This window comes from Mangrovibacterium marinum, assembly GCF_003046625.1.
Classification (GTDB): Bacteria; Bacteroidota; Bacteroidia; order Bacteroidales; family Prolixibacteraceae; genus Mangrovibacterium; species Mangrovibacterium marinum.
Genome location: NZ_QAAD01000019.1, coordinates 1 through 57,671, shown reverse-complemented (window position 1 = coordinate 57,671; position 57,671 = coordinate 1). Strand labels below are relative to the sequence as shown.

43 protein-coding genes are annotated in these 57,671 nt (G+C 47.8%); 27 read left to right on the top strand and 16 right to left on the bottom strand.

The genetic code is table 11. From position 1 onward, the window contains the following. The first annotated feature begins 749 nt into the window (after window positions 1–749). Together C8N47_RS15040 and pulA are read left to right on the top strand one after the other, a co-directional pair. Window positions 750–1,271 (top strand): hypothetical protein, encoded by a 522-nt coding sequence (locus C8N47_RS15040; protein ID WP_107823393.1) that lies wholly within the window; start codon window positions 750–752, stop codon window positions 1,269–1,271. Window positions 1,272–1,278: 7 nt separating this feature from the next. Continuing rightward, entirely contained in the window at window positions 1,279–3,216 is a 1,938-nt protein-coding gene (pulA, locus tag C8N47_RS15035; RefSeq protein WP_107823392.1) for a type I pullulanase, read from the top strand. Window positions 3,217–3,585: 369 nt separating this feature from the next. Here the strand turns inward: pulA and C8N47_RS15030 are convergent, their stop codons facing one another. Next, on the bottom strand, window positions 3,586–4,794 hold the full coding sequence (locus C8N47_RS15030) for an alanine dehydrogenase (protein WP_107823391.1): 1,209 nt from the start codon (window positions 4,792–4,794) through the stop codon (window positions 3,586–3,588). 53 nt (window positions 4,795–4,847) lie between these two features. Beyond that, window positions 4,848–5,270 carry a tRNA (adenosine(37)-N6)-threonylcarbamoyltransferase complex ATPase subunit type 1 TsaE gene (tsaE, locus tag C8N47_RS15025; RefSeq protein ID WP_107823412.1) on the bottom strand — a complete coding sequence of 141 codons (423 nt, stop codon included), beginning with the start codon at window positions 5,268–5,270 and terminating at the stop codon, window positions 4,848–4,850. A gap of 216 nt (window positions 5,271–5,486) precedes the next feature. Between tsaE and gcvH the strand changes: the two genes are divergently transcribed. Further along, a complete protein-coding gene (gene gcvH / locus C8N47_RS15020) occupies window positions 5,487–5,867 on the top strand; it encodes a glycine cleavage system protein GcvH (protein WP_107823411.1) in 381 nt (126 codons plus the stop codon). 1,014 nt (window positions 5,868–6,881) lie between these two features. On the opposite strand, the gene infB is transcribed toward gcvH, so the two are convergent. From infB to rimP, 3 genes are all read right to left on the bottom strand, one after another. After that, on the bottom strand, window positions 6,882–9,911 hold the full coding sequence (infB, locus tag C8N47_RS15015; RefSeq protein ID WP_107823390.1) for a translation initiation factor IF-2: 3,030 nt from the start codon (window positions 9,909–9,911) through the stop codon (window positions 6,882–6,884). Between the two features lie 112 nt (window positions 9,912–10,023). Further along, a complete protein-coding gene (nusA, locus tag C8N47_RS15010; RefSeq protein WP_107823389.1) occupies window positions 10,024–11,259 on the bottom strand; it encodes a transcription termination factor NusA in 1,236 nt (411 codons plus the stop codon). Between the two features lie 12 nt (window positions 11,260–11,271). Continuing rightward, a complete protein-coding gene (gene rimP, locus C8N47_RS15005) occupies window positions 11,272–11,733 on the bottom strand; it encodes a ribosome assembly cofactor RimP (RefSeq protein ID WP_107823388.1) in 462 nt (153 codons plus the stop codon). A gap of 208 nt (window positions 11,734–11,941) precedes the next feature. On the opposite strand from rimP, the gene C8N47_RS15000 reads away from it, so the two are divergent. From C8N47_RS15000 to lpxA, 4 genes are read left to right on the top strand one after another with little or no spacing between them, the layout of a single operon-like run. Beyond that, window positions 11,942–13,192 (top strand): HD domain-containing protein, encoded by a 1,251-nt coding sequence (locus C8N47_RS15000; RefSeq protein WP_245915727.1) that lies wholly within the window; start codon window positions 11,942–11,944, stop codon window positions 13,190–13,192. A gap of 37 nt (window positions 13,193–13,229) precedes the next feature. Further along, a complete protein-coding gene (lpxD, locus tag C8N47_RS14995) occupies window positions 13,230–14,276 on the top strand; it encodes a UDP-3-O-(3-hydroxymyristoyl)glucosamine N-acyltransferase (RefSeq protein WP_107823387.1) in 1,047 nt (348 codons plus the stop codon). A 14-nt stretch (window positions 14,277–14,290) separates the two neighbouring features. Beyond that, a complete protein-coding gene (locus C8N47_RS14990; RefSeq protein ID WP_245915726.1) occupies window positions 14,291–15,679 on the top strand; it encodes a bifunctional UDP-3-O-[3-hydroxymyristoyl] N-acetylglucosamine deacetylase/3-hydroxyacyl-ACP dehydratase in 1,389 nt (462 codons plus the stop codon). A 21-nt stretch (window positions 15,680–15,700) separates the two neighbouring features. Continuing rightward, the gene (gene lpxA, locus C8N47_RS14985) at window positions 15,701–16,483 is read left to right on the top strand and encodes an acyl-ACP--UDP-N-acetylglucosamine O-acyltransferase (protein WP_107823386.1); all 783 of its coding nucleotides are present in this window, start codon (window positions 15,701–15,703) and stop codon (window positions 16,481–16,483) included. Window positions 16,484–17,632: 1,149 nt separating this feature from the next. Here the strand turns inward: lpxA and thiL are convergent. Next, window positions 17,633–18,679: a thiamine-phosphate kinase gene (gene thiL / locus C8N47_RS14980; protein ID WP_107823385.1), complete on the bottom strand. Its 1,047-nt coding sequence runs from the start codon at window positions 18,677–18,679 to the stop codon at window positions 17,633–17,635. Window positions 18,680–18,817: 138 nt separating this feature from the next. Between thiL and sufB the strand changes: the two genes are divergently transcribed. From sufB to C8N47_RS14955, 5 genes are all read left to right on the top strand, one after another. Next, window positions 18,818–20,263, top strand: a complete 1,446-nt coding sequence (gene sufB / locus C8N47_RS14975; protein WP_107823384.1) for a Fe-S cluster assembly protein SufB — start codon at window positions 18,818–18,820, stop codon at window positions 20,261–20,263. Between the two features lie 59 nt (window positions 20,264–20,322). After that, on the top strand, window positions 20,323–21,072 hold the full coding sequence (gene sufC / locus C8N47_RS14970; protein ID WP_107823383.1) for a Fe-S cluster assembly ATPase SufC: 750 nt from the start codon (window positions 20,323–20,325) through the stop codon (window positions 21,070–21,072). 2 nt (window positions 21,073–21,074) lie between these two features. Next, window positions 21,075–22,436 (top strand): Fe-S cluster assembly protein SufD, encoded by a 1,362-nt coding sequence (gene sufD, locus C8N47_RS14965; RefSeq protein WP_107823382.1) that lies wholly within the window; start codon window positions 21,075–21,077, stop codon window positions 22,434–22,436. 90 nt (window positions 22,437–22,526) lie between these two features. Further along, the gene (locus tag C8N47_RS14960) at window positions 22,527–24,191 is read left to right on the top strand and encodes an LVIVD repeat-containing protein (protein ID WP_107823381.1); all 1,665 of its coding nucleotides are present in this window, start codon (window positions 22,527–22,529) and stop codon (window positions 24,189–24,191) included. A gap of 242 nt (window positions 24,192–24,433) precedes the next feature. Continuing rightward, the gene (locus C8N47_RS14955) at window positions 24,434–25,654 is read left to right on the top strand and encodes an aminotransferase class V-fold PLP-dependent enzyme (RefSeq protein ID WP_107823380.1); all 1,221 of its coding nucleotides are present in this window, start codon (window positions 24,434–24,436) and stop codon (window positions 25,652–25,654) included. Here C8N47_RS14955 and C8N47_RS14950 read toward each other — a convergent pair. The 8 genes from C8N47_RS14950 to rbr all read right to left on the bottom strand — a co-directional run bounded on the left by C8N47_RS14950 (window position 25,614) and on the right by rbr (window position 33,159). After that, a complete protein-coding gene (locus tag C8N47_RS14950) occupies window positions 25,614–26,717 on the bottom strand; it encodes an SGNH/GDSL hydrolase family protein (RefSeq protein ID WP_107823379.1) in 1,104 nt (367 codons plus the stop codon). The two genes, C8N47_RS14955 and C8N47_RS14950, sit on opposite strands and share 41 nt — an antisense overlap. A 3-nt stretch (window positions 26,718–26,720) precedes the next feature. Continuing rightward, window positions 26,721–28,145 (bottom strand): MBOAT family O-acyltransferase, encoded by a 1,425-nt coding sequence (locus tag C8N47_RS14945; RefSeq protein ID WP_107823378.1) that lies wholly within the window; start codon window positions 28,143–28,145, stop codon window positions 26,721–26,723. Between the two features lie 15 nt (window positions 28,146–28,160). After that, the gene (locus C8N47_RS14940) at window positions 28,161–28,991 is read right to left on the bottom strand and encodes a polysaccharide lyase (protein ID WP_107823377.1); all 831 of its coding nucleotides are present in this window, start codon (window positions 28,989–28,991) and stop codon (window positions 28,161–28,163) included. Window positions 28,992–29,152: 161 nt separating this feature from the next. Then, on the bottom strand, window positions 29,153–30,088 hold the full coding sequence (locus C8N47_RS14935) for a BsuBI/PstI family type II restriction endonuclease (RefSeq protein WP_107823376.1): 936 nt from the start codon (window positions 30,086–30,088) through the stop codon (window positions 29,153–29,155). After that, the gene (locus C8N47_RS14930; RefSeq protein WP_107823375.1) at window positions 30,036–31,637 is read right to left on the bottom strand and encodes an Eco57I restriction-modification methylase domain-containing protein; all 1,602 of its coding nucleotides are present in this window, start codon (window positions 31,635–31,637) and stop codon (window positions 30,036–30,038) included. The genes C8N47_RS14935 and C8N47_RS14930 overlap by 53 nt, the downstream gene beginning before the upstream one ends. A 155-nt stretch (window positions 31,638–31,792) precedes the next feature. Next, window positions 31,793–32,092, bottom strand: a complete 300-nt coding sequence (trxA, locus tag C8N47_RS14925; RefSeq protein WP_107823374.1) for a thioredoxin — start codon at window positions 32,090–32,092, stop codon at window positions 31,793–31,795. Then, on the bottom strand, window positions 32,079–32,306 hold the full coding sequence (locus tag C8N47_RS14920; protein ID WP_211316164.1) for a DUF6132 family protein: 228 nt from the start codon (window positions 32,304–32,306) through the stop codon (window positions 32,079–32,081). The genes trxA and C8N47_RS14920 overlap by 14 nt, the downstream gene beginning before the upstream one ends. A 280-nt stretch (window positions 32,307–32,586) precedes the next feature. Continuing rightward, window positions 32,587–33,159 carry a rubrerythrin gene (rbr, locus tag C8N47_RS14915; RefSeq protein WP_107823373.1) on the bottom strand — a complete coding sequence of 191 codons (573 nt, stop codon included), beginning with the start codon at window positions 33,157–33,159 and terminating at the stop codon, window positions 32,587–32,589. Between the two features lie 218 nt (window positions 33,160–33,377). On the opposite strand from rbr, the gene C8N47_RS18865 reads away from it, so the two are divergent. The 9 genes from C8N47_RS18865 (at window position 33,378) to glgP (ending at window position 46,012) form a co-directional block, all read left to right on the top strand. After that, window positions 33,378–33,800 carry a SufE family protein gene (locus tag C8N47_RS18865; RefSeq protein WP_107823372.1) on the top strand — a complete coding sequence of 141 codons (423 nt, stop codon included), beginning with the start codon at window positions 33,378–33,380 and terminating at the stop codon, window positions 33,798–33,800. A gap of 12 nt (window positions 33,801–33,812) precedes the next feature. Continuing rightward, entirely contained in the window at window positions 33,813–34,118 is a 306-nt protein-coding gene (locus C8N47_RS18860; protein ID WP_107823371.1) for a metal-sulfur cluster assembly factor, read from the top strand. Between the two features lie 71 nt (window positions 34,119–34,189). Continuing rightward, the gene (queG, locus tag C8N47_RS14900; RefSeq protein ID WP_107823370.1) at window positions 34,190–35,122 is read left to right on the top strand and encodes a tRNA epoxyqueuosine(34) reductase QueG; all 933 of its coding nucleotides are present in this window, start codon (window positions 34,190–34,192) and stop codon (window positions 35,120–35,122) included. Between the two features lie 410 nt (window positions 35,123–35,532). After that, entirely contained in the window at window positions 35,533–37,545 is a 2,013-nt protein-coding gene (locus tag C8N47_RS14895) for an alpha amylase C-terminal domain-containing protein (RefSeq protein ID WP_107823369.1), read from the top strand. A 15-nt stretch (window positions 37,546–37,560) separates the two neighbouring features. After that, window positions 37,561–38,568 carry a GSCFA domain-containing protein gene (locus C8N47_RS14890; protein ID WP_170111413.1) on the top strand — a complete coding sequence of 336 codons (1,008 nt, stop codon included), beginning with the start codon at window positions 37,561–37,563 and terminating at the stop codon, window positions 38,566–38,568. A gap of 117 nt (window positions 38,569–38,685) precedes the next feature. Then, window positions 38,686–40,632, top strand: a complete 1,947-nt coding sequence (locus C8N47_RS14885; RefSeq protein WP_107823367.1) for an amylo-alpha-1,6-glucosidase — start codon at window positions 38,686–38,688, stop codon at window positions 40,630–40,632. A 33-nt stretch (window positions 40,633–40,665) separates the two neighbouring features. Beyond that, window positions 40,666–41,952 carry a glycosyltransferase family 4 protein gene (locus C8N47_RS14880; RefSeq protein ID WP_107823366.1) on the top strand — a complete coding sequence of 429 codons (1,287 nt, stop codon included), beginning with the start codon at window positions 40,666–40,668 and terminating at the stop codon, window positions 41,950–41,952. Window positions 41,953–41,976: 24 nt separating this feature from the next. After that, window positions 41,977–43,347, top strand: a complete 1,371-nt coding sequence (locus C8N47_RS14875; protein ID WP_107823365.1) for a glycoside hydrolase family 57 protein — start codon at window positions 41,977–41,979, stop codon at window positions 43,345–43,347. A 127-nt stretch (window positions 43,348–43,474) separates the two neighbouring features. Next, on the top strand, window positions 43,475–46,012 hold the full coding sequence (glgP, locus tag C8N47_RS14870; protein WP_146161544.1) for an alpha-glucan family phosphorylase: 2,538 nt from the start codon (window positions 43,475–43,477) through the stop codon (window positions 46,010–46,012). A 16-nt stretch (window positions 46,013–46,028) separates the two neighbouring features. Here glgP and C8N47_RS14865 read toward each other — a convergent pair whose 3' ends face one another. Next, window positions 46,029–46,292, bottom strand: a complete 264-nt coding sequence (locus C8N47_RS14865; RefSeq protein WP_107823363.1) for a hypothetical protein — start codon at window positions 46,290–46,292, stop codon at window positions 46,029–46,031. Window positions 46,293–47,226: 934 nt separating this feature from the next. On the opposite strand from C8N47_RS14865, the gene C8N47_RS14860 reads away from it, so the two are divergent. Further along, entirely contained in the window at window positions 47,227–47,802 is a 576-nt protein-coding gene (locus C8N47_RS14860) for a helix-turn-helix domain-containing protein (protein ID WP_107823362.1), read from the top strand. A gap of 28 nt (window positions 47,803–47,830) precedes the next feature. Beyond that, window positions 47,831–49,483, top strand: a complete 1,653-nt coding sequence (locus C8N47_RS14855) for an AMP-binding protein (protein ID WP_107823361.1) — start codon at window positions 47,831–47,833, stop codon at window positions 49,481–49,483. 108 nt (window positions 49,484–49,591) lie between these two features. Here C8N47_RS14855 and C8N47_RS14850 read toward each other — a convergent pair whose 3' ends face one another. Beyond that, window positions 49,592–50,821 carry a DEAD/DEAH box helicase gene (locus C8N47_RS14850; protein ID WP_107823360.1) on the bottom strand — a complete coding sequence of 410 codons (1,230 nt, stop codon included), beginning with the start codon at window positions 50,819–50,821 and terminating at the stop codon, window positions 49,592–49,594. Window positions 50,822–51,225: 404 nt separating this feature from the next. Here C8N47_RS14850 and C8N47_RS14845 point away from each other — a divergent pair, with 404 nt between their 5' ends. From C8N47_RS14845 to C8N47_RS14830, 4 genes are all read left to right on the top strand, one after another. Further along, on the top strand, window positions 51,226–51,906 hold the full coding sequence (locus C8N47_RS14845) for a queuosine precursor transporter (RefSeq protein WP_107823359.1): 681 nt from the start codon (window positions 51,226–51,228) through the stop codon (window positions 51,904–51,906). Window positions 51,907–51,952: 46 nt separating this feature from the next. After that, window positions 51,953–52,627, top strand: coding sequence for a 7-cyano-7-deazaguanine synthase QueC (queC, locus tag C8N47_RS14840; protein ID WP_107823358.1), 675 nt, complete (start codon window positions 51,953–51,955; stop codon window positions 52,625–52,627). Window positions 52,628–52,878: 251 nt separating this feature from the next. Beyond that, window positions 52,879–53,349 (top strand): preQ(1) synthase, encoded by a 471-nt coding sequence (queF, locus tag C8N47_RS14835; protein WP_107823357.1) that lies wholly within the window; start codon window positions 52,879–52,881, stop codon window positions 53,347–53,349. A gap of 280 nt (window positions 53,350–53,629) precedes the next feature. Next, a complete protein-coding gene (locus C8N47_RS14830) occupies window positions 53,630–57,475 on the top strand; it encodes a TIM-barrel domain-containing protein (RefSeq protein WP_107823356.1) in 3,846 nt (1,281 codons plus the stop codon). Window positions 57,476–57,671: the final 196 nt, after the last annotated feature.

Sequence of the window (57,671 nt, the reverse complement as noted above, 5' to 3'; positions counted from 1 at the left end):
TGGAAATTCAAAGAAAATCCCCCTGCCGATCCCGCGATGTTGGAAAAAGCACCGTCGCAATTGAGGATTGAGTCTTGAGTTGTCAATGATTGTCATTTGTCGTTAGTCCGATATCCAACAATCCGAGAGTCCGGCAATCCAGTAAATTTAACCGCTAAGGGCGCAAAGAAGACCCCGAGGATCGCCGAGAAATACCCCGGCGGGGTGAAATGTGAGTCTTGAGTCTTGAGTCGTGAGTCGTGAAGCTTGAGGCTTAAGTTATTAGTCCTTGTTGGTTCTCCCTTTAGGGAGTCAGAGGGAAAAACAAGGACGGGCGATTTGTTGCTGGTTACAGGTTACTGGTTGCTGGTTGCTGGTTGCTGGTTGCTGGTTGCTGGTTGCTGGTTGCTGGTTGCTGGTTCATCAATCCTTCATTCCTTCAATTTTTCCGTCAATCCAGTAATCCGAATATCCAGTAGTCTGCGACTGCGACTGAGACTGCGACTGAGACTGCGACTGAGACTGAGACTGAGACTCAGTCAATCCTTCATTCCTTCAATTCGTCCATCGGTCCAGCAATCTGAAAATCCAACAATCCAGTAGTCTGTGACTGTGACTTCGACTGTGACTTCGACTGTGACTTCTTCCAATGGTCAATGGTAAATCGCTAAATTGTAAATTATTTCTGGTTGCGGGTTCATCAATCCTTCAATCCGTCAACCCCAACATCCGATCACTTTTTTTACATTTGTTGTATTGATGCGAAAATAATGCGAAAAACATTTTTGATATTGGCCCTGATGGTTCCGGTTTGCAGTTTCGGAGCACGACAGGTACAGCCCGATGGCTATATGTTGTATGTTTTCTGGTCGCTTGCACTGGCGGTCGTTCTGGGACTGCTCGGAGCAGCTTTTGCTCCTAAGCTGACTGGCATGAAGAAGCCGAAGCGAAAGCGGCCGGAAGTTCACCTGATTGCCAATAAGGGAGATCAGCCGGAGGTGTTAACCTTATTTCTTGTCAATCAAAGCGGGAAGACGGTCGATTTTGATGCTCCGGTGCTGGAGTTTTGCAAAGGATTGAAGCGGCGAAAATTCAAGCTGAAAGGAGCCCGGGGAGCAGAACAGTATCCTTTACGGCTGGAAAATGGCCGGGAGTATGAACTTCAGATCAAATTAGCTGTTTTCCATCAACATGACCCGGCGCTCGGCTTATTTCGAAAGGCACGAGTTGTGCTGGCAGACTCATCCGGACAGAACTATACCAGCAAGTATATTCGTTTCCGCAAAAACTGAATGAATCATGCGTGATTGGCGATTTAACCATATTGATTTTTCAGCCTACCCCTGGTATGGGGGCGACGACTTGGGTGTTCGCTTGACGGAGACCGGTTTCCAGGCGCGGGTGTGGGCTCCAACGGCTCATAAGGTGGAGTTTCTAGTTTTTCGCAAGAGTTTGGGCGGAAAATCGTTGCACCGCTACTGGATGCACGCCGAAGAGCATGGATGCTGGGCACTGGAGCGCGAAGGGCATTTCAAAGGCCTGTATTATACCATCCGGGTGAACGATGGAGAGTGGCTGAATGAAACTCCCGGAGTTGATGCTCGAGCGGTGGGGATTAACGGGCGCCGTGGCTTATTCTTCGACCCTGCGGAGACCAACCCTGAGGACTGGAATGATGATCGGCCTGTTGCCTGCGAAAATGCTGTGAACGCCGTGTTGTACGAGATTCATCTGCGCGATTTTTCGGTGGCTGCCAACTCGGGGATGACTAACAAGGGCAAGTATTTGGCCTTTACCGAGGAGGGCTGCCGTACTGCCGAGGGGCTGTCGTCGGGGGTAGATCATCTGAAAGAGCTGGGCATCACGCATGTACACCTGTTGCCGGTATTCGACTTTTGGACTGTTGGCGAAACCAAACCGCTGAAAAAGTACAACTGGGGCTACGATCCACTGAATTATAACACGCCCGAAGGAAGTTATGCCAGCAATCCCGATACGATTGCCCGAATTAAGGAGCTGAAACAGTTGGTAGCTGCCCTGCATAAGGCCGGTATCGCAGTGGTGATGGATGTGGTGTATAATCATACGGGGCTGATTCGTCGTTCGTGGTTTAACCAAACGGTGCCGGGATACTATTACCGGCAAACGCGCTCGGGAACTTTTTCCAATGCTTCGGGATGCGGCAATGAGTTTGCCTCGGAACGGGCAATGGCGCGTAAGTACATGATCGACTCGCTATTGTATTGGGCCCGGGAATTTCATTTTGATGGCTTCCGATTCGACCTCATGGGCGTGCACGACCTGGAAACCATGTATGCCGTTCGGCTGGCACTCGATAAGCTGCGCCCGGGGATCTTGATGTACGGTGAAGGATGGACGGCCGACCGTAGCCCGATGGATGAAAATATGCGGGCTGTGAAACGCAATATCTCCCAACTGGAGCGGGTGGCCTGCTTTAACGATGACTTTCGCGATGCCCTGAAAGGAAATAATTTCGACGGCACCGGCCAGGGCTTTGTCAGTGGCCGCTTGTATCACGAGGAGTCGATCAAATTTGGCATTGTAGCGGCCTGTTATCATCCGCAGATTGTGTACAGCTATGTGGGAGAGTCGGCTTTTGCCTGGGCACGCCAACCCTGGCAGACGGTGAACTATGTGTCCTGTCACGATAATTTTACCCTTTACGATAAGCTTGTCAACAGCTGTCCCGATGCTACGGATGCCGAAATCCGGAAGATGCAGATGCTGGCTTTGGCCTTGGTGATTACTTCGCAGGGGATTCCCTTTATTCACGGAGGCTCTGAATTTTGCCGCTCAAAAAATGGCGAGCACAATACCTATAAGTCGCCCGACAGCATTAACCAGCTCGATTGGTCGCGCAAGAAAAAGTATGAAGATGTGTTTCGCTATGTATGCGATTTGATACGGCTGCGTAAGGATTTGCCGGCTTTGCGTATGGAAAGCTCCGATCTGATTCGCGAGCACCTGAAGTTCTCGTCCGACTACCGGATGGGGGTTGTAACTTACCGCATTGAAGACTATCCGGGGGAAAAACGATGGCGGAAAATGCAGTTTATCTTTAATGCCCGAAAAGAAGCTTTTCAGTTTGATCTGCCCAACGACGCCGGCTGGACCGTGTTGGCTGAGGAAAACCACATAGCGCTGGAAGGCATCCGCAAAGTGAAGGTGCAGGCGGTAAAGGTTCCTGCCATCTCGATGATGATCTTGGTGCAGTAGGGGATGAGTCGTGAGTCTTGAGTCTTGAGTCGTGAGTAGTGAGACAAAATAGCCAAGAGTACAGTGATGGGCTTAGCAGCCTGAATTGACCTGGCTTTTCAGGCTGGCGTTTTCTTCAACTGGTTGCTGGTTGTTAGTCCTTGTTGGTTCTCTCTTTAGGGAGTCAGCGGGTAAAACAAGAACGGGCGATTTGTTAATGGTTGCTAGTTACTAGTTGCTGGTTACTGGTTGCTGGTTGCTAGTCGCTGGTTACTAGTTACTGGTTACTGGTTGCTGGTTGCTGGTTCATCAGGCATTCAATCCTTCAATCCTTCACTCCTTCGATTTGTCCATCAATCCATCAATCCGTCAGTCCATCAATCATTCAATCTAAAACACGGCCAGCAGCAAGTCAATATCTTTGGATGGCATATTGAGTTTTTCGCCCAGGTCGCTGTTGGTCAGGATACCGTTGTAGATGTAGATTCCCTTTCGGAAACCTTTGGTCGATTTGATGTAGTTGGGGATGCCTCCGATCTCGCCGATAGAAATGATAATCGGAGCGAGCACATTACTCAGGGCAATAGATGCTGTGCGGGCAACCAGCGAGGCAATATTGGGCACGCAAAAGTGGACGATGCCGTTTTCTACATAGGTTGGGTTTTTCAGGTCGGTGCAGCGGCTGGTTTCGAAGCAGCCTCCCTGGCTCACATTCAGGTCGATGATGACTGATCCGTTTTTCATTTTGGCAACCATCTCTTTGGACACCCGGAAGAAGGGGGCCGAGTTCATGGACATGGCTCCCAGTACCACATCGGCCGACTTCAGCGCTTTCTTTAATACATTGGGGTAGAGTACCGAGGTAAACACCTGGTGGCCTAGTTTTTCCTCCAGCTTGCGCAATTTGAAGATGTCGTTATCGAAAATTTTTACGTGTGCCCCCAGGCCAATGGCTGCGCGGGCTGCAAATTCGCCGGCCGTGGTTGCTCCCAGTATGACCAACTCGGTGGGGGAAATACCGGTTACTCCACCCAGCAACACGCCTTTACCGTTGCGCGAGTTGCTCAGGTATTCGCTGGCAATCATGATGGAGCTGGCTCCCGACAGTTGGCTCATCAACTGCACCACCGGCAGACAATGATCTTCGTTCTCCAGATATTCGTAGGCGATGGCCGTAACTTTTTTACGCATCAGTTTCTGAATCGATTCCATGCAGTGCGTGTTTAGCTGCATATTCGAGATCAGCGTCTGATTTCCTTTGAGAAGATTGATATCCTCAGCGTCGAAAGGGGAGACGCGCAGGATAATATCACATTGAAAGATGTCGGCTCTTTTTTCGAGCACGATTGCCCCGGCATTGCGGTATTCTTCGTCGGAGTAGCTGGAGGCTTTCCCGGCGTTGGTTTCTAAAAAAATTTCGTGCCCGTACGATACCAGAAGCTCCACAGCTTCGGGCGTGAGGGGTACGCGGGCTTCCACCTTGTCGAAATCGGAGGGAATACCAATGGTAATTTTTTTCCCCTTTCGGCGTATTTCCAGCATTTCTTCCTGCGGCATATACCAACTTGCCAAGCCGCCTTTGTGCTCTTGATCTGTCATGTTTTGCAACTTATCGTACCAAGTTAGTTTTTCTGCTTAAGATGGCCAAATTGTTAGATGATATTGGCTGTCAGCAATCGGCTTGTCGGGCCTGTTTCTTCAATTTTTACTTCAACCAGATGATCGGGCAGCAGCCGTTCGATGCGCTCGGGCCACTCCATAAAGCAATAGTTGCCACTCTCCACATAATCGTCAAAGCCCAGGTCCATGGCCTCGGTCATGTCTTTGACGCGGTAAAAGTCGAAGTGATAAATTTTCTCCGGCAATTGCGTATCGTATTCGTTCACCAGGGCAAAGGTTGGGCTGGTAATGTTGTCGGTGGACCCCATAGCGCGGCACAGTGCCTTGATGAAGGTGGTTTTGCCGGCTCCCATATTCCCGTAGAAGGCGAATAGACGCTCATCTTTAAAGGTCTCGATAAACGCTTTGGCGACCTTCGGAAGATCCTCCAGCGTCTTTATTTCAATTGAAAACATAGTTGAAAAATTAATGCCTGCAAAATAATAAAGTTCTGATGATTTTTGCTGATTCCGGGTTGTTGATTTCTGAGCATCAATCGGCAAGCTTCCGTTTGGGTTGATGTTTTTTGAAATTTTCTATTTTATCGGTGACTTTTTACAACAGCTGATTTTGTTACAGGTTTTTTAAAGAAAAATGTGTTACTTTTGAACAAAACAAAGAAATTTGCAATTATGAATCTTCCTGAAAATTTGAAGTATACGAAAGAACACGAGTGGGTTCGTGTTGAAGGCGATACAGTCGTTGTTGGTATCACCGATTTTGCGCAAGGAGAGTTGGGTGATATCGTTTTTGTTGAAATAGAAACCGTCGGCGAGACGCTTGAAGTGGGCGAGACCTTTGGTACTGTTGAGGCTGTAAAAACAGTGTCGGATTTGTTTATGCCTGTTGGCGGCGAGATCCTGGAGTTTAACCAGGCGCTGGAAGATAGCCCTGAGTTAATCAACAAAGATGCTTATGGCGAGGGGTGGATGATCAAGTTGAAAATCGAAGATGCTGCTCAGCTGGACGATTTGATGGATGCCGCAGCTTATCAAGCTATGTTGGAAGCTTAAGCGAAAAAATGCTATATTTTCTGATCCCCGAAGCTTTGCTTACGGGGATTTTTTTTGCCCGGACTTGTGGTGATGTAGCTGATGATTTGAAGGCGTTGTGATGCGGCAGGCCTACTTTTATCGACGGTGATAGGCGCAGCAATTGCTGCCTGCGATCCCGGAGGGATACTATTTGGGGAGCTTAACGTCATCCCTGTGCAAAATTCCTTGCCGTACAGGACGGTACAATCTTTTTGTCGTCTTTCGTGCTTCCTAAATTAATTGGCTAAAGCCATTGCTGAAAAATGAGAGCCCGTCTCATAGGAGATCGTTCCGTTTTGGATTTTCAGTTGTCGTGGTTGTCGAACAATACATCACCAGAGTCAGTTGATGATCCGGCGGCGTGGCATCGTGGTGTCCCGCGATTTTCAAAAAAAAACTACATGATTCCGGGGAATCACCAACAGGGATGAAAGTTTAGGTTTTTTTCGACGATGCTGTTGTCGTTGTTTTCACAAGTTGTCGGGTTGTCATCCAAAACGCTATCAACCAGCAAGAAGGTCTTCTGATCAATGAGAAAAAGTTGGGAACCGGTTGGCCTATTTTTATCGTGACCGAAATCAAACGAAAAGCTTAGTGAACCCGGGAAGCTCCGCTCCGGCAGCTGCCGGATTGGAGATCACCCGGTTGAACTTAGCTTTCCGGAAGATAGCGGTTGCAGATAAAAATCAGCCATGACCTTTTTGTTTCGTTTTTGTGTCACTACAAAAATGAAAACCCGTCCGGTAGGACAAGGTTCCTTTTGGATCAAGAGTAGAAATCGAAAAAGCAGCAAGGATTGGAACAGAGCCCATTAGCTCAGGTTTGCTACCAAATGAGTCGTGGCTCCTGATTGGAGCTGAATCGACATTCAAAGCATCCCAGGTGCGGTTTGGAAATCCTGTCTATCGCAGACAGGCGCATCACCCGAAGGGACTTGCAAAAAAAAATCCGATTCTCGAAAGAACCGGATTTGTATGCGATGTGAAATATTTCTTACAATTTCTTGGCCACTTCAACCTCCTGGAAGGTTTCAATCATATCGCCAATTTTGATGTCGTTGTAGCCATCCACGTTCAGACCACATTCGTAACCTTTGGCCACTTCTTTGACGTCGTCTTTAAAGCGTTTCAGGGAGCCTAATGTTCCGGTATAGATCACGATGCCATCGCGAATAACCCGAACTTTGTGGGCTGCTGTACGGATGATTTTTCCGTCGCGTACAATACAACCGGCAACCGTACCAACTTTGGTAATCTTGAAGGTTTCCTGTACTTCGGCGGTACCAACGATCTCTTCTTTAATTTCGGGTGATAACATACCCTCCATGGCCGATTTAATCTCTTCAATGGCATCATAGATGATTGAGTACAGGCGGATATCCACTTCTTCTTTCTCGGCAACACGGCGAGCCTGAACGGAAGGACGCACCTGGAAGCCGACGATGATGGCATCGGAAGCAGTGGCCAGCATGACATCCGATTCGGAGATTGCACCCACAGCTTTGTGAATAACATTCACCTGAATCTCTTCGGTCGACAGCTTGATCAGTGAGTCGGAAAGTGCTTCGATTGATCCGTCCACGTCACCTTTCACAATCAGGTTCAGTTCCTGGAAGTTACCGATAGCAATACGACGGCCGATCTCATCGAGGGTAATATGTTTCTGCGTACGTAAGCCTTGTTCGCGGGCCAGCTGTTCGCGTTTGTTGGCAATCTGACGTGCTTCGCGTTCGTTCTCCATGACGTTGAACTTATCACCGGCCTGTGGCGCTCCGTCGAGACCCAGGATGATCACCGGTTCGGAAGGACCTGCCTCCTGAATACGTTGATTACGCTCGTTGAACATGGCTTTTACGTGACCGTGGTATTGTCCGGCCAGCACAATATCGCCTTGGCGTAAGGTTCCGTTTTGAACCAGCAGGGTGGCCACATAACCGCGCCCTTTGTCGAGCGACGATTCGATAATAGCACCTGTGGCACGTTTCTCTTTGTTGGCTTTCAGTTCCAGCATCTCGGCCTCGAGCAATACTTTTTCGAGCAGCTCTTCGATGTTAATTCCTTGTTTGGCTGAAATATCCTGCGATTGGTATTTTCCACCCCATTCTTCAACCAGGAAGTTTAACTGAGCCAGTCCTTCTTTGATTCTCTCGGGGTTCGCGCCCGGCTTATCAATTTTGTTGATGGCAAAAACAATGGGCACACCAGCTGCCTGAGCGTGGTTAATGGCCTCCTTGGTTTGCGGCATGATGTCGTCGTCGGCGGCAACAATGATGATGGCAATATCGGTTACCTGAGCACCACGAGCACGCATGGCTGTAAAGGCCTCGTGACCCGGTGTATCCAGGAAGGTGATTCGGCGACCACTTTCGAGAGTTACGTTGTATGCCCCAATGTGCTGGGTGATCCCTCCGGCCTCACCGGCAATTACGTTGGCGCTACGAATGTAGTCGAGCAACGATGTTTTACCGTGGTCAACGTGTCCCATCACCGTAACAATCGGAGCTCGTGGGTGAACTTCATCCGGCTCGGTATCTTCTTCCTCAATGGCTTCGATGATATCGGCGCTGACGAATTCAACTTTAAAGCCAAACTCATCGGCAACAACCGACATTGTTTCCGCATCGAGGCGTTGGTTGATGGATACGAATAAGCCCAGGCTCATGCAGGTTGAGATCACATCGTTGACCCCGACATCCATCATGGTAGCCAGTTCAGCAACCGACACAAACTCGGTTACTTTCAGAATATTTTTTTCGGCCGACTGTTTTTCAAACTCAGCGGCTGCTTTATCGCTGGCTGCTTGTCGTTTGTCGCGACGGTATTTTGATCCTTTGGATTTTCCTTTTCCGGAGGTCAGACGAGCTAATGTATCTTTAATTTGCTTTTGTACATCTTCTTCACTAACCTCTGTTTTAATCGGTCGTTTTTTAGGCCGGGGAGCGCCCGGTCGGGGATGGCCGCCTTGCTGTTTGTTACCCACAGCAATTTTTCCGGGTCCGTCTTTTTGAATACGACGACGTTTTTTCTTTTGGTCGCTTTGTTGGTTTTGACCCTGACCGCCGCTTCGTCCTTGCTTGTCGGGGAGGTCAATTTTTCCAACAACGGTTGGACCGGAAAGACGGTTGACATTGGAGCGGTGTTCGGGCGTTTTAGAGTCACCAGCCTGGTTGGCTTTGTTGCCTCCCTGAGCCTGACGCTTTTGTTTTTCGCGCTCGCGACGTTCGTCTTCTTTTTGTTTTTTCGACTTTTTAGTTGGTCGAGTTTTTTGGTTGATGCTGGAAAGGTCGATCTTTCCGACAACCTTCACTTCTTCTACTTTTGGTATATTGGTTGGCATTTGTTCCGTTTCTGCCGGTTTGGGCTGTTCCTCCTCTTTTTGGGGAGCATCGGCTTTTTCCGGGCTGGCTTCCGGTGCTTTGGCGGCTGGCTGTTCTGCTTTTGGGGGAGCAGCTGTTTCCGTTTTTGGCATTTTCGGGAGCTCTACTGTTTTATCTTCTTTTTTAGGCGCTTCAGCCGGCTTTTCTTCTTGAGCTTTGGCTGGGGCTGGTTCTTCCTTTTTCGGCTTCTTGGCAGCGTCAAGGTCGATTTTTCCTAAAATTTTGGGTTTTTCCAATGGCGTGCTGTACGTCTTGGTCGGTTCCGCTTGCGGTTCTTGCTTCTTGGGTTTGTTAATTGGCAAATCTTGCTTCGAACTGCTATGGTCGGTAATGCGGATTTCGTCCTGTTGGAAATCATCTTCCTCCGACGAATCCTCCTTACTGTCGTCCTGTACGTCGTCCAAAGTGATGGTTTCTTTTTTGTTTCGCTGACTGCGTAAGTTGATGTTGTCTGCTTCTTTTTTCAGAGAAATATCATTCTTATATTCCTTTTCCAGAAGATGATAGGCATCGTCCGGAATTTTGGTATTGGGGTTGTTGTCCACGTCAAATCCCTTCTTATGGAGGAACTCAACAATGGTATGAATACCCACGTTAAATTCTCTTGCTACCTTATTCAGTCGCGTATTTTTCTTGCCAATTGTCATAAACCCAATCTCTTATTTTTAAAAGCGGTTTCGAGCCGGGGCTCAAAAACACTGCAATTTTACTCAATTTATTTAAAACCTGACAGGCAAAAGGTGAATTTTACATCAACTCTTACTCGAACTCAGAACGAAGAATCCGCAGCACCTCGTCGATGGTTTCTTCTTCCAGATCTGTTCGTTTAACCAGGTCGGTACGGCTCATGGTAAGGACGTTTTTGGCAGTGTCGCAACCAATGGCTTTAAGCTCGTCGAGCACCCAGCTTTCGATTTCGTCGGCAAATTCGTCCAGGTTAACATCTTCTTCGTCGGGCACCATTTCGCGGTACACGTCAATTTCGTATCCGGTCAGTTGGCTGGCCAGTCGAATGTTTAAGCCACCTTTACCAATCGCTAAGGACACTTCGTCCGGTTTCAGGTATACGTCGGCGCGTTTCAGATCTTCGTGCAGTTTGATGCTCGAGATCTTTGCCGGGTTCAGTGCGCGCTGGATGTATAGTTGTTGGTTGGTTGAGTAGTTGATCACGTCGATGTTTTCGTTTCTCAACTCCCGCACGATACCGTGAATACGCGATCCCTTCATCCCTACGCAGGCACCAACCGGGTCGATGCGTTCGTCGTAGGATTCAACCGCCACTTTGGCGCGTTCGCCCGGAATGCGGACAATCTTTTTGATGGTAATCAGTCCGTCGAAGATCTCGGGTACTTCCAATTCGAACAAGCGTTCCAGGAATACCGGTGATGTTCTGGACAGGATGATGACCGGGCTGTTGTTGCGCAGGTCAACTTTGTAGACCACGGCACGCAGGGCATCGCCTTTGCGGAAGTAATCCGAAGGAATTTGTTCCTGTTTGGGTAACAGCAGCTCGTTGCCTTCGTCATCCAGAATCAGGATTTCTTTTTTCCAGACCTGATAGACTTCACCGGTTACAATGTCGCCGATTTTGCTCTTATATTTATTATAGATATGATCTTTTTCCAATTCCAAAATCCGGCTGGCCAGATTCTGACGCAGGTTTAAGATCGCACGACGCCCAAATTCGTGCAATTTTACTTCGTCGGTAACTTCCTCACCGATTTCGTAATCTTCGTCGATTTTTTTGGCTGCGCTCAACGTAATTTGAAGGTTGGGCTCGGTAATTTCGTTGTCGGCTACCACCGTCCGGTTCCTCCAGATTTCAAAGTCACCTTTATCAATGTTAATAATGATGTCGAAGTTTTCGTCGGTGCCGTAAGTTTTTTGCAAAACATTACGGAAAACATCCTCGAGAACACTCATCATTGTGACCCGGTCAATATTTTTCAGGTCCTTAAATTCGGAAAAGGTATCGATAAGATTAATCGTATCCATCTTGCCCCGGTTTTAAAATTTTATAATATTTTTTACTGTTTTCGCATCGTCGAAAGCAATGGTGTGCACTCGGGTAACGAGTTCTTTTTTCTTTTTGCCTTCAACTTTTTCTTTCTTTGACGTTTCAAGCTCGAAGGAGGTTTCCTGAACACTCTTTAAAATCCCTTCCAGTTTTTGTCCGTCTTTCAAGACCACTTCAATCTCGCGCCCCGTATTTTTAACGTACTGGCGGAAAACTTTAAACGGCAATCCCAGACCTGCTGACGAAACTTGCAGTTCGAAGTCTTCTTCTTCGCGATCCAGGTTGCCCTCAATTTGGCGACTGATGGTTATGCAGTCGTCGATGGAGATTCCTTTGTCGCTGTCTATCAGGACTGAAATCTGATTAGCCGGGCTAACTTCAACCTCGACAATAAATTGGTCTTCAGTTAGCTTTTCTTCAATTAAAGTAATGATTTTGCTTTTGTCAATCATTTGGTATGGCTAATAAAATAGGGGACTTTCGGTCCCCTATCCTGTGGATGATCTGATTTGTCGACGCAAAAATATAAAAAAGCTTTGAAACTACAAAATCCCGAAGTTTTTGGTTTTCAGGAATGTTTTTGTTCAAATGCAGCTCGGAACAGGAACGAAAAGTTTTTCTATTTTTGAAGCATATTTCATTCACGAATACTTCAGTAGTTTGAAGATAAACAAGAAGAAGATTATTAATGATCCGGTATTCGGATTTATCACCATCCAGTCGGAGTTGATTTTCGACCTGATCGAACATCCCTATTTTCAGCGGTTAAGACGGATTAAGCAGCTCGGTTTGTCGTGCATTGTTTTTCCGGGCGCCAATCACACGCGTTTTGAGCACGCCATAGGAGCGGTTTTTTTGATGCGCTCGGCAATCAACGACCTGCGTATCAAGGGGGTCGATGTTAGCGAGGAGGAGGCCGAAGCGGTGACGGTGGCTATTTTGTTGCACGATGTCGGGCACGGGCCATTCTCGCATGCGCTGGAGTATTCTATTGTAGAGGGCTTGGTGCATGAAGATATCTCGGTGCTGCTGATGGAGGATTTAAACCGGCAGTTCGACGGTCGTTTGTCGATGGCTATCCGGATTTTTAAGAACGAATACCCGAAGCGATTTTTGCACCAGTTGGTGGCCAGCCAGTTGGATGTTGACCGCCTGGATTACCTGCGGCGCGATAGTTTTTTTACCGGCGTCATTGAAGGGGTGATTGGATCGGACCGGATTATCCGCATGTTGAATGTTCGCAATGATGAACTGGTTGTTGAAGCCAAAGGAATCTATTCGATTGAGAAATTTCTGATTGCCCGGCGGCTGATGTACTGGCAGGTTTATCTGCATAAGACGGTGCTGTCGGCCGAATTTTTATTGGTGAATGTGTTGAAACGGGCCAAGGAGCTGTCGCTGTCGGGCGTTCGGTTGTTTGCGACCCCCGCCTTATCGGTCTTCCTGGAGAATAAGGTTACGCTGGAGCAACTGCGGGAAGGTGAGAATTTCCTTGGTCGTCCCTTGTTATCGGTTTTTGCAAGTCTCGAGGACGACGATGTTATTGCATCCATAAAACAATGGCAATACGAAAAGGATCCGATTTTGGCTTATCTGTCGTCTTGCTTGATTAACCGCCGGTTGTATCGGATTAAATTGCAGGATAAGGAGTTTACAGATAGTGAATTAACTGTAATTAGGAAGGGGATATCAGCCCGCTTTCAGGTGGATGATTCGGAGATGGGATATTTTCTGGTTCACGACTCCATTACCAACAATGCTTATGCGGCCGGTGATAATCGCATCAATATTTTGCAGAAAGACGGTAAAATTTGTGAGATAAACGAGGCTTCTGATATTAATTTGTCAGGGTTGGCGCACACAGTTCGGAAATATTTTGTGTGCTATCCGAAAGAATTGGACATTAGGTAAATTAAACCTATTTTTGCAGCGCTCCAAGAATAAAAATATGGAATTTAAAGCAATCACCATCGCTGATTTTCTGCAAGGTACAATCGAGGGCGATGAAAATGTTAGCGTGAATAATGTCTCTAAAATTGAAGACGGAAAGCCGGGAACCCTGGCTTTTTTAGCTAACCCAAAATACGAGAAATACATTTACGATACCAAGGCATCAATTGTGTTGGTTCGAAATGAATTCAAACCGGAAAAACCGGTTAAGTGTACACTCATCCGGGTGGAAGATCCTTACCAGTCGATGGCTGCTTTACTGGACCTGTATCAACAGGCCAAACCTCAAAAGTTTGGTGTTGAACAGCCTGCTTTTGTCGATTCAACAGCTACGGTGGGAAATAATATCTATATCGGTGCATTCGCTTATATTGGCGTAAATGCGACCGTTGGTGACGGATCGAAAATTTATCCGCAAGCCTACATTGGTAATAATGTTAGGATTGGTGTCAATACCATCATCTTTTCGGGTGCAAAAATTTACGACGACTGTGTTATTGGTGACAATTGTATTATCCATGCCGGTGCTGTAATTGGTGCCGATGGTTTTGGTTTTGCACCAACGCCCGACGGATCGTACAAAAAGATTGCTCAGGTGGGCAACGTTATTGTTGAAGACGATGTGGAGATTGGTGCCAATACCACCATCGACTGTTCAACCATGGGCTCGACGATTATTCGCAAGGGTGCCAAACTGGATAATCAGATTCAGATTGCACACAACTGTGAAGTTGGCGAAAATACCGTTATGGCTGCGATGACCGGTGTGGCCGGATCGACCAAGATTGGAAAAAACTGTATTGTTGCCGGACATGTTGGCATTGCCGGACACCTGAACATTGGCGACCGGGTAACTCTGGGGGCAATGGCCGGTATTACCAATAATGTGAAAGACGGAAAGACCTTGCTGGGCTCACCGGCGATGGATCACGACCGCGCTCTGAAAGCCTTTGTGGTTACGCGCCGCTTGCCGGAGCTGAAAACTACTGTGGAACAATTACAGAAAGAATTGAAAGCATTGAAAGCTAAATTAAACGAAGAGTAAACTTCGGAATAAGAATGATGATACAGAAACAAAAGACCCTCGCTAAGGAGTTTACGCTTAGTGGGAAAGGCCTGCATACAAGCTGTGTGGTCACGGCGGTTTTTAAACCGGCACCCGAAAATCACGGATTCAAGTTTAAACGTGTTGACCTGGACAGTCAGCTGATCATTGAGGCTGATGCCAATTTGGTTGGTGACACTTCGCGGGGAACAGTGGTGGAGAAAGACGGGGCTCGCCTGAGTACCATTGAGCATGCCATGGCCGCCCTTGTTGGCATGGACCTGGATAATGTGCTCATTGAAATCGATAATGAGGAAATGCCGATTATGGATGGCAGTGCCCGTCCGTTTGTGGAGGCGATAGAAGCAGCAGGCGTTGTTGAGCAAAATGCTGAGCGTGTCTGTTTTGAGATCAAAGAAAAAATTGTTTATCGCGATCCCAAAACCGGATCGGAGTTGATTGCCCTGCCTGATGACGATTATCGGGTGAATGCGATGATTGCTTTCGATTCGAGCGTACTGAGCAATCAGTTTGCAGCGCTGGACAGCATGGCCGATTTTGCCCGGGAGATTGCTCCCTGCCGGACTTTTGTTTTTCTGCGCGAGCTGGAGTTTCTGCTTCAGCATAACCTGGTTAAAGGCGGCGACCTGGACAATGCCATTGTGATCATGGATCGACAGGTGTCGCAGGAAGAGCTGGATCGTTTGGCCGACTTGTTTAATCACAAGCGGGTAGAGGTACAGAAAGACTCCGGGATCCTGAATAACCTGGATCTGCAGTTCGAAAACGAGTGTGCGCGGCACAAGCTGCTGGATGTGATTGGCGACCTGGCATTAGCCGGTGTTCGTATTAAAGGACGCATTATTGCTACCAAGCCGGGGCATGGGGTGAATACCCAGTTTGCCAAGCTGCTGAAGAAGGAATACCAAAACAGCAAACGCAATCAGATTCCGGGATACGATCCCGAAATTCAACCGGTGATGGATGTCAATCAGATTAAAGAAGCGCTTCCGCATCGCTTCCCGTTTCTGCTGGTCGACAAGATTACCGAGATCACAGACGACTCCATCATTGGTGTGAAAAATGTGACGGTGAATGAGCCTTTTTTTGCCGGCCATTTCCCGGAAGAGCCGGTTATGCCGGGTGTATTGCTCATTGAAGCCATGGCCCAGTGCGGAGGACTTTATGTATTGCATAGTAAGAAAGAAAAATATTCAACCTACTTTATCCGGGTGGATAATGTGAAGTTCAGAAGGAAAGTAGTGCCGGGAGATACGTTGATATTCAAGATAACACTCACGAGCCCAATCCGAAGAGGTATTGCAAATATGAAAGGTTTATGCTATGTTGGCAAGACTTTAGTTGCAGAGGGCGAGTTTATGGCGCAAATTGTTAAAAACTAAAAAAGACTGAAACAATAGAAAATGAAACAACCATTATCTTACGTACATCCCGAGTCGCAAGTGGCCGACAATGTGGTTATTGAGCCATTTGTTACCGTTGACAAGGATGTTATTATTGGAGAAGGTACACGCATCGGCTCCAATGTTACCATTTTGCCCGGAACACGTATCGGGAAAAACTGTCGGATCTTCCCGGGCGCTGTAATCGGAGCCGTTCCGCAAGATTTAAAGTTTAAAGGCGAATATACAACTGTTGAAATTGGCGATAATACTACCATTCGCGAATGTGTAACCGTAAACCGCGGAACTACCGCGCGTGGTAAGACCGTTATCGGCAGCAATTGTTTGATTATGGCCTATGTGCACGTAGCACACGATTGTCTTGTTGGTAACCACGTCATCCTGGTTAACAGCACCCAGCTGGCCGGTGAGGTTACTGTTGACGATTGGGCGATTATCGGTGGTATGTCGGCTGTGCACCAGTTTGTGCATATTGGTACCCATGTCATGATCTCCGGCGGTTCGCTGGTGCGTAAGGATGTGCCTCCGTTTGTGAAGGCTGGCCGTGAGCCGCTTTCGTATGTGGGCATCAACTCGATTGGTTTGCGTCGTCGTGCCTTTAATAACGATCAAATTCGCGATGTGCAGGAAATTTACCGGTATATCTATCAGAAAGGCTTGAATACCACTCAGGCGATCGAGATTATCGAAGCTGAAATGTCGGCGACTCCCGAACGCGATGAGATTCTGATGTTTGTGAAAGATTCCAAACGTGGCATCATCCGGGGTTATTTCCCGGACTAATTGCCGTTTGAAATAGAAATATGAAAGAGAGAGGTTGCCGGTTGGTAACCTCTTTTTATTGCTGGTTACTGGTTACTGGTTACTGGTTACTGGTTACTGGTTGCTGGTTGCTGGTTCCATCTGTCCTCTTTGCGTGCTCCCGATGAATCGGGCAAGTCTTGTGTCTCCTCTAGGGCCTTTGTGGTTAAAATACGAAAAGGCGGAGGACGCGGAGAAGACACAAAGTTCCACAGAGCGTCTCAATTGGTTATTCGATCTTGAATATTGGTTATTGGAAATTCATAGTCAGTAGCATCGGCGCTTTTCCCAACATCGAAAGGTGGTGTGGAGGTGTTCTATCCCGGGCTGAGTTGACCTGACCTTTCAGGCTGGCGAGTTGCTGGTTGCTGGTCCCTCAACCCCTCAACCCATCAATCCTTCGATCCTTCAACCCATCAATCCGTCCGAATACCCGGCGATCTGCGGCAAAAAACCTTCATGATTCCGGGGAATCACCAATAGGAATGAAAGTGGTGGAAGACAGCAGAAGGCATTTAAGAGAGGACGGAAGCTCGTTCGGAGCGGGACCGGCCTACTTTTTATCGATGGTGAGAGGTGAACCGGAAGCTTAGTGAATCCGGGAAGCTCCGCCGACAGAAGGAGATCACCCGGCTGAACTTAGCTTTCGGAAGCTGACACCTGAAGATAAAAATAAGCCTTGCGTTTTCTGTTTCGTCTTTGGGGCAAGCCAAAGATGAAAACCCGTCCGGTAGGACAAAATATCCGAATTGCGCAAAAGTAGGGGTGAAAAACAGCCAGTTTTTGGGCAACTCTCATCAGCGCTGGTTTGCTACAAAAGAAGCCTGGCTACCGGTTGAAGCTGAACCCCTATTCAATACATCCCAGATGCGGTTTGGAAACCACATCACCCGAAGAGACTTTCAGAAAAAACCTACATGATTCCGGGGAATCACCAACAGTGATGAAAGTTTAGGGTTTTATCAATTAGACTGTTGTCGTTGTTTTCAAAAGTTGTCGGGTTGTCGTTCCACATCTAATCAAAACCAGTTATTTACATTGTGCCCTAGTGTCTTTGCGTGGTAGACTTTTACAAAAAAAAACGACCTCCGGCATGGTGGCGGAAGTCGTTTTAGTAGTGCTTATCGTTTGTTATTCTTCGTTTTTCTTCAGGTGGTTCCAGCCCTGCGCTTGCAGCTCGATGGTCGATCCCATACCCGTTACCAGGTTCAGGCCTTTGTCGGCCTCGCAGATGTGGCCGATGACGGTGATGTCGGGATCATTCTTAATCTTTTCGTGGTCGGCAATAGGGATGGTGAAAAGGAGCTCGTAATCCTCGCCGCCATTCAGTGCTGCCACCAGTGGGTTGATGCTCAGCTCATCGGCAAAACGCTTGGTTTGGTAATCGAGCGGAATTTTTTCCTCGTAGATCATACAGCCTACATTCGACTGGGTGCAGATGTGCATCAGATCCGACGACAGGCCGTCCGACAGGTCGATCATGGCCGTTGGTTTAATCTCCAGTTTTTGCAAGGCTTTGAGAATGTCGGGGCGGGCTTCCGGTTTCAGCTGCCGCTCCAGGATGTAGTCGTAACCTTCCAGTTGGGGTTGTTCCTGCGGATTTACCTTGTAAACTTCGTTTTCGCGCTCCAGCAGTTGAAGCCCCATATAGGCACCACCCAGGTCGCCCGATACGCACACCAGATCGTTCAGTTGAGCGCCGTTCCGGTACACTGCCTGACCTTCGTCCACTTCGCCTAAGGCCGTTATACTAATCACCAGACCGGTCAGTGAGCTGGTGGTGTCGCCGCCAACCAAATCCACGCCGTATTTGTCGCAGGCCAGCTGAATGCCTTCGTAGAGCTCATCGATGGCTTCAACCGAAAACTTGTTCGACAGCGCAATTGAAACAGTGATCTGGCGGGGAGTCGCATTCATCGCATAAACATCCGACAGGTTGACAACTACAGCTTTATATCCCAGGTGTTTCAGGGGAACGTACATCAGGTTGAAATGGATGCCCTCGAGCAATAAATCGGTGGTTACCACTTGTTGCTTGCTTTTATAGTCCAGCACGGCAGCATCGTCTCCAACGCCCTTCAGGGAGCTGGCATTTTGCAGTTCAATCTTGTCGGTCAGGTGATGAATCAATCCAAATTCACCCAGGGTGGAAACAGGAGTTGCTTTTTTATTATCCATTTTTTAAATATCAGATGTTGAAGTGTGAATTATGCATTCAAAATGCAAAAATAAGCTTACTTGTCTATCTTTGCAATAATAGTTTAAACATGCCGAATGCTTGATTGTTATACAGTCACAGAAATTGAGGAATAGAATATGGAAGAACAAGATAAAATATTGCACGAAGTAACGTCGAAGGAATATGAGTTCGGCTTTGTGTCCGATTTCGACATGGAAACGCTGCCGAAAGGGCTGAATGAAGACGTTATTCGGGCGATCTCCGCGAAGAAGGAAGAACCGGAATTTATGTTGAATTTTCGCTTGGAGGCTTTTCGCAAATGGCAAAAAATGCCGATGCCGGATTGGGCGTATTTGAAGATCCCGAAGATCGACTTCCAGGACATTATTTATTATGCGGCTCCCAAGAAAAAGCCCCAGTACGAAAGTTTGGACGAGGTTGATCCGGAGTTGCTGGAAACTTTCAATAAATTAGGTATTCCGCTGGAGGAACAAAAAATTCTGTCAGGTGTTGCCGTGGATGCCGTTATCGATAGTGTATCGGTGAAAACAACCTTTAAGGAAACGCTGGCCGAGAAAGGCATTATTTTTTGTTCCTTCTCCGATGCGGTGAAAGAACATCCTGACCTGGTCCAAAAGTACCTGGGCATGGCCGTTCCCGTTACCGATAACTTTTTTGCCGCACTCAACTCGGCCGTGTTCTCCGACGGCTCGTTCTGTTACATTCCTAAGGGGGTGAAATGTCCGATGGAATTGTCGACTTATTTCCGGATCAATGCAGCCGGAACCGGGCAGTTTGAGCGGACGCTGATTGTTGCCGACGATGACAGCAAGGTGAGTTACCTGGAGGGCTGTACTGCCCCGATGCGTGATGAAAACCAGCTGCACGCGGCCATTGTTGAGATTATTGCCATGGATCGCGCTGACGTGAAATATTCAACGGTTCAAAACTGGTATCCGGGCGATAAAAACGGCAAAGGCGGGGTTTACAACTTTGTGACCAAACGCGGTATTTGCCGGGGCGAATCGTCTAAAATTAGCTGGACTCAGGTTGAAACCGGTTCAGCGATCACCTGGAAGTACCCAAGCTGTATTTTGATGGGCGATAATTCGGTCGGCGAGTTTAACTCGGTGGCTGTTACCAACAACTTTCAGCAAGCCGATACCGGTACCAAAATGATCCATATTGGTAAAAACACCAAAAGTACCATCGTGTCGAAAGGTATCTCGGCCGGACGAAGCGACAACGCTTACCGCGGGCTGGTGAAAGTGATGCCTGGAGCAACCAACGCCCGGAACTTTTCGCAGTGCGACTCGCTGCTGCTGGGATCGACCTGCGGGGCACATACCTTTCCTTATATTGAGGTGGCCAATAAGTCGTCGATTATTGAACACGAAGCTACCACCTCGAAAATTGGTGAAGACCAGATCTTCTACTGTAACCAGCGGGGTATCTCAACCGAGGATGCCATTGGTATGATTGTGAACGGCTATGCCAAAGAGGTATTGAATAAGCTGCCGATGGAGTTTGCTGTTGAAGCACAAAAACTGTTGCAGATCAGTCTGGAAGGAAGCGTGGGCTAGGCTGGTTGCCTCCATAAGGAAATTGGATTTTTAAACTTGAAATTTGGAACTTATACGATATGTTAACAATAAAGAATTTAAAAGCCTCAGTTGAGGGAAAACAAATATTAAACGGCTTGAATCTGGAGATTAAGCCGGGCGAGATTCACGCCATCATGGGACCAAACGGTGCCGGGAAAAGTACGCTGGGCAATGTATTAACTGGTCGCGAAGGCTACGAAATTACCGAAGGAGAGGTCAGCTTCATGGGCCAGGACCTGTTGGATATGGCTCCCGAGGATCGGGCCCGCATGGGCTTGTTCCTGAGCTTTCAGTATCCGGTGGAAATACCAGGTGTGCCGATGGTTAATTTTCTGAAGGCTTCGGTAAACGAACATCGCAAGTTTAAAGGACAGGAACCCCTGACCGCCGGTGAGTTTTTGAAGCTCATGCGCGAGAAAAAGGAAATGCTTCATTTGGACTCCCAGTTGACGAACCGTTCGGTAAACGAAGGCTTCTCGGGAGGCGAGAAAAAGAAAAATGAAATCTTCCAGATGGCAATGCTGGAACCCAAACTGGCTATCCTGGATGAGACAGACTCCGGCTTGGATATCGATGCCCTTCGCGTTGTTGCCGAAGGAGTCAATGCCCTGAAGAGCCCCGAGCGCTCAGCCATCGTAATTACGCACTACCAACGTCTGCTCGATTATATTGTGCCCGATTTTGTGCACGTGCTGTATAACGGGAAGATTGTCATGTCGGCCGGAAAAGAGCTGGCACTGGAGTTGGAAGAAAAAGGTTACGACTGGATTAAAAAAGAATTTGCATAAACATGACTCAAACGTTAATCAATAAGAAAGCTGTGAGCGAAAAATACAGCGAGCTTTATCAGGTCAACCGCAGCACGCTCGATCAGGGCTCTTCGCCCGTCCTGAACCGGATGCGTGATATTGCCATCAAACGCTTTGAGCAGCAAGGAGTCCCCGGCTTCAAAAACGAGGACTATAAATACACCAATCTCGAACGTGTTTTCGGAAAAGAATATCGTCACATTTTTGAATACGAGAAAGTTGATGTTGACCTGAACGAAGTTTTTCGTTGTGATGTTCCGCAGCTGGATACCTACACTATTCTGCTGGTGAATGGCTGGTACTATGCCCGCAACAAACAGCTGGAAGGTCTGCCTGATGGCGTAGTTGTAGGGAGTTTGAAGCAAGTGGCCAACGAACAGCCGGAACTGCTGGAGAACTACCTGAACCGGCAGGCTGCCTTGTCGGACGATCCGCTGGTAGCGCTGAATACCGCTTTTGCACAAGATGGATTTTTCATGTATGTGCCGGAGAATGTGAAGTTTGAAAAACCGGTACAGGTGATCAACCTCACCCGCGCGCAGGAAGCTGTCTTCTCAACCCAGCGAAACCTGATTATTGCCGGTGCCAACAGCGAGGCGAAGGTCATTTTTTGCGACCATACTCTTACCTCAAGCGAGTGCCTGGGCAACAGCGTTACGGAGGTTTTTGTGGGCGATCGGGCAGTGGTTGATGTTTACGCCGTGCAGAATCAAAATAATAAATCCAACGCCATCAACTCGGTTTTCTTCAAATTGGGTGAGAAATCGAATTTGATGTCCGGCGTTGCCAGTCTGCATGGCGGTTTAATCCGCAATAACCTGTTGGTGAGTATGGACGGCGAAAATGCCGAAGCCAATGTTTACGGAATGTCGTTTACCGATAAGCGTCAGCATGTTGACAATTACACCAACATTCAGCATAACCAGGCCAATTGCCTGAGCAATCAGTTGTATAAAAATGTGTTGGATGAAGACTCCGTGGGAGCTTTCACCGGGCGTATTCATGTAGCCCGCGATGCGCAAAAAACCAACGCCTTTCAGCGGAACAACAATGTGTTGTTGACCGACACGGCTAAAATGAATACCAAGCCTCAGCTGATTATCGATGCCGACGATGTGAAGTGTAGCCACGGTGCTACGGTTGGTCAAATCGACCTGGACGCCTTATTCTACATGCGTCAGCGCGGTATCGGTGAAGCTGATGCACGGATGATGCTGATGAATGCGTTTGCACACGAAGTTGTTCAGGAAATCCGAATTGAGCCACTGCGCGATCGGATTGACGAACTGGTGGAAAAACGCCTGAAGGGAGAACTGGGAAAATGCAATAATTGTGACGCTTAAGGCGTTCATGAAGAATAAACAAAGGAACTGTTTTGCGGTTCCTTTTTTTTGAAATACGCTGAATTAACTACATAAAAAGGACTTAGTAAAATGAAAAAGATGAAGTTGTGGGGCCTGGCCCTGCTTGTACTGTTTGTGTCAGCTTGTCAGGACGACGAGTCGAATGAGCTGAAATCAGAAAATGTTGTTGTGAAAGTTTCCGGCCTGGAAGGACGTTTGACCACTGCCGGAGCAAAGGTTGTGGCCGGGCGCGATATGGCAGCTATGCCCGATGGCTTTTTTAACGAGGAGACGGTGACGACTAAATCGGCGCTGGTGGACTCGGATGTGGCCAGCGATGTTGTGCTGAGCCTGGTCGGCGAAGTGTCGGCTCCGACTATTGACGGGGTCCAGGTGCAGGCAACCCACGTTGTGGTTGATGGAAATTATGCTTACGTAAGTTATAACCTGCGTGGTGATGCTTACCGCGGGGCAATCGACCTGATTGACGTATCGGACCCAAGCTTGCCGCAGTTGGCGATGGAGGTTGAGTTTCCCAATATGGAAATCAGTGCAATAGCCATCCACGAGGGCCTGCTGTATATGGCCGGAGCCCGCGATGTGGATGCTTACGAGGGCGTGAGCAGTCCGGCGGTTTTAGCCAAAATGACGCTTGATGGCGCAATGCTCTCCGACGATATTAGCTATCTGGAGCTGGCAGGTACCACGGGAACCGATGTGGCCGTCGGTGATAGCTATTACTACGCGGTTTCGGGGTTTCAGGGGGCTCTGGCTTCATTTGCACTAACCAACGATGCCGCCGGCGATAGCGTTGTTGCCGACGATTTGAGAGCCGTGGGAATTGATGGTGATAAGCTGGTGCTGTTAAGTGGTGCGGACGGTATTCGCGTGTACGAGCTTTCGTCGATGACGGAGAGCCTGACCATCGATCTGCCCGAGGATGTTGCCGAAGCGAAACGGACAATTGATTTTTACGATAATCAACTGCTGGTAGCCGAAGGTTTTGATGGTGTTGGTATTTACAGCCTCGTCGACGGAACAGTGATCAACAAGCTGCCGATGACCACTGTTGATGATGAAAACATCGATCCGTCGGATTTGGTGTGCAATGCGGTAACCACCAGCAATGAGCATATTTTCATGGCCGAAGGGGCTGCCGGAGTTGTGGTTTACAGCCTGAAGGGAACCGACCTGACGGCACCTACCGGGCTGGGCGCTTTAAGTCTCGACGGATCGGCTAACTATGTGGCTACTGGTGATGGTTACATCTTTGTAGCTGACGGAACCGGAGGATTGAAGATTCTTCAGATTTCAGAAAGCCAGGCGGACGATGAAGGAGAATATACTTGCAGTAGTTATCCGGCCTATACCGGGGGCAGCTGGCTGAACATTAATGGCAACGAACCTCAGGCCTATTCGGGAACCGCTACGCTTGGCGGTTTGAATGTCGGCGATCAGCTGATATGGTGTGGTTCGCTGGCGGTTTCTACGCATGTAAATGTGAACTCGGGCGGCGAGTTTGTGATGATCGGTTCGCTGTCCATCGGTAGTGGAAATGGCAATGTGATCAACATCAACGATAAGATGATTGTGGATGGCTCACTGGTCATCTACGGAAACCTGAACATTAACTCGGGTGGTTCGCTCGAATTTGTTGGCGACAATAGCTCGGTTTATGTAACCGGAACAGTGAAAGTGAACAAAGGCGGCGAGATCATTGGCGATTTCGTTGATCAGGGCGGAAATGTAAAATAATAGCTTCATAGCTCATAGCTCGAAAAATCCATCCGATGAGGGTGGATTTTTTTGTATGCCGGAAGCTCGGAGTATTTGGCCCGTTTTAGGCTTGTTGCCGCAACAATTGTTCACTGCGTCTCCTGCATTTCAGCCTCCCGACGTATCATGTTTGTGTTAATCCGCGGGCAAGGCAAAGGGGAAGTCGAACTGCTCCGTGAAAAATTGCTAGCTTTGTATTTCAGCTTAAAAAGAAGAAGAAAATGACATTAGATATTGCCCGTATTCGAAAAGATTTTCCGGTATTGGAACAGCAGGTTTACAACAAACCTTTGATCTACCTGGATAGTGCTGCTTCGTCGCAAAAGCCGTTGGCTGTGTTGAAAAAGGAAGAGCAATTACATCTGCAGTATTACGGGAATATTCATCGCGGGGCGCACTATATGGCCGACAAGGCAACGCTCGATTTCGAAGCGGTGCGCGATCAGGTGAAGGCCTTCATTCATGCGGGCTATCGCGAGGAGATCATCTTCACCAAGGGAACTACGGAAAGTATCAACCTGGTGGCTTTTTCCTTTGGCGAGGCTTTTATTCACGAAGGTGATGAGATTATTGTTTCCGAGATGGAACACCACGCTAATATTGTTCCCTGGCAAATGATGGCCGCCCGCAAGGGAGCCCAAGTACGTGTTCTTCCCTTCGACGATGCCGGGCGGCTGATGATTGAAAAGCTTGATGAGCTGATCAACGAAAAAACCCGGTTGCTGGCTGTTTGTCAGGTCGCCAATACCCTTGGGACGGTCAACCCGGTTCAGAAGATCATTGAAAAAGCCCATGCCCGGGGGGTGAAAGTTTTGGTTGATGGTGCCCAGGCGGTGAATCACCTGCCGGTAGATGTAGTGGCGCTGGATGCTGATTTTTACGCATTTTCGGCTCATAAAATGTTTGGTCCCAACGGTGTTGGTGTGCTCTATGGCAAAAAGGAATTGCTGGATCAAATGCCGCCTTACCAGGGAGGAGGCGAAATGATCTCGGAAGTGAGCTTCGAAGCGACGACCTACAACGAGCTGCCCTATAAGTTTGAAGCCGGTACCCCCAACATTACCGGCGTGATCGCCTTTGGCGAAGCTATCGCCTATTTAGAGAATCTGGGCATTGCTGCCATTGCCGAACACGAACATCGGTTGCTGAACTATGCCACCGAGAAACTGATGGAAATTCCGGGAATGACGATTTACGGAACACAACCCGATAAGTCGGGGGTGATCACTTTCAATGTAGAAGGTATTCACTCGTTCGATCTGAGTACCATGCTCGATAAAATGGGTATTGCTGTGCGCTCGGGGCGCCTGTGTGCCGATACGGTGATGCAACACTACCAGGTTTCGGGAACCATCCGGATTTCCTTTGGCGTTTACAACACCCAGGATGAAATTGATCAGTTTATTGCAGCGCTGAAAAAGCTGGTGACGATGCTGAGCTAACAGACTGTTTTTTTGTGAAACCGGTGGTGATCAGGCTATCCAGCGCTTTGGCGCGCAGGTGCACACCATCGTAAAATTGCTCGCCGTTCAATCCCAGGGCCGCGGGGTCGCTGGCGCCAATCAATGCAACTTGCTTCTCGCGGGCAATCGCCCGGACATAACGTTCAGCATCGATTATGCCGGATGTTTTGGCAGTCCCGGCAAGCAACTGGTAGGTGGTTGGATGGTATGGCGGAATATAGAGGAACACCTGACAGCCTTTCTCCCGAAGATAATCGATAAGCCTTTCGAAGCGTTCTGTAGCCTCAGCCGAGAGCTGCCGGAATTGCTCATCTGGACTGGTGTAAAAGTAAGCGCGTGCTTTTTTCTTTGTTTCCTCTTGCGACCGGGAAACGAATGCCGGTGGAATGTAGCGGCTGCCGTCGGGGAGGATCATCATTTTGGGGGAGCTTACCGAATCTTCAATGGTAAATTGCTCGGCCTTCTCCCGCAGACGCAGCGATCGGATCAGGTAGCTGACCGAAAATAATTCCTTCAACCATTCTTTTTTCAACAACCATGCTGATGGTAGTGTGACCTTTTGCCCGTTCATGGTCTTTTTCATCAGCTCGAGGGTGGCTTCCCGGTTATTGAGCCAGCGGACCTCCTGAAAGGCATCGCCGAATAACCAGAGGTCGGTTCCTAGAAGGATGGTGTCGGGCAGTTGTCCTTTGCGGTCGAAAAGCTCGATGAAGGCATACATGTCCGGTAGACTGCAATTTGTGACCGACGCGTTGAAAAAGGCAGAGCCGGGAAAGCAGTCCTTGCTGATGGATAATGTTCGGCTCGAGCCGATGACCAGGACGTTGGGGTTGTTGCGCATAGCGGAAATCCATTCCTTTTTCAGCAGGCGCGAGTTGATGTTCACCGGGCCCGCAATGGCTTTCTGATTGATCAACGCCTGGCTTAGCGGCCCGATGTAATCTTTACGCAGCGTATAGTCCGGATCAACAGCATAGTTGATTGTGCCGATAATCGCCAGGGGGAGGAGGATGATTTGTAGGATACGGTAGAGGATTTTCACAGCTTAAAATTGAAAGTAAATAAAGATACGCTCTGACTGGAAGCAGAACAAGATGGCGCTTATAAGCAGGTAATAGCTTAGATGCCGAACAAGGGAGGGAGTGCTGCTCAGGTCGAGGCCATGCTTTTTGTGGCGTTGCAGCCATTCTGTTCCGATTAAAATTGCCGGGAATACGGTGGCACTGAGAAGTTGCCTCGACGATATGAAATCGGTGACCAACAGCCCTTTGCTAAAAGTCATCATTCGGGCAATGTAGCGGGCGGCTTGTGCAATTGTTTCGGCCCGAAAAAAAATGAAGGTGAAGCATACCAGGCCAAAGGTGATGGCGATTGCTGGGAGCTGCCTGATTTGGGGCGCTTCGTTCCGGGTGTTTCTGGCAAAAGGGTAGGTCAGCAGGTAGATTATTCCATGTAGCGTTCCCCAAGCCAGAAAAGTCCAGTTGGCACCATGCCAAAGTCCACTTAACAGAAATGTTGCCATTACATTGATGCGGTGCCGTAAGCGCGATCGGCGGTTGCCTCCCAGTGGAATATACAGGTAATCGCGAAACCAGGACGACAGGCTGATGTGCCATCGGGTCCAGAACTCGCGCATATTCCTGGAAAAATAGGGAACATTGAAATTCTGCATCAGGTCGAAGCCCAGCAGGGCCGCAGTGCCGATTGCAATGTTTGAATAGCCGGCAAAGTCTCCGTAAATCTGAAGGCTGAACAGTACTGCTCCGGCAGCCAGCGAGCTTGCACTCATGGTCGCCGAGTTTGAGAAAATATGATCCACAACAGGCGCCACAGAATCGGCCACGGCAATTTTGGCGAACAATCCCCACAGCAGTTGCCTGAAGCCGTTGCTGGCAAGCTGATAGTTGAATACAGTGCTCGCACGAAATTGCGGGAGCAAGTGCCGGGCTCGCTCGATGGGGCCGGCTACAAGCTGCGGGAAAAAGGAGACGAAAGCCAGAAATGCCGGCAGATCGTGGGTTGCCTTGATCTGTTTGCGGTAAACATCAATCGTGTAGCTCATCGTCTGGAAGGTGTAAAAACTAATCCCAATGGGGAGCATGATCGAGAGCGTTGAGCGGTGAATATGCATCCCGAGGGAGTTCAATAGCAGGAGCAATTCAGAAATGAAAAAGCCGTGGTATTTAAAGAAAAACAGGATGCCAAGATTAATCAGGATGCTTAGATATAAGAATGCTCGTTTGGACGGGTGTTCTCTGTTTTTTTCAATTTGGATTCCGCAGTAATAGTCAACTAGCGAGCTTAGGATAATTAAGGACAGAAAGCGATAATCCCACCAGGCATAGAAAAGGTAGCTGCATGCAATCAGAAACAGATTGCGGGCACGGGGCGACAGCCGGTTGAAAACAAACCAGTATAGCAGCAGGACGATTGGGAAAAAGAGCACAAATTCAATCGAATTAAAGAGCATAGTTTCCGGGATGGTTTAGCGGGTGTAAACGGCAAAGTTGTCAAAACAAATGTATTGATCTTTGTCGGAAGTCCAACTTAAATTGTCGCCTCCCATAAACACGCTAAACAGAATTTGGTCAATTTGCAGTTCCGGGGCTTTCCGGAACAGTATATTGTTCGCCGAAAATACCAGTTGCTCATCAACCCAGGCCTCCAGCAAGCCATCGGCCTGTTGCGGCTCATTCATGCGGATGTGTTGTGTAATGCGATGCCATTTCCCGCTTTGCAACTGAAGGGTATCGCCCGATTGAGTTGTGAGGTAGAGGCGTTCGCCCCAGCGACCTGATTGTTTCGGATAGTAGAGGTAGTAGCTTAGTTTTCCGTTTTCCCAAAACATCATGCGCGCACTCCAGCCGTCGTAACCCGAGGGAACATGACCTCCCGTGTTTGCTGTTCCTCCGGCCAGGCCGGGGAGCTTGCCGCCCTTTACAAAGTTGAAGTGATCGTTGAAACGGACACTGTAGGATAAAAAGTATTCGTCAGCAGGGGCGACGGGCAGCGACCATTGAGCTCCGGTAATCGGTCCGAAGTGGTGAGCCGGGATCTTGACTTCCAGAAAATGCTTGTTGTTTTCTTCCTGAATTGATAGCGGATGTTGATCAATTCCCAGTCGATAAAAGATGAAATCTTTTTTGCCGCAAAGCAGTCTTGATCCGGGCCATAGCTCGCGGAGCTTGCGGTCAGTCAGCTTTCCCGGAGCAACTTGCTCAAAATCAAGCTTGCCGGTATCGCGCGGCACGGTTTGTTTGTTACAGGCCGACGACAGTAGCAGGAGAATTATAAAATAGAAGGGATGGCTCTTCATGTTTGCTTTTTTGTGGGGCCTCGATTTACGCGCTTCCTGCCTGCGAGTTGGCCGGTCTTTATCATTGGGCGGGGATTTGCGCCGGGGATTAGTGGTGTTGTGTGTTTTCTCAATGTGTGTTCTGTCGAATAAAAAAACGTTACAATAGGAGATGTGCGTTGTTATCTGGGACCCAGAAAGCGATCTCCATTGAAGTGAATCATGTGTTCCGGGAAGTCCATAATCCAGACTTCGGTATCCCATGCTATTTCGTTTGTATGCTTTTTGAATTCCATAAAGTCAGGAAAGGCGGAAACATAGATCTTTCCGGCACTGCAGTCTTTTAATAGCTCTTCTAGTTCTACGATTCGTTTAGGTGTCATTGGTCCATGAGAGGTGACTGCTTCGATCAGATACAACCAGTTTTTTTCTTCATGGTAGATCACTACATCGGGTAATTTACTATGTGTTGTAAGTGAAACACCTATTCGCTCAAGTGTTTCATGATCGGTATGCAGGTCTTTTTTTTCGGTATCACCGAGGTATAGGAGATGTGAGCCTTGCGCGAAACGAGAAGCAAATTCATTTACGATAGCAGCTTGAACCTCGTTGTGTCTTCCCGGAGATAGCATTAGAATCCTTCCATCGGATAAACTTAGTGGAATTCGTGATAGTTCCCGCTCTTTGCAATATTGCTTTTTTAGGGTTTCAACTTCAGCGAAGAACACCGTTAGTGCTTTATTCCAGTCTCGACTCTTGTAAGCCTTAATTGTTTTTAAGGCTATTTCGGAAATGGCATAATGAGCAAGCGGACTATTTACCGGTAAATTCGGTAAATCCGGATTGTACACTGCAAGGCCTGCTTGTACAAATTGATGCAGTACTTGCCTTCTAAAAGTTTCTCGGGTATTTGGCGCGTATTCTTTTTTATAGTTATCTGAAATAAAGCGCATGATGCCTTTTGATATCCCATGGCTTTCCCGATAAGCGTGTGACCATTTATCTTTTTCAGTAATGTTGCACAAGGCGAGTAATGTGTAGGCTGCAATTTCGTTTTGTTGTGCTTCAGGCAACCCCAATGCTTTTAAAATCGCCTGTGCTTCTATGATTTTCGACATGAGTGGTTGAGTTAAGTATTTCGTGAATAATCTTGTCGATCGTTTGTTTATTCGGTATTTTCAGCTTTTTGACTTTACTCCCGATCCGGATTATGTCTTCCAAGAGTGGCATTTTTATTTGTTTAAGTTCGGTGGCCCCTACTTGTGTGTTCCCGTTAAAAGTTCTGAAATAGGTGTCAAACAAGGTGCTGTTATATAGTGCGGATATGCCCCAGATCTCATTTTCGGATAGTTCTCCGCCAGGACGATGGATATAATTAATGTGATTTTCGAGGCCAATCATTTCGGAATCAAAAGATGATGCAAAGTAGGGACAACACACGAGTCTGCTTTTGTCATCTTTCGAGCTAAAACGTCGAATCAGGATATAGTTTTTATTACGGAGCAATACTTTTTGGCTTTCTTCTGAAATTGCAATCAATCCCTCTTTTCCTCCTTTTTTGAGCGGATAAACAAGTTCCATTTCTTTAATGTTATGCAGCCAGATCAATGGTGCATAACTTGTATTTATCTCACCATCTTCTTTTAAAAACTGCTTACATCGAAATGCGACAACCGGGCCAGTTGATATGTTAATGTTGTAATCCGTTAACGCGTTTTTCCAGCTTTTAAAAAGCTTGATTGCTTTCTCTTCATTTTCGTTCGATGGAATAAAAAGCACCTTATCTTCCGATTTTAAGTCTATTAGTGCTTCGGTGTCGAAGAATCGTTCAGTGGGGCTGGTTAACCCCTGCTCGCATTCGGAAGTGGTTATTTTTATTTGCGTATTAATTTGTTTTGTTGCTTTGATGATGATGTTCTCCTGGAGTACATTGTCATTCTTAAACATCTTGTTTCGGGACTCAAAAATGTGAATGGCCGCCAGGCTAACATCCTTGAAAAAAACTTGACGAAATGCTTTGAAGTAGTTGCCTGCCGCAAAGCTTCTGGGAGTGATAAAGATTAACTCTCCGTCGGGTTTCAGTAGTTTAGCAGATACCCCCATGAATAACGAATAGATATTGGGCTGCCCATGAACCAGATCCTTAGCCACAACTGCTCTTTTGTCCGATTTGGAGATTTTAAAATAGGGAGGGTTCGAGATAATGTAATCATAGCATTCTATTTCGCTTGTTACAAATAATGAGCCGGTGCGGAATACCGATGAATTTTCAAGGATGAAATCCGATTGACAGATCCTCGTTGTTAGATCAACACCTCTTTCGCTTAACCACTTGCTTAGGAATCTAGTTACTTTTTGTAGCTCAGGGATCAGGGCTTCATCTGTTTCAAATAAAGTTAACTTAACTGCTTTTAAAAGAGGTGATTTGTTGACCAAACTTTCAATTAATGCAGATGATAAAATGGCAGTGCCACAACCCGGATCAAGAATTGATACCTTGTCGGATTTGGAACTGCCCCAACTTCCCATGTAGTCAGCGATTTGTTTTGAAGTGAAGAATTGCCCGGCTTCTTTTTTGTGTGCATTTGTCGTTTTTTGAGCATACTCGAATGCTATTTTTTCGGCGAACCCGGAGGGAGAAGGATATTTTTTTACCAAATCTGTCATGCTACAAATGTAACTAATCTTTATGAGTCACGACAAAACCCCTCACGTGAAGTCAACTGGGCTATTCGTAAACTTCCGCTGGTTGTTGATTCGTTTAAAGCGCGTATTTATAGGCTTTTCGTAGCTTCCCGGCAGCGCTGCATTAAGCTGTTTGTTCAACTTGCCACCGAGCGGATGATCGAGCTCAGCTGGTCGGCCTGGATCACGCCGCTGCCGGTCCATTTCACCTGTCCGTTGTGGAAAAGCTTCAGCGTGGGGACGCTTCTAATTTGAAATTGCTGCGCCAGTGCCGGGTTTTTGTCGACATCAATTTTAATGATTCGGACATGCTCGCCCAGCTGGCCTTTCAGTTGTTGCAGAATGGGAGCCATGGTTTTGCAGGGGCCGCACCAGCTTGCAAAAAAGTCGACCAAAACGGGGGTGCTCCCGCTGATTAGTTGCTTAAATTGTTCCATTGTTGTCTTTTTTATCCTGGGGTTTCTTTTTCAAATCGCTCACCAGGTAGCCGAGTACACCGCCATAGAGTGTGCTGGTGTGCCAGTTTGCCTGGATGGGGCAGCTGCCCGATGTACAACCCACAAAGTACCAGTACAGGTATCCGGCCAGCAGGCCGATGCTAAGTCCGGCGATCTGCCATTTGTGTTTTCGTAAAAATTGTTTCAGTCTCATAACTTTTGTGTTGCGACAAAGTATGTGCCAGCGACCGGTTTGCCAACGGCCACACGAACAGCTGTCAATTTGGCAAATTTTCACGAATACTCCGCAGGTAAAATGGCTTAAGTTGCAATGACAGTTGATGTACGCCATGAGCCAATCCGGTAGATTATCCAATGGCTCTGATGCTGTTCCACCTCTAATCAAAACCAGTTATTGCGCTTTAGTGCCTCTGGTGTGGTAGACTTTCGGCTAAAAAAGAAACCGGGCTTTTAGCGGCCCGGTTTTGTATTTGCTAATAGTTTGTAGCTTCAATTTCGAAGTAGGCCTGTTCGTGTTCGCAGGCCGGGCATTTTTTGGGTGGGCGGGCCGATTCGTGCAGGAACCCGCAAACGCGGCATTTCCAGGTTACTTTTCCTTCGCGTTCAAACACTTTTCCTTCTTCCAGATTTTTGCACAGGGTGCGGTAGCGCTCTTCGTGGTGTTTTTCAATTTTTGCAATTGTTTTAAAGACAGTCGCAATTTGTTTGAAGCCTTCTTCCTCGGCAATGCGGGCAAACTCGGGGTATAGCTCTGTCCATTCTTCATTTTCGCCGTCGGCGGCTGCTTGCAGGTTTTCCAGCGTGGTGCCAATCATGCCGGCCGGATAGCTGGCTGTTATTTCAACCATGCCACCTTCCAAAAAGCGGAAAAAGCGCTTGGCATGGGCTTGTTCGTTGATGGCTGTTTCCTCGAAAAGAGCCGCAATTTGTTCCAGTCCTTCTTTGCGGGCTTGTTTGGCAAAAAATTCATAGCGGTTTTTTGCTTGCGATTCACCGGCAAAAGCTTTCAGCAGATTCTGCTCGGTTTTTGTTCCTTTTAAACTCATCTGTAATTATTTAAAGGTTAATTCTTGGTTTTCTACACTATCAAAATTAAGAAAAATAAGTCCTTACTGCGACGTCTGCCTGTAATTTAGAATTATTCAATGAAAGAAGGCTTTTCTTGTCTTTTCTTTAATTCTTCGGACCGAAAAGAACTGATCGCTTGGGCGGGCTGAAATTTTTGCGACATTTACCATCGCATTATGTAGTAAAATTTTGAATTATGACCATTGAGCAAATCCAGCAGGAAATAAACGATGAGTTTTCGATCTATGAAGACTGGATGGACAAATATAGTTACCTGATTGAGTTGGGCAACGACTTGCCCGAACTGGACGCGAAAGATAAAAACGACCAGTATGTGATTAAAGGCTGCCAAAGCCGGGTATGGCTGTTGCCGGAGATGAAGGATGGTAAGCTTTATTTCCGCGGCGAAAGTGATGCAGTGATTGTAAAAGGCCTGGTAGCCCTGTTGTTGCGTGTTGTGTCGGGACGTACGCCGGACGAAATTTTGGGCAGCGATCTGCATTTTGTCGACGACATCGGCTTGAAACAACACTTGTCGCCAACACGCTCCAATGGACTGGTGGCCATGATCAAACAAATCAAGTTATACGCTGTTGCTTATAAGAAGATTTCAGAATAGGAGAAAGGCAATATGGATAAGAGAATAGATCTGATTATCGAGAAACTGAAAGATGTTTACGATCCGGAGATTCCGGTTAATATATACGACCTGGGGCTGGTATACAATGTGGATGTGGACGAAAACAACAAAGCCAACATTGTGATGACCCTGACTGCTCCCGGTTGTCCGGTGGCCGATATGCTGGTTGAAGATGCCCGGCAGGCCGCCTTAGCTGTTGAGGGGGTTGAAGATGCTCATGTGGAGCTGACCTTCGAGCCGCCCTGGGATAAGTCGATGATGAGTGAAGAAGCCCGCCTCGAGTTAGGTTTCTTTTAACGAAAGACAGCAATGGAAAGCTTTCAGATATAAACCCGGATAACCCGGGTTTTTTTATACCTTGTTGACTGATGGATAAGCGAGAACAACGAGAAAAAATAAAAAGGAAGGCCCTTGAATTGGGATTTTTGGCCTGCGGTATTTCAGCGGCAACTTATCTGACTGGCGAAAAGGATCGGTTGGAACGTTGGTTGGCCGAAGGCATGAACGGCGAGATGGAATATATGGCGCGCAACCGGGAAAAGCGCCTCGATCCGCGGTTGTTACATGAAGGTACCAAATCGGTGATTTCGGTTCTGCTGAATTACTCCCCAAAAGAGAAGCAGCTTGATCCGCAGGCGCCCGTTCTCTCGAAATATGCTTACGGTACCGATTATCATTTTGTGTTGAAGGATAAGTTGAAAGAACTTCTGGCCTTCATTCATGAGGCCGTCGCTCCTTGCAATGCACGCGCTTTTGTCGACTCGGCCCCCGTGTTGGATAAGGCGTGGGCCGTGCGCGCCGGCCTGGGCTGGATCGGAAAAAATACCAACCTGATTTCGGTGGAGCATGGCAGCTTTTTCTTTATTGGCGAGTTGCTGATCGATCTGGAGCTTGAGCCGGATGAGCGAATGGTCAGCAATCATTGCGGAAACTGCACGCGTTGCATCGATGCTTGTCCGACAAAGGCCATTGTTGCGCCTTATGTGGTTGATGCCCGGCGATGTATTTCGTATCAAACCATCGAGCAGCGCGGCGAGATTGATGAGTCTCTCAAAGGCCAATTCAACGATCGGGTTTTTGGTTGCGATATATGCCAGGATGTGTGCCCCTGGAATCTGAAAGCCGAGCCGCACGACGAAGCTGCTTTCGATCCACCTCCACGGCTGATGGAGCTGACCCGCCAGGAATGGCAAACGATGGATGAGGCACTCTTCTCCCGGCTTTTTCGGAAGTCGGCCGTAAAACGAACCAAATACAGCGGGCTGATGCGCAACCTGAAGTTCCTCGAATCGGAGGATTGATTTGTTTGTTGTAGGATGCTTTTCTGTGAAAGTCTACTCCGCAGAGGTGCTAAGGCACCATGCCAATAACTGTTTTTGACTAGAGGTGGAACGACAACCCGACAACTTGTGAAAACAACGACAACAGTATAGTTGAAAGAATCCTAAACTTTCATTCCTGGTGGTGATTCCCCGGAGTCATCTGTGTTTTCTGTCGTTATGCCAGAAGCTTCTGTCTCGCTGTCTTAGATTGATAATGTGGCCTTAAGTTTATAATATGCTGGTGTGTTCCATTCCGCAAATTGTGGCAAATACATGAAGATTCGAATGTGAAGTTTGTCTGAAGATGTCCTAAAATATGGATTAAATCCCGGATCGTCGCACCGTTGGCTAGCTGTAATTGTCTATCTTTAGAAAAAACGCAGACAACTATGGAAACCTTAAAACTAATCGAGAACGACCCCTGGCTGAAGGTACACAGCCAGGTTATCCTTTCGCGTTACCAGGAAGCAATACAAAAAGAAAACGAATTGACGCAGGGACAAAGCTTGCGCGAATTTGCCAACGGCTATAATTATTACGGCCTGCATCGCACGGATGATCAGTGGATTTTTCGCGACTGGGCGCCCAACGCAACGGCGATTTACCTGATTGGTGAATGCAATCATTGGGCAAAGGAGGAGGCTTACCGGTTTCAGTCGGTGGGCAATGGCAATTGGGAGTTGGTACTCGGACATGACCAGTTAAAGCACGGCGATCTTTATGCCTTTCATATTGAATGGGATGGTGGACAGGGAACCCGCATCCCCGCTTGGGTGAATCGTGCCGTTCAGGACGACACCACCAAGTTGTTTAGCGCACAGGTCTGGGGGCCGGAGCAGACTTATCAATGGAAAAATCCGGATTTTAGTCGTGGCGACGATGCCCCGCTGGTTTATGAAAGTCACGTCGGTATGGCTGGCGAAGAAGAAAGGGTACACAGCTATAATGAGTTTCGCGAGCAGGTGTTGCCCCGCATAAAGGCGGCAGGTTACAATACTGTTCAGCTGATGGCTGTTCCCGAGCATCCGTATTACGGCAGCTTTGGTTATCATGTGTCCAGCTTTTTTGCACCTTCCTCGCGTTTTGGCACGCCCGATGAGTTGAAAGCCCTGATTGATGAAGCTCATGGTATGGGCCTGGCCGTGATTATGGATCTGGTGCACTCGCATGCGGTGAAAAATGAAAACGAAGGGCTGGGCCGCTATGATGGTACCCGTTATCAGTTTTTCCACGATGGCGGAAAAGGCGAGCATCCTGCCTGGGATTCCTATTGTTTTAACTACGGAAAAAACGAAGTGCTGCACTTTCTGCTCTCCAATATACGCTGGTGGCTCGAGGAGTTTAAATTTGACGGTTTCCGTTTCGACGGGGTGACCAGTATGTTGTATTTCGATCATGGACTGGGAAAAGCATTTACCGGTTACGACGATTATTACAACGCCAATGTGGATGTTGAGGCAACCACCTATTTCTACCTGGCCAATAAATTGATCCACGAAATCAATCCGAAAGCTTTGTCGATTGCCGAAGAGATGAGCGGAATGCCAGGCTTGGCTAGTCCATTGGCCGATGGCGGGCTTGGCTTCGATTACCGTATGGCGATGGGCGTGCCGGATTTCTGGATTAAACTAATTAAAGAGGTGGCCGATGAAAACTGGGATGTCGGGCAAATTTTCTACGAACTAACCTCCAAGCGGATGGACGAGAAAGTGGTGAGCTATGCCGAGTCGCACGACCAGGCGCTAGTGGGCGACAAAACCATCATCTTCCGCCTGATTGATAAAGAAATGTATTTCAGTATGCGCAAGGATCAGCCCAATATGACTGTTGACCGCGGTATTGCCTTGCATAAAATGATTCGTTTAATAACAGCGGCAACGGCCGGTGGCTCGTATCTCAATTTTATGGGTAACGAGTTTGGCCACCCCGAGTGGATTGACTTTCCGCGCGAGGGCAATAACTGGTCCTTTAAGCATGCCCGCCGTTTATGGAGCATCGCTGAAGACAAAGAACTGCGCTTTCACTGGCTGGCCGATTTCGATCGCGAAATGATTCACTGGATTCAGGATCATCATGTTTTGAACATTCCGGAAGTGTACCACCGCTTTGACAATAAGGGAGACCAAATTCTGGCTTTCCAGCGGGGCGATTATTTGCTGGTGTTTAATTTCAATCCGGTACAGTCGTTTACCGGTTATGGCATTCCGCTTGAAGCTTCGAAATGGAAGATCCTGTTCGATACCGATGAAGATCGCTTTGGCGGACAAGGACGGATCGACCACAGTATGACTTATTATACCAAGCCTTCGGGTGGGTTGACAAGTCAGCATTATCTGAATTTGTATCTCCCGGCCAGAACAGCCATGGTGTTGAAAAAGCAAGCATTTAAACGAGTACGATAAATGACGACTGAAGGGATGAACAGATATTTTACCGACGTTGAGTTGGAGAATTATGCGTGGAAGATTGGTTATAAGGACAAGATTCTGTTTATGGGCTCGTGTTTTACCGAAAATATTGGTGAAATCATGGCCGGGCTTAAATTTCAAACGCTGATCAATCCTTTTGGCATTCTTTATAATCCCCTGTCGATTGCGGCAAGCCTCCGCCGTTTGATGGATCCCAAGCCCTATTGTAAAGCCGATTTGTTTGAACACAATGGGGTGTGGGGAAGCTTCGATTTTCACAGCCGTTACTCCGCATCGTCAGCCGACGAAGCACTGGCGGCAATGAATGAGCAACTGCAACTGGGACACGATTTTCTGAAAGAGGCCGACTATCTGATTTTAACATGGGGCACGTCCTGGGTGTACGAACGCAAAGAGGCAGCCGGCCCGGTGGCGAATTGCCATAAGTTTCCGGCATCCGATTTTCATCGTTATCGCTTGTCGCAGGAGCAAATTGTAGGCGAATTTACCGAATTGTTAACATGTTTACAGAAATTTAACCCAAAGTTGAAGTTTCTGTCAACGGTCAGCCCGATTCGTCACCTGAAGGATACTGCGCATGGAAATCAGCTGAGTAAATCGACCTTGTTGCTGGCGCTCGATCAGTTGGCAGCAGCCTTCGGGAAGCAGCATTTCAACTATTTTCCATCCTACGAAATTGTGATGGACGAATTGCGGGATTATCGCTTCTATGCCCCGGATTTAGTGCATTTGTCGCCGGTTGCCGTGGAGCATATCTGGGGCAAATTCAGCGATGTGCTGCTTAGTCAGGAGGCGCACCGGCTGATGGTGCAGATCGGAAAACTGAGGAAAGCAGTTGCCCATCGTCCTTTTCGCAAGGATATTCCCGGATATGTTAAGTTCTTAACACAGCATATCGATAAAATAAACCAGTTAATAATAAATTTCCCTTCGCTTAACTTAGACAGGGAAAAAGAATATTTTCAACAGGAACTGAACGGATGTGAGCAACAATGAACAATAATGAACCGGTTCATTCAAAAATATTTCGCTATTTTTGTATAGTATCACCCCCTGATTAATTCCTGATAATAGTTACGATTGTAAAACTTTTAGGCCTAAAGTCTGAAACTTATGAGTTATCTTAAATTTGATAAAACTAAATTGGTCAATCTGGAGTATTCTCTCAACCGGGAAGTTATTCGCTCCAATCGGTCAGGTTCGTATATGAGTACCACGATTGCCGGTTGTAACACCCGCAAGTATCATGGTATCCTTATTTCGCCTATTGAAGGGCTGGCGGGCGACAAGCATCTGCTGCTCGCCTCGCTCGACGAAACAGTAATCCAGCATGGTGCCGAATTTAACCTGGGCATTCACAAGTACGAAGGCGACCATTACGAACCCAAAGGCCACAAATATATCCGTGATTTCGATGCTGAATATGTGCCGAAGACTACCTGGCGTGTGGGCGGTGTTGTGCTGACCAAGGAGCGGCTGTTGGTTGAGAACGAAGAGCAGGCCTTGATTCGGTATACCCTGGTTGAAGCCAATTCTCCGACAACATTGCGTCTGAAGCCTTTTCTGGCCTTCCGCAGTATTCATGAGCTGAGTAAAGCCAATATGTACGCCGATACAAAATATATCCCGGTGGATAAAGGCATTAAAATGAAGCTTTACGAAGGCTACCCGTTTTTAAATATGCAACTGTCCAAACAGGCCGATTTTGTGCCTGTGCCCCACTGGTATAACCGGATCGAGTATCAGAAGGAGCGGGAGCGTGGATTCGACTGTCAGGAAGATCTGTATGTGCCCGGATACTTCGAATTTGCCATTAAAAAGGGCGAGAGCATCATCTTTTCAGCATCAACAAACGCGGTTAAGCCCGGATCGCTGAAGGCTAAGTTTACCAAAGAATCGTCCAAACGTGTCCCTCGGACTTCTTTTTTGAATTGCTTGAAAAATTCGGCGCAGCAGTTTATTGTTCGTGATAAGAATGAAGTTGATATTATCGCTGGTTTTCCTTGGTATACTGGTGTTACCCGTCAGACCTTCGTGGCGCTGCCGGGCTTAACGCTCTCTTTTGACGATCCTGAAACCTTTGAGCAGGTGATTGATACGCAGCTGAAAGGATTGAAAAACGGACTTTTCCCGAAGTTTACCGGCAGACCGGAGGACGGATCGGCAAGTCTGGATGTGTCTCTCTGGTTCTTTTGGGCCGTTCAGCAACTCTGTCGCTACAAAAAGTGCGGCAGCTCTATCTGGCTGAAATATGGCCAGCAGATGACCGACATCCTGAATGCCTATAAAAACGGTACCGACTACGGTATCCGGATGTATCCCAACGGATTGGTTGGATCTGACCGGACGGATTTACCATTAAGCTGGATGGATTCGGTGGTTGACGGAGAACCTGTGGTGAAACGCCTGTCGATGCCTGTTGAGGTGAATGCGCTGTGGTATAACGCCGTATGTTTTGCTTTGGAGCTGGCCGAAGTAGCCCACGATAGCACCTTCATAGAGCAATGGGCGCCAATGCCGGCGCTTATTGCCAAGTCGTTCACTGAAGCTTTCTGGAGTGATGAAGAGGCTTATCTGGCCGACTCGGTTAACAGTACTGATAAGGACTGGACGGTGCGACCGAATATGGTTATTGCAGCGGCTATGGAGTACAGCCCGCTTGACCGGGAAAAGCAAAAGTGTGTGCTTAGTGTGGCCAAGCAACAGTTGCTCACCCCTCGGGGCTTGCGCTCGTTGAGCCCGGAGAGTCCCGACTATGAGGGAATTGTAACCGGAAGTGTGGTGCAGCGAAACCGGGTCATATATCAGGGAGCAGCCTGGCCCTGGTTGGTTCAGTTTTTCGCGGAAGCCTATCTGAATGTGCACAAACGCGGAGGCATCCACGTGCTTAAACGGATGTTGGAAGATTTTGAGGGTGATATGACCGAACATTGTATTGGTTCCATCTCGGAGATGTACAACGGCAACCCGCCGCATTTGGCCAAAGGGGCTGTGTCGCAGGCCTGGAGCGTTGCCTCGGTCACTCGTTCAATTGGTCTTCTTGTTGATTTTAATGCATAGCAGATTGTTTAACTCACTATTACTTGATGACTTATGAAAATTTTGATGTTTGGTTGGGAATTTCCTCCGCATATCTCCGGGGGCTTGGGAACAGCTTGTTACGGGCTAACAAAGGGCTTAGCCGAATTGAAGGATGTTGAGGTGACCTTTGTTGTTCCCAAAGCGTATGGCGATGAAGATCAATCAAGCATGGAGTTGATCGGGGCGAATAATGTCCCGTTAACCCGCAAGGAAGTGCATTTTGAAGACCTTCAAACCAAAATTGACTATTACGAGGTCGAATCCGGCATGGTGCCTTATGTCGATCCCGAGGAATTTTGGAAACTTAGCAGTAAAAAATATACCGAGAAAACCCGTTTTGTGGAAACCACCGAGGAGGGAAAGCTCGAGTTTTCCGGAAAGTATGGCGCCGATCTGCTGCACGAAATATACAAGTATTCACTGGTGGCCGAGGTGATTGCCCGCGACAGTGAGTTCGATTTAATTCATGCCCACGACTGGTTGGCTTATCCGGCCGGAATAGCCGCCAAAGAGATGAGTGGTAAACCCTTGGTGATCCACGTTCATGCAACCGATTTCGACCGTAGTGGAGGAAGTGTGAACCCCAGCGTGTACGAAATTGAAAAACGGGGGATGGATGCCGCCGATCAGATTATCACCGTAAGTAATCTTACGCGGCGTATTGTGATCGAAAAATACGGGATCGATCCGGAGAAGGTGACTACCGTGTACAACGCGGTGGAGCCGGTAAGCGAACAGGAAAAGGTGAAGCTCAAGAAAGGCGTAGATGAAAAAATTGTCACCTTCCTGGGGCGGATAACCATGCAGAAAGGACCTGAATATTTTGTTGAAGCAGCCAATCTGGTGCTCAAAAAGATGAATAATGTTCGTTTTGTGATGGCTGGTAGTGGCGATATGATGGATGCGATGGTTCGCCGGGCTGCCGCGCTGAAGATTTCCGACCGCTTTCATTTTACCGGCTTCTTAAAGGGCGACGATGTGTTCGATATGTTCCGGATGAGCGACGTGTTTGTGATGCCCTCGGTTTCGGAACCCTTCGGAATTGTACCCCTCGAAGCCATGCAGTCCAACGTGCCGGTGATCATCTCAAACCAGTCGGGGGTGTCCGAGATCCTGAACTACGCCATCAAAATTGATTATTGGGATACCCACGCCATGGCGGATGCCATTTACGGATTGCTGAACTATCCCGCACTGTGGAATACCTTCAAAAAGTACGGAAAAGAGGAGGTCGACAGCCTGCAATGGCGTAAGTCGGCCAAGGACGTCCGCGAAGTCTATATTAAAGCTTTGGATTAACTACGTTTTAAAATGAAATAAAATATGAGAGCCATTTGTCTAAACTTTCAGATTCATCAACCTTTTCGCTTTCGCCGATATCGGTTTTTCGATATTGGGAATGATCATTACTATTACGATGACTATTCCAATGAAACCATCCTGCGAAAAATGGCTGATCATGCCTATTTGCCGGCAAATAAAATTTTATTGGCATTAATCAATAAATATAAAAATAAGTTTAAAGTTAGTTTTACCATCTCCGGCCCGGCGCTGGAGCAGTTCGAGCTGTATGCTCCCGAGTTGCTGGATTCCTTCGTCGAGTTGGCCGAAACCGGGCAGGTTGAATTTCTAGCTGAGCCTTATGCCCACTCGCTGGTTTGTTTGAAAGACGCAGAGCAGTTCAAGGCACAGGTCAAAAAACATCAGGACCTGATGGAACAGTATTTTGGCCAGCGCCCGACGGTTTTGTGTAATTCCGAAAAAATTTACTCCGACGAGATTGGAGACCTGGCTGCTCAGATGGGCTTTAAAGCCATGCTGACCGAAGGAGCCAAGCATGTTTTGGGGTGGAAGTCGCCGAATTATCTGTATTGCAGTGCGGCCAATCCGCGTCTGAAGCTGCTGATGCGTAACTTTCAGCTGAGCGACGACCTGTCCTTCCGCTTTTCAAACCAAGCCTGGAGCGAATACCCGCTGACACCTGAGAAGTTCGCGAGCTGGATGGATGATGAACCCAAGGACGAGGTGATTAACCTGTTTCTCGATTACGATGCGTTGGGCGGTTTTCAACCCGAATCGTCGGGAATCTTCAAATTTTTGGAAGAGCTGCCCAAGGCTGTTTTTAAGAAGACTAATTTCTGCTTTGCAACGCCTGGCGAAGTTGCCGATAAGCTTCAGCCGGTTGCTGCGGTTGAGGTGTCGCATCCTATTGCCTGGTCGAACGAAGAACGCGACCTGTCGGTGTGGCTTGGCAACGAATTGCAGCAGGAAGCTTTTGATAAGCTGTACCAGCTTCAGCCCCGGATGCAAACTGTTACCGATGCCGAACTGGTGAAAGACTGGGAATACCTGCAAGCCTGCAATCATTTTTATTATATGAATACCCGTTTCTTTACCGACGGAAACGCTCAGCGAACCTATAATCCTTTCGAAAGCCCTTATGAAGCTTTTATTAATTATATGAATGTTTTGAGCGATTTTGAACTTCGTTTAAATAGTTTTGTTCCTGAGAGTAAGATAGAAAAAGAAATTGCGGCTTTAAATAAATTGTTAGAAGAAAAGGACGAAAAGCTCCGAAAATATGAACTTGAGTTGAAGAATTTAACAACCGGCAAACCCAAAAAGAACAGGACCAGCAAGCCGGGAACCAATAAGCCAAAAAAGACCGCGACTAAATCTGTCAAGAAGGATTAATGTTAAACCTTATTTGAAGTGACGCCGGCTTTTGCCGGAAGGTGCTGCCCCTGCTTTGGCTAATGCTGTATGAACAAGCCAAAGTAGGGAGGGGCCGCGTTGCCTTGAATGTTAAAAAAGACGTGTTGTGGAAGTACCTATGTGGAAAAAGTTGTTTGTTGAATCAAACATCCCGGAAAAGTTAGCGCCTCTGAAAGAGGTAAGCAGGAACTTATGGTGGGCATGGAATACCGATGCCCGAGAATTATTTGAACAAATTGATCCCGAAATTTGGGAAGAGACTGCACATAATCCCATCGACTTGCTCGATAAGGTGAGCTATCAACGTTTTCTGGAATTGGAAGGCGATGATGTGTTTGTAAATAAAATGAATGCTGTTTACACGCACTTGCACAAGTATCTCGGCGATCGAAAAGACTTAAACGGTCCGCATATTGCCTATTTCAGTATGGAGTATGGCTTGCACGACAGTTTAAAAATCTTCTCCGGCGGCTTGGGGATCCTGGCCGGCGATTACCTGAAAGAGGCCAGCGACTCGAAAGTAAACCTGGTAGCGGTGGGCTTGCTCTACCGTTACGGCTACTTCAAACAAACCATCTCCGTTCACGGCGATCAAATGGCCAACTACGACGCACAGCAGTTTAATAAAGTGCCCGTTCAGCCGGCTTTGGATCAAAACGGAAACTGGGTTGAGGTGGCGGTCGAATTGCCCGGCCGCATGCTAAAAGCCCGTTTGTGGGAAGTGAAAATCGGTAGTATAAGCTTGTATTTGCTGGATGCCGACTACGATGCAAACCGGGAAGACGATCGTTTTGTGACCCACCACCTGTACGGAGGTGATAACGAAAACCGCCTGAAGCAGGAGATGTTGCTCGGCCTTGGGGGGATTCGCGCCCTGCGTAAGTTGGGATACGATTCGGAGATTTATCACTGTAACGAAGGACATGCTGCCATGATTGGCCTGGAGCGGGTTAAAGACTTTATGGCCGAGCACAAACTGACTTTTGCTCAGGCTAAAGAGCTGGTTCGTGCTTCAACCTTGTTTACAACCCACACGCCGGTTCCGGCCGGACACGATGCCTTTTACAAGGATCTGTTTCAAGGCTACATGGGCTCGTTTGCTGCGAAAATCGGACTCAGCTGGGACGATTTTATCATGCTTGGAAAAGCAAAGCCCGAGGAAGATCACTTCAATATGAGTTTCCTGGCGGCTAATATGTCGCAGGGAATTAATGGGGTGAGCTGGTTGCACGGCGAGGTGTCCAAAGATATCTTAAAAGATTTGTACGAAGGATTTCTGCCCGAGGAGCTCAACATCGGTTATGTGACCAACGGGGTGCATTATCCGACCTGGGCTGCCAAAGAATGGAAAGAACTACATCTGAAATATTTCGGTGATTCGTTTGTTGAAAATCAGCTCGACTCCGATTTGTGGGACAAAATCTACAAAGTGCCCGACGAGGAAGTCTGGAAGATGAAAAAACAACTGAAAGCAAAGATGATTGACTACATCAAAGTGCGTTTTGCTGACAGCTGGATTAAACGACACGAAAACCCGAAGTTGATTTCGGAAGTGTTGAATCGTCTCGACCCCAATGCGCTGACCATTGGCTTTGCCCGTCGTTTTGCCACTTACAAACGGGCACACCTGTTGTTCCGGAACCTGGATCGGTTGTCGCGGATTGTGAACGACCCCGAGCGACCGGTGCAGTTTATCTTTGCCGGTAAGGCTCACCCGGCCGACAAAGCAGGGCAGGATCTGATCAAATACATTGTTGAAATCTCCAAACGCCCCGAATTTATCGGCAAGATCATTTTTGTGCAGAACTACGATATCAACCTGGCCAAAGTGTTGTTGCAGGGTGTCGATATCTGGTTGAACACGCCTACCCGTCCGCTCGAAGCATCGGGCACCAGTGGCGAGAAAGGGGTGATGAATGGTACCATTCACTTCTCGGTACTCGATGGATGGTGGGTTGAAGGGTATAAGGAAGGTTCCGGATGGGCTTTGCCGATGGAACGCACTTACGATGTTCAGGACTTGCAGGATGAGCTGGATGCCGACACGATTTATAATATCTTCGACCACGAGATCATTCCAACCTACTACGAACAGAACGAAAAGGGCTATTCCGAAGAGTGGATCAAAGTGGTGAAAAATACCATTGGTCAGGTAGCACCCAATTTTACCACAACGCGCATGATTCGCGATTATCAGGATCGTTTTTACGACCCGCAGGCAAGCCGTTACCTCCACTTGCTGGCCAACGACTTTAAGATGACCCGCGAACTGGTGGCCTGGAAAGATAAAGTTGCGACAGCCTGGAACCAGATTGAAGTGGTGGATATCCAGCTTTCGGACGGCATTACCAATGCACTGAAAATTGGCGAAAGCTACCCGGCCAAAGTGGTGCTTGATCTGAAGACACTTTCGCCCGACGACATCGGCCTGGAAATGGTGATCACCTCGGTGGGCACAAACGGGCAGATGGAACTGGTGGAAACCCTGCAGTTTGAAGCTGAAAAGGCCGAGGGCTCGGTGACCTGCTATGGCCTCGAGATTACCCTGATGGATCCGGGTTCGTACAACTACGGGTTGCGCATGTATCCGAAAAACGAGGATTTGCCGCATCGGCAGGATTTTAAATATCTGCGGTGGTTGTAAGCCATCGGGTTATAAATTAATAGCAAGAGGCCTTCTGTACAGGAGGCCTCTTTTCGGTGAAAGTCCCTTCGGGTGATGCGCCTGCCTGCGGTAGGCGCATCGGGGATGCCTTCAATGGCGACTGCGATTGAATCTGAAGCAACGACTCATTTCGTAGCAAACCTGTGTTGGTGAACGTTGTTCTAAACCCGACTGCTTTTTTTCTCGCCCACTTTTGATTAATTCGGAACTTTTGTCCTACCGGACGGGTTTTTACTCTTTCAGCAATGGCTTTAGCCATTCAATACCGATTAGCTTCAAAAGTGTCGCATCCTATCACTTCGTTCCTATGCTCCTTTTTCAGTCTATCGGCATTATACTGTCCTATTTCAGAGCACAAATTAGCCTGTAAAACGGTATAATTTGGGTAGTACAAACGATAACACGAAGATTCTCCCGTCCCGTACGGGACGGAATTTCCCTCTGTCGTCGTTAAGCTACCCAAATTGCATCCCTCCGGGATTGCAGGAAGCTTTCCGTTTGATTTCGGCCTCTTAAGAAACATCACTCTGTTTCTTTTCTTTATAGCATTTTAGAATGTGAATACTCGATGAAACCAGGCCGCCGACTCCCAACTTTTTGACATTGATCGAACGACCTTCTTGCTTGTTGATGGCGTTTTAGACCGACAACTAATGAGAACAACGACAACCCGAACAACAGGATATCCGAAAATCAATCCCCTTTTGTTTTTTTTTCGTTTTGTCAAAGTTGACACGGCTCCAGTTTTGGGTTTTTCATGCTTTGACAAAGTTGACACGGCTCCACTTTTTGGTATTTCTTGCTTTGTCAAGGTTGACACGGCTCGACTTTTTGGTTTTTCTTGCTTTGTCAAAGTTGACACGACTCCACTTTGGGGATTTTCTCGCTTTTTCAAAGTTGACACGGCTCTTCGTTTTCTGTGAATGCCGATCAAGGCAAAGGCCAAAGATGTTCTGGGGTGACTTCTTTCTTTTATCGATGGCGATCGGCTCGCGACAACTTCTGATAAACAGAACAAGGGGATGCCCTGAAAATTATCCAGGGGCTATTGTTGTTTGTGCTTATTGTGTCCCGCTAGTTGCGTTGGAGTGCCTGATAGTTTCTTTTTACGATGTTCGAAAAGAGTGGGCTCTGTTTTGGGCACTTTCAAAATAAAGCTAATTTTGTTGCTTACTAGTTAGAAAAACCACGATATGACCGGAGAAAATAACCTTGGATCGAAGATTAAACAATTGCGATCAAATCAAAATTTAAGTCTGGAAGAATTGGCCGAACGTAGTGGCTTGCTTGCGGCACAAATCGAGAAGATTGAGAAAGAGGCCATCATACCGTCCTTATCGCCTTTGATTAAAATTGCAAGGGCTTTAGGGGTCCGTTTGGGAACATTTCTGGATGATACCGATCATCTGGGGCCGGTAGTTGTGCGCAACGGTAAGCCTGCCGAAGGAGTGCGTTTCACTTCCGAAGAAAATGGTTCGCGCGAGCATTTAAATTTTTTCTCGTTGGCCGCCGACAAAGCCGGCCGCAATATGGAACCCTTTATTGTGGAAATAGAGCCGTCGCAACACTCAGACTACAAGCTGTCGACCCACGAAGGCGAAGAGTTTATTTATGTGCTCGAGGGGCAGATCGAAATTAATTACGGCAAGGAACTTTATCAGCTGAATGCCGGCGACAGCATCTATCTCGACTCGATTGTGATGCATAACGTTCACGCGGCAACCACGCAAAAAGCCAAGGTGCTGGTGGTGGTGTATACCCCTTTCTGATTTGCTCAAACATCTTTAAACCTTTAGCATGCAGTTAATCGATTATACGTTAGGAGGCATCCTCGAGAAATATGCATTCGAGACTCCCGAACAGGAGTTTATGGTTTATCCCGACCGCAATTTGAGATTCACCTACAGCCAGTTTAACCGGCGGGTCGACCAATTGGCCAAAGGACTGATGTATATCGGCGTAGGACAGGGGGATAAAGTGGGTATCTGGGCCAATAATGTGCCCGATTGGCTGACTTTTATGTTTGCCACGGCTAAGATTGGCGCCGTACTGGTGACCATTAATACCAACTACAAGATGGCGGAGTTGGAGTATTTGCTGCACGATGCCGATATCCATACCCTTTGCATGATTGGCAATTACCGCGATAGCGACTACGTGAACATGATTTTTGAGCTGGTGCCGGAATTGAAAAATCAACCGCGTGGTGAGCTGCGTTCTCCAAAGTTTCCCGAGCTGAAAAATGTGGTGTTTATCGGGCCGGAGAAGCACCGCGGCATGTTCAATACTGCGGAGCTGATGCTGCTGGGAAGCCATCTGGACGACCTGGAACTGGAAGAGATGAAGGTACGCGTGAATTGTCACGATGTGGTGAATATGCAATACACCTCGGGAACAACCGGTTTCCCCAAAGGAGTGATGCTCTCTCATCATAATATCCTGAATAACGGCAAGGCAACGGGCGAATGTATGCGTTACACCTCGGCGGAGCGCTTGCTGGTGTGTGTGCCTTTTTTCCATTGCTTTGGTTGCGTGCTGGCCTTGTGTGCCGTTGTTACGCACGGAGCAACCATGGTCATCACCGAGGATTTCGACCCGTTGATGGTGCTTGCCTCGGTGGAAAAGGAAAAATGTACGGCCTTGTACGGCGTGCCAACCATGTTTATTGCCGAGTTGCATCACCCGATGTTCGACATGTTCGACTTGTCGACCCTCCGAACCGGTATTATGGCCGGAGCCCTTTGTCCGATTGAGACCATGCGGCAGGTGATGGATAAGATGAATATGAAGGATGTGATCAGCGTGTATGGCCTGACCGAATCGTCGCCGGGGATGACCGCCACGCGAACGCACAACTCGCCGGAGCTTCGTGCTACCACTGTCGGCTTTGAGTTTCCCAATGTTGAGGTTGCTGTTCTCGATCCGGAGACGGGCGAGGAATGCCCCGACAATGTGCAGGGCGAAATGTGCTGTCGTGGCTACAATGTTATGAAAGGCTACTACAAAAACGAAGAGGCTACCCGCAAGGCCATCGATGAAAACGGCTGGTTGCACTCAGGCGACCTGGGGGTGCGTGGCGAGGATGGTTTTTTCCGCATCACCGGTCGTATTAAAGATATGATTATTCGCGGCGGCGAGAATATTTACCCGCGCGAGATTGAGAACTACCTGTTTAAAATGGAGCAGATTGAAGCCGTAGAGGTGGCTGGTATTCCAAGCCCCAAATACGGCGAGCAGGTTTGTGCATTTATTAAGCTGAAAAACGGGCATAGCCTCACACCGGAAGAGGTTCAGGAATTTTGTCGCGGACAAATAGCCCGCTATAAGGTGCCCAAATACGTTTTGTTTGTCGATGGTTTCCCGATGACCGCCAGCGGCAAAATACAAAAGTATAAGCTGAAAGATCTCGGCGTACAGATGCTCCGCGAACAGGGTGTGGAGCTGATTTAACCGCCATAAGACGGCCGCGAAACAGGCCGAAACAAAAAAGAGCAGTGGAATCTTAAATTTCACTGCTCTTTTTTATTCGGTCGGTTCAGTCGCGACTGAACCGTTATTTTACTTTTTGGGTTGCCGGTGATTTCCTTTTGGCCGATTATTGCGTTTAAAGTTGCCTTTCTTCTTTTTCTTCCGCTGAATAACTTTCCACTCCGGTCCTTCGCCCAATTCCGGAGGCAGGGGAGCTTTGAACACTTCACTGCCGATCAGTTCCTCAATTTGCTGGAACTTGTACATGTCGTCTTCATTCACAAAAGTAAGTGCGATACCGGTGGTATTCGCCCGTGCAGTACGTCCAATTCGGTGTACATAATCCTCGGCATCACCCGGCACATCGAAATTGACCACCAGGTTAATGTCTTTAATGTCGATACCGCGGCTTAGCACATCGGTGGCCACAATAATACGGGTTTGGCGGGCCCGGAATTTCATCAGCACTTCCTCGCGTTCTTTTTGTTCCAGGTCCGACGAAATGCCCTGGGCATCCAGGTTTTTCTTCTGTAAAGCCTTTACAATCAGGTTTACCTTGCGCTTGGTCGAGCTGAAGACGATGATGCTTTGGCAATCATCTTTGCCGGTAATCAGCTGCTGAATAAGCGGTAGCTTTTGAGCTTCGTGACACACGTAGGCGGCTTGCAATACCCCTTCGGCCGGTTTACTGATGGCTGAGGCAAATTCTTTCGGATCTTTCAGCACTTTGGCAGCCAGTTGTCGGATTTTGGGTGGCATGGTTGCACTAAACATGAGGGTTTGCCGTTGCTCGGGCAGGTGGCTGAAAATGCGGATAATATCGTCGTGAAAGCCGATGTCGAGCATGCGGTCGGCTTCATCCAGAACCACGTACTCAACCTGCTTCAGATTGGCAATTTCGTTGTCGATAAATGAGATCAGCTTGCCCGGTGTGGCCACAACAATATCTACGCCGTCTTCCAGTGCTTTGCGTTGTTCTTCCCATTCTTTGCCATCGCCACCGCCGTAAATTGCACAGGAGGTGGTGCCGGCATAGTAGGAAAAGCCCTGTACCTGTTGTTCAATCTGGATGGCCAGCTCCCGGGTGGGGACAATAATCAGGGCACGGGTCGCTCCGGCCGATTTTTGAGCTACCTTTTCGATAATGGGCAGCATGAATGCGGCTGTTTTGCCGGTTCCGGTTTGTGCACAGCCAATCAGGTCGTGCCCTTCCAAAATCAAGGGGATGGTGTTTTCCTGTACTACTGTTGCTTCGTCAAAGCCCATATCATAAAGGGCATCTAAAATATCGTCGTGTAGGTCGAACTCGTGAAACTTCATAAAAAATGCGGAACTAAATTAGATGTTGCCAAGAGCTTCCCTTCCGGGGAAAGAACGTACTCATTGCATACTGATGCAAAAGTAGTAATTTTTGTCAGACGACTGCTTATTATCAGGCGACTTGTGGGGCAGTTAACCTTGGCGTTTAGAGGAAGCCGGGCAAGAAGGCATTTCAATTTGGGGCAAATTGACAATCGGTCCGAAAAGGTTGCAAGGTAAAGTATGGCTGTTGTCAGGTGTGGCGGATGCTGCCGGCTTGTCACTAATCTCCTTGTATCGTCGTACTTTTCATGTTATCCATGCTCTTTAAAGTGATCCTTGTCGCAGTGCATTCCTTAAAATCAATTATCTTTGCGCTCGTTATTAACCACGTGTTCTTGATAACCACGTAAAAAACAAGATCGATGAGAAATAAAGTATCTGTATTATTCCTGTTGACCGGCGTTTTGTTCGCTGCAAGTTTGTTAATCGCCAATATCTTAGCGACGAAAATTATCATGGTTGGGCCCTGGTCGGCTCCGGCGGGAGTGTTAATTTTTCCTGTAACCTACATTATTAACGACGTAATTGCTGAAGTGTGGGGCTATGCCAAGGCACGCCTGATTATTTGGGCTGGTTTTGGGGTGAATGTGATGGCCGCATTTTTCTTTGCCTTGGCCATCGGCGTTCCCGCAGCGCCCTTTTACGAACATCAGGAGGCTTTTCATACTGTTTTGGGAACTTCCATTCGCCTGGTGCTCGCCAGCCTGATGGCTTATATGGCCGGTTCGTTTCTGAATGCTTATGTGATGAGTAAATTTAAGTTGATGACCAAGGGGCGGGGTTTTTCGCTGCGTGCCATCGTCTCCACGCTGGCCGGTGAGGGAGCCGACTCGTTGATCTTCATCACGATTGCTTTTGCCGGAGTTTTCCCGCTTTCGGTTATTGCCGGTATGGTGCTCACCCAGGCGCTACTGAAAACAGCTTACGAAATTATCATCCTGCCGTTTACGGTTTTGGTGGTTAACAAGGTGAAGGAAATTGAAGGAATTGACACCTTCGACGAGGAGGTCTCGTACAATCCTTTTCGTTTAAAACAGATTTAAAATAGCGCTTACCCAAGTGGTGAGCCGTTGCTAAACAACAAAGCTGATGAGTGATAAGAGAAAAGCATTGGTCGTTTTTTCCGGAGGTCAGGATTCAACAACCTGCCTGTTTTGGGCCATCCGCGAGTTTGACGAGGTGGAAGCCATCTCGTTCGATTACGGACAGCGACATAAGCTGGAGCTTGAAGTTGCAAGTAAGATAGCCCGTGAGGCACAGGTGCCTCTGCGGATTCTGAAACTGGATATGTTGAGCCAGATCACCGATAATGCCTTAACAAATCCGGACCTGGAGGTGGAAGCCGAGAAGCCGGCCGATCGTCCGCCAAACACCTTGGTGGAAGGACGTAATATGTTGTTTCTGACTTATGCGGCCATCTATGCCAAGTCGAAGGATATCCATCATTTGGTTACCGGCGTAGGGCAGGCCGACTACAGCGGCTATCCCGATTGTCGCGATGAGTTCGTTCGCTCATTGAATCAGACGTTGAACCTGTCGATGGACTATCCTTATGAGATTCACACGCCTTTGATGTGGAAGAACAAAGAGGAAATTTGGCAATTATCGGATGAGCTGGAGGTGTTTGACCTGGTGCGTACGCAAACACTCACTTGCTATAATGGTATCGTGGGCGATGGTTGCGGACACTGCCCCTCCTGTAAGCTTCGTAAAAACGGGCTGGACAGTTACCTTTTGAAAAAGAAGCATAAAAGTGATCAGTGATCAGTCGCCAGTGGCAGTGTTCCGTGCCTGAGGTGACAACTGAATGACGATCAATGACCACTAATGACATATAGTGGCGTTTGAAATTTGGAATTCAGTGACCGGTCGCAGTCCCAGTGTTCCCTGCGTGGGATGACAACTGAATGACGATCAATGAAGTTACTTACAGCTTGTAGCTTACAACTTGTAGCTTACAACTTGGTGCTTTGAAATTTGGAATTTGAATTTTGTGATTTGAAATTTTACCAACGATGGATAACTTAACACATTTAGGAAGCGAAACCAACTACGGATTTAATTACAGTCCCGAGCTGTTGGAAACATTCGATAACAAACATCCGCAGAACGACTATTGGGTGAAGTTTAACGCACCGGAGTTTACCAGCTTGTGCCCCATTACCGGGCAGCCCGATTTTGCAACCATCTATATCAGCTACATTCCCGGTGAAAAGATGGTGGAAAGCAAGTCGCTGAAATTGTATTTGTTCAGCTTCCGCAATCATGGCGATTTTCATGAAGACTGCATCAACATCATCATGAAGGATCTGATTCAATTGATGGATCCCAAGTACATTGAGGTGTGGGGCAAATTTTTGCCACGCGGAGGAATCAGCATCGATCCCTATGCCAACTATGGCAAAGTCGGCACCAAATACGAGGAGCTGGCTTGGTATCGCATGCAAAACCACGATCTCAATCCCGAGACAATTACAAACCGCTAAGCGGTTACCGCAGCACCGAAAACAATCTTTTTGGTTATGCGGACACTTTTCTTCTGTTTCGGCAGTCCGCTGGGGGCTACCGAAACAGTTGCCTTATGTCCTGAAATAGATCGGGAAAAGTCATAAAAAATAGGATTACTGGCCATAAACAAGCAAAATGTCATTGTTCGGTGTATTCTTTTCACTTTATTTTATGTCCTGTCGATTGCAGCTCGGAGCGAAGACTCATGAGCTGTTTTTTTATGAAGGCTAATAACCAACGTAATCTATATAAATAAACATGAAAAGAGTAGTATTGAAGAGTGGTGCATTCCTGGCGTTTGCATGGCTGTTTTTTAGCTCGTCTCTGGCTTTTGCTCAGGATGAGACAACGGCGAAAACGGGCTCGGGACAGGAACAAATTGAAGTATTGACAGCCCGAAAGACCAATTCAACAACCGTTGAAATCGAGTTCTCCAATCAGCAGAAAATGGTGATCGATTTTTACGGGGACAATATTTTCAGGATGTTTCAGGACCCCCGGGGCAAAGGACTGAGAGCTCCACAGGCGGAACCTCCGGCCGAAATCTTAGTTCAAAATCCTCGCAAAGCAGTGTTGGAACTGCAGCTGAAAGACGCCGGGAACACGGTTAGCATTCAGAGTTCTGCGGTTTTACTGACTTTTGATAAGACCAACGCAACTTTTGAGTTGAAGAATACCACCACCGGAAAAACAGTGGTCCGCTCATTGGCCCCGATTGCTTTTGGGAAGGACAAGGTGGAACTTCAATTGAGTGAGCAACCCAACGAGTACTTCTATGGCGGAGGTGTGCAAAACGGCCGTTTTTCGCACAAAGGGAAAGTTATTGCCATCGAAAATCAGAATAGCTGGACGGATGGTGGAGTGGCGTCGCCAACGCCCTTTTTCTGGTCCACTAATGGTTACGGTTTTATGGCCTATACCTTTGCCAAAGGAAACTATAACTTTGGTGCTAAAGGCGAAAACCGCGTAGCGCTATCGCACGATACCGGCTATCTGGACGTATTCTTTATGGTCAGCGATGGTGCGGTGGCCTTGCTAAACGATTTTTATCAGTTGACCGGACAGCCGGTGTTGATTCCTAAATTCGGTTTTTATGAAGGTCATCTGAATGCTTACAACCGCGATTACTGGAAAGAAGATTCTGCCGGAATTCTGTTTGAAGACGGAAAACGCTATCGCGAATCACAAAAAGAGAACGGAGGCATCAAAGAATCGCTGAATGGCGAGAAAAATAACTACCAGTTTTCGGCCAGAGCTGTTGTGGACCGCTATGCCGAACACGACATGCCCCTGGGGTGGATTTTGCCCAATGATGGTTATGGCGCCGGCTACGGCCAAACGTCAACCCTGGACGGAAACATTGCCAACCTGAAGGAATTTGGCGATTATGCCCGCGGGCATGGTGTTGAAATCGGACTGTGGACGCAATCCGATCTTCACCCCATCGACACGGTGGAGGCGCTTTTGCAGCGCGATATTGTGAAAGAAGTGGGCGTTGCCGGTGTGCGTGTTCTGAAAACCGATGTGGCCTGGGTGGGCGCCGGTTATTCGTTTGGACTGAACGGCGTGCAGGATGCGGCCGAAATCATGCAGAAAGAGGGCAATCAGGCTCGGCCGTTCATTATTTCGCTCGATGGTTGGGCTGGAACACAGCGTTATGCCACCATCTGGTCGGGCGACCAAACCGGAGGAAAATGGGAGTACATTCGTTTTCATATCCCCACCTTTATCGGGTCGGGACTCTCGGGCCAGCCCAATATTACCAACGATATGGATGGCATCTTCGGGGGTAAAAATTCGATTGTTAATATCCGCGATTTTCAGTGGAAAACATTTACCCTGATGCAACTCAATATGGACGGCTGGGGTGCTAACGAAAAATATCCGCAAGCCCTGGGAGAACCGGCAACATCGATCAACCGCAATTACCTGAAGTTGAAATCGGAGTTGTTGCCCTATGCTTATACGGTGGCCCGCGAGGCTGTGGATGGAATGCCGGCAATACGGGCGATGTTTTTAGAAGAAGAAAACCCCTATACGCTGGGGAAAAATACGCAATATCAGTTTATGTTCGGCCCCGATTTTCTGGTGGCTCCCATCTATCAGAACACCAAATCCGACAGCGAGGGCAACGATATTCGGAACCAGATTTACCTGCCCGAAGGTAATTGGGTGGATTATTTTACCGGCGAAATTTATGCCGGGGGGCGGATCATCAACAACTTTGAAGCTCCCATCTGGAAACTGCCGGTATTTGTGAAAATGGGCGCCATTATTCCGATGGTGGATCCCAATAACAATGTAAACGAAATTGACCGGCAACGACGAATTTACGAGTTTTATCCCTCGGGACAATCGTCCTTTGTGGAATACGACGACGACGGTCTGACAACCGCATATCAGCAGGGGCAATACACGAAAACCCGCATCGGGTCGGTGCTCAATGGCGATCAACTGTCGCTGGTTGTAGAGCCGGCAAAAGGCACTTTTGCTGGTTTTGTCAATGAAAAAGAAACCGAGTTGCGCATCAATCTAAGCCGCGAACCAGGAAAAATTGCAGCAACAATTGGCGACAAAAAGGTGAAGCTGAAGCGCGTAAATTCGCTGGCTGATTTTAAGGCGGGTACCAATGTGTACTATTACAATGCGGCGCCGGATATGAACCGCTTTGCCACGGCAGGATCGGAGTTTGAGCAGGTGAAAATGATTCGGAATCCGCAGTTGATGGTGAAGATTGAAAAAACGGATATCAGCCAAAACCGGATTAGCCTTCAGTTTAAGGGCTATGCGTTTGAGTCGGAAGACCGCCTGTTGAAAAGTACAGGAGAGCTGACAGAGGTGAAAAATGCAGCAGTGTCGGCTTCAAACGCCACAGCCTATAGCCTGACACCAAGCTGGGACAAGATAGCCAATGCCGACTGCTACGAGATTCAGTTCCAGGGAATGTTGTATGCCAACATCACCGATAACGAATTGCTGTTTGAGAACTTAGAGCCGGAAACAACTTATGAGTTTTCAATTCGTGCGGTGAACAAGAGCGGGCACTCGGACTGGACTCACTTTACCGCCAAAACCAAAGCCGATCCGCTGCAATTTGCGCTGAAAGGACTAACAGCAGTTAGTTCCGCGAAGATGCAGGGAGGACAGGGCTTGAACCGACTGTTCGATTTCGATGAAAATTCGATGATGCATACCGACTACGCGGGGAATTCGGTTCCCTTCGACATGGTCATCGACCTGAAATCGGTTAGCCAGCTTGAAAAGATTGTTTATCTGCCCCGTATGAGCGGACGAAACGGGATTATTCAATCCGGGGCATTTCAGTATAGTAAGGATAAGGAAAACTGGACCGACGCCGGGCGTTTTGAGTGGAAGGCCGATAATCAGCCGAAAACATTCGAACTGAAAGATCAGCCGGTAGCTCGTTATCTGAAAATGGAGGTTGACAAGGCCTACGGTGATTTTGGATCCGGACGGCAGCTTTATATCTTCAAAGTTCCGGGAACCGAAAGCTTTCTGCCCGGGGATATCAATAGCGATGGGGTAATCGATTCAAACGACCTGACCTCCTACCTGAACTATACCGGATTGCGCAAGGATGACAGTGATTTTGGCTATGTTAGCCGCGGTGATGTCAATGAGAATGGATTGATTGATGCGTACGATATTTCCAATGTCGCGACTCAACTGGATGGCGGTGTTAGCTCACAGAACGAGGGAACGCTGGCCGGAGAGTTGCACCTGAACGCTTCCAAGCGAAGCTATAAAGCGGGCGAGATTGTGGAGCTTAAAGTCGAGGGACGTCAGCTGGAAGCCGTTAATGCGTTCAGTTGCGCAATTCCGTACAGCCCGAGTGATCTGGAATATGTTGGTGTGAAAACAATGAACACAAAAGGCATGGATAATATGACCTACAATCGCTTGCATTCCAATGGCGACCGGGTGTTGTATCCCACTTTTGTGAATGTTGGCGGTCAGCCTGCGCTCCGGGGCGACGGAACAATCCTGACCATTCAGTTTAAAGCCAAACGGGCTTTTACATTCGGTCTGGAACTTCAAAACGGTTTGTTGATCGATAAACAACTCAATACCGTGAACTTCTAAATCCCGAAGGATATTCGATCTCAGAATAGGCTGTTCAAATGCGAACAGCCTTTTCTTTTTTCGAAAAGTTCCTTGCCTGAAGTTTTACAGGCTACTTTTTTGTAAGCGTCTCGGCGATGACGCAGCCCAAAAAACAGCCCGTCAATTTTCAAATGGAATTGACGGGCTGTTTAAGTTATTTTATTGAGCAGACCAC

Excerpts from the sequence above, each read along its gene's own strand:
- C8N47_RS14880 (WP_107823366.1), top strand. The coding sequence starts at position 40,666 with ATGAAAATTTTGATGTTTGGTTGGGAATTTCCTCCGCATATCTCCGGG.
- gcvH (WP_107823411.1), top strand. The coding sequence starts at position 5,487 with ATGAATCTTCCTGAAAATTTGAAGTATACGAAAGAACACGAGTGGGTT.
- C8N47_RS14830 (WP_107823356.1), top strand. The coding sequence starts at position 53,630 with ATGAAAAGAGTAGTATTGAAGAGTGGTGCATTCCTGGCGTTTGCATGG.
- C8N47_RS14955 (WP_107823380.1), top strand. The coding sequence starts at position 24,434 with ATGACATTAGATATTGCCCGTATTCGAAAAGATTTTCCGGTATTGGAA.
- C8N47_RS14945 (WP_107823378.1), bottom strand. The coding sequence starts at position 28,145 with ATGCTCTTTAATTCGATTGAATTTGTGCTCTTTTTCCCAATCGTCCTG.
- queG (WP_107823370.1), top strand. The coding sequence starts at position 34,190 with ATGGATAAGCGAGAACAACGAGAAAAAATAAAAAGGAAGGCCCTTGAA.
- C8N47_RS14895 (WP_107823369.1), top strand. The coding sequence starts at position 35,533 with ATGGAAACCTTAAAACTAATCGAGAACGACCCCTGGCTGAAGGTACAC.
- queF (WP_107823357.1), top strand. The coding sequence starts at position 52,879 with ATGGATAACTTAACACATTTAGGAAGCGAAACCAACTACGGATTTAAT.
- C8N47_RS18860 (WP_107823371.1), top strand. The coding sequence starts at position 33,813 with ATGGATAAGAGAATAGATCTGATTATCGAGAAACTGAAAGATGTTTAC.
- sufD (WP_107823382.1), top strand. The coding sequence starts at position 21,075 with ATGACTCAAACGTTAATCAATAAGAAAGCTGTGAGCGAAAAATACAGC.
- sufC (WP_107823383.1), top strand. The coding sequence starts at position 20,323 with ATGTTAACAATAAAGAATTTAAAAGCCTCAGTTGAGGGAAAACAAATA.
- C8N47_RS14850 (WP_107823360.1), bottom strand. The coding sequence starts at position 50,821 with ATGAAGTTTCACGAGTTCGACCTACACGACGATATTTTAGATGCCCTT.
- C8N47_RS14960 (WP_107823381.1), top strand. The coding sequence starts at position 22,527 with ATGAAAAAGATGAAGTTGTGGGGCCTGGCCCTGCTTGTACTGTTTGTG.
- C8N47_RS14855 (WP_107823361.1), top strand. The coding sequence starts at position 47,831 with ATGCAGTTAATCGATTATACGTTAGGAGGCATCCTCGAGAAATATGCA.
- C8N47_RS14885 (WP_107823367.1), top strand. The coding sequence starts at position 38,686 with ATGAGTTATCTTAAATTTGATAAAACTAAATTGGTCAATCTGGAGTAT.
- lpxA (WP_107823386.1), top strand. The coding sequence starts at position 15,701 with ATGAAACAACCATTATCTTACGTACATCCCGAGTCGCAAGTGGCCGAC.
- tsaE (WP_107823412.1), bottom strand. The coding sequence starts at position 5,270 with ATGTTTTCAATTGAAATAAAGACGCTGGAGGATCTTCCGAAGGTCGCC.
- nusA (WP_107823389.1), bottom strand. The coding sequence starts at position 11,259 with ATGGATACGATTAATCTTATCGATACCTTTTCCGAATTTAAGGACCTG.
- C8N47_RS14875 (WP_107823365.1), top strand. The coding sequence starts at position 41,977 with ATGAGAGCCATTTGTCTAAACTTTCAGATTCATCAACCTTTTCGCTTT.
- C8N47_RS18865 (WP_107823372.1), top strand. The coding sequence starts at position 33,378 with ATGACCATTGAGCAAATCCAGCAGGAAATAAACGATGAGTTTTCGATC.
- C8N47_RS15040 (WP_107823393.1), top strand. The coding sequence starts at position 750 with ATGCGAAAAACATTTTTGATATTGGCCCTGATGGTTCCGGTTTGCAGT.
- C8N47_RS14860 (WP_107823362.1), top strand. The coding sequence starts at position 47,227 with ATGACCGGAGAAAATAACCTTGGATCGAAGATTAAACAATTGCGATCA.
- C8N47_RS14940 (WP_107823377.1), bottom strand. The coding sequence starts at position 28,991 with ATGAAGAGCCATCCCTTCTATTTTATAATTCTCCTGCTACTGTCGTCG.
- rimP (WP_107823388.1), bottom strand. The coding sequence starts at position 11,733 with ATGATTGACAAAAGCAAAATCATTACTTTAATTGAAGAAAAGCTAACT.
- rbr (WP_107823373.1), bottom strand. The coding sequence starts at position 33,159 with ATGAGTTTAAAAGGAACAAAAACCGAGCAGAATCTGCTGAAAGCTTTT.
- C8N47_RS14890 (WP_170111413.1), top strand. The coding sequence starts at position 37,561 with ATGAACAGATATTTTACCGACGTTGAGTTGGAGAATTATGCGTGGAAG.
- infB (WP_107823390.1), bottom strand. The coding sequence starts at position 9,911 with ATGACAATTGGCAAGAAAAATACGCGACTGAATAAGGTAGCAAGAGAA.
- sufB (WP_107823384.1), top strand. The coding sequence starts at position 18,818 with ATGGAAGAACAAGATAAAATATTGCACGAAGTAACGTCGAAGGAATAT.
- C8N47_RS14845 (WP_107823359.1), top strand. The coding sequence starts at position 51,226 with ATGAGAAATAAAGTATCTGTATTATTCCTGTTGACCGGCGTTTTGTTC.
- lpxD (WP_107823387.1), top strand. The coding sequence starts at position 13,230 with ATGGAATTTAAAGCAATCACCATCGCTGATTTTCTGCAAGGTACAATC.
- C8N47_RS14930 (WP_107823375.1), bottom strand. The coding sequence starts at position 31,637 with ATGACAGATTTGGTAAAAAAATATCCTTCTCCCTCCGGGTTCGCCGAA.
- C8N47_RS15030 (WP_107823391.1), bottom strand. The coding sequence starts at position 4,794 with ATGACAGATCAAGAGCACAAAGGCGGCTTGGCAAGTTGGTATATGCCG.
- C8N47_RS14865 (WP_107823363.1), bottom strand. The coding sequence starts at position 46,292 with ATGGCTAAAGCCATTGCTGAAAGAGTAAAAACCCGTCCGGTAGGACAA.
- C8N47_RS14990 (WP_245915726.1), top strand. The coding sequence starts at position 14,291 with ATGATGATACAGAAACAAAAGACCCTCGCTAAGGAGTTTACGCTTAGT.
- C8N47_RS14920 (WP_211316164.1), bottom strand. The coding sequence starts at position 32,306 with ATGAGACTGAAACAATTTTTACGAAAACACAAATGGCAGATCGCCGGA.
- thiL (WP_107823385.1), bottom strand. The coding sequence starts at position 18,679 with ATGGATAATAAAAAAGCAACTCCTGTTTCCACCCTGGGTGAATTTGGA.
- queC (WP_107823358.1), top strand. The coding sequence starts at position 51,953 with ATGAGTGATAAGAGAAAAGCATTGGTCGTTTTTTCCGGAGGTCAGGAT.
- trxA (WP_107823374.1), bottom strand. The coding sequence starts at position 32,092 with ATGGAACAATTTAAGCAACTAATCAGCGGGAGCACCCCCGTTTTGGTC.
- pulA (WP_107823392.1), top strand. The coding sequence starts at position 1,279 with ATGCGTGATTGGCGATTTAACCATATTGATTTTTCAGCCTACCCCTGG.
- C8N47_RS14935 (WP_107823376.1), bottom strand. The coding sequence starts at position 30,088 with ATGTCGAAAATCATAGAAGCACAGGCGATTTTAAAAGCATTGGGGTTG.